The 57,278-nt window shown below is 58.8% G+C and carries 52 protein-coding genes, 2 rRNA genes and 1 pseudogene (1 of these 55 running past the window's edge); 34 read left to right on the forward strand and 21 right to left on the reverse strand.

The features are described 5' to 3' along the window. Positions 1-20: 20 nt before the first annotated feature. A 23S ribosomal RNA gene (locus B9Q17_RS13415) occupies positions 21-2,912 on the forward strand. A 106-nt stretch (positions 2,913-3,018) separates the two neighbouring features. Further along, positions 3,019-3,132 (forward strand): 5S ribosomal RNA (gene rrf / locus B9Q17_RS13420). An 89-nt stretch (positions 3,133-3,221) separates the two neighbouring features. On the opposite strand, the gene B9Q17_RS13425 is transcribed toward rrf, so the two are convergent. The 7 genes and pseudogenes from B9Q17_RS13425 to B9Q17_RS13455 all read right to left on the reverse strand — a co-directional run bounded on the left by B9Q17_RS13425 (position 3,222) and on the right by B9Q17_RS13455 (position 13,102). Next, the gene (locus tag B9Q17_RS13425; protein WP_094625602.1) at positions 3,222-3,974 is read right to left on the reverse strand and encodes a response regulator; all 753 of its coding nucleotides are present in this window, start codon (positions 3,972-3,974) and stop codon (positions 3,222-3,224) included. A gap of 132 nt (positions 3,975-4,106) precedes the next feature. Further along, on the reverse strand, positions 4,107-7,622 hold the full coding sequence (locus B9Q17_RS13430; RefSeq protein WP_094625603.1) for a PAS domain-containing hybrid sensor histidine kinase/response regulator: 3,516 nt from the start codon (positions 7,620-7,622) through the stop codon (positions 4,107-4,109). Positions 7,623-7,649: 27 nt separating this feature from the next. Continuing rightward, entirely contained in the window at positions 7,650-8,156 is a 507-nt protein-coding gene (locus B9Q17_RS13435) for a hypothetical protein (RefSeq protein ID WP_022990044.1), read from the reverse strand. A 97-nt stretch (positions 8,157-8,253) separates the two neighbouring features. Continuing rightward, positions 8,254-10,024, reverse strand: a pseudogene (locus B9Q17_RS13440) (sodium:solute symporter family protein). A gap of 6 nt (positions 10,025-10,030) precedes the next feature. Continuing rightward, the gene (locus B9Q17_RS13445) at positions 10,031-10,294 is read right to left on the reverse strand and encodes a DUF4212 domain-containing protein (RefSeq protein ID WP_022990046.1); all 264 of its coding nucleotides are present in this window, start codon (positions 10,292-10,294) and stop codon (positions 10,031-10,033) included. Between the two features lie 212 nt (positions 10,295-10,506). Then, positions 10,507-11,214: a 3'-5' exonuclease gene (locus tag B9Q17_RS13450; RefSeq protein WP_094625604.1), complete on the reverse strand. Its 708-nt coding sequence runs from the start codon at positions 11,212-11,214 to the stop codon at positions 10,507-10,509. Between the two features lie 10 nt (positions 11,215-11,224). Then, the gene (locus B9Q17_RS13455; RefSeq protein ID WP_094625605.1) at positions 11,225-13,102 is read right to left on the reverse strand and encodes a DUF294 nucleotidyltransferase-like domain-containing protein; all 1,878 of its coding nucleotides are present in this window, start codon (positions 13,100-13,102) and stop codon (positions 11,225-11,227) included. A 198-nt stretch (positions 13,103-13,300) separates the two neighbouring features. Between B9Q17_RS13455 and smrA the strand changes: the two genes are divergently transcribed. From smrA to B9Q17_RS13495, 8 genes are read left to right on the forward strand one after another with little or no spacing between them, the layout of a single operon-like run. Further along, positions 13,301-13,882 carry a DNA endonuclease SmrA gene (gene smrA / locus B9Q17_RS13460; RefSeq protein ID WP_094625606.1) on the forward strand — a complete coding sequence of 194 codons (582 nt, stop codon included), beginning with the start codon at positions 13,301-13,303 and terminating at the stop codon, positions 13,880-13,882. Positions 13,883-13,917: 35 nt separating this feature from the next. Further along, positions 13,918-14,118: a hypothetical protein gene (locus B9Q17_RS13465; RefSeq protein WP_022990050.1), complete on the forward strand. Its 201-nt coding sequence runs from the start codon at positions 13,918-13,920 to the stop codon at positions 14,116-14,118. 49 nt (positions 14,119-14,167) lie between these two features. Next, positions 14,168-14,656: a (2Fe-2S)-binding protein gene (locus tag B9Q17_RS13470; RefSeq protein ID WP_094625607.1), complete on the forward strand. Its 489-nt coding sequence runs from the start codon at positions 14,168-14,170 to the stop codon at positions 14,654-14,656. 1 nt (position 14,657) lies between these two features. Next, positions 14,658-16,856, forward strand: coding sequence for a xanthine dehydrogenase family protein molybdopterin-binding subunit (locus B9Q17_RS13475; protein ID WP_094625608.1), 2,199 nt, complete (start codon positions 14,658-14,660; stop codon positions 16,854-16,856). Positions 16,857-16,890: 34 nt separating this feature from the next. Next, positions 16,891-17,517 carry a methylthioribulose 1-phosphate dehydratase gene (locus B9Q17_RS13480; protein ID WP_094625609.1) on the forward strand — a complete coding sequence of 209 codons (627 nt, stop codon included), beginning with the start codon at positions 16,891-16,893 and terminating at the stop codon, positions 17,515-17,517. Then, positions 17,514-18,071 (forward strand): 1,2-dihydroxy-3-keto-5-methylthiopentene dioxygenase, encoded by a 558-nt coding sequence (locus B9Q17_RS13485; protein WP_094625610.1) that lies wholly within the window; start codon positions 17,514-17,516, stop codon positions 18,069-18,071. The genes B9Q17_RS13480 and B9Q17_RS13485 overlap by 4 nt, the downstream gene beginning before the upstream one ends. Next, on the forward strand, positions 18,071-18,763 hold the full coding sequence (gene mtnC, locus B9Q17_RS13490; protein ID WP_094625611.1) for an acireductone synthase: 693 nt from the start codon (positions 18,071-18,073) through the stop codon (positions 18,761-18,763). The genes B9Q17_RS13485 and mtnC overlap by 1 nt, the downstream gene beginning before the upstream one ends. Positions 18,764-18,774: 11 nt before the next feature. Beyond that, the gene (locus B9Q17_RS13495; RefSeq protein ID WP_094625612.1) at positions 18,775-19,839 is read left to right on the forward strand and encodes a DUF3080 domain-containing protein; all 1,065 of its coding nucleotides are present in this window, start codon (positions 18,775-18,777) and stop codon (positions 19,837-19,839) included. 25 nt (positions 19,840-19,864) lie between these two features. Here B9Q17_RS13495 and B9Q17_RS13500 read toward each other — a convergent pair whose 3' ends face one another. Genes B9Q17_RS13500 through arsC form a run of 3 tightly spaced genes read right to left on the reverse strand, consistent with a single transcriptional unit; the run spans position 19,865 to position 21,235 of the window. Then, positions 19,865-20,227, reverse strand: coding sequence for a DUF2069 domain-containing protein (locus tag B9Q17_RS13500; RefSeq protein WP_094625613.1), 363 nt, complete (start codon positions 20,225-20,227; stop codon positions 19,865-19,867). 27 nt (positions 20,228-20,254) lie between these two features. Next, entirely contained in the window at positions 20,255-20,860 is a 606-nt protein-coding gene (gene wrbA / locus B9Q17_RS13505) for an NAD(P)H:quinone oxidoreductase (RefSeq protein WP_094625614.1), read from the reverse strand. A gap of 21 nt (positions 20,861-20,881) precedes the next feature. After that, positions 20,882-21,235 (reverse strand): arsenate reductase (glutaredoxin), encoded by a 354-nt coding sequence (gene arsC, locus B9Q17_RS13510; RefSeq protein WP_094625660.1) that lies wholly within the window; start codon positions 21,233-21,235, stop codon positions 20,882-20,884. Between the two features lie 69 nt (positions 21,236-21,304). Between arsC and B9Q17_RS13515 the strand changes: the two genes are divergently transcribed. The 17 genes from B9Q17_RS13515 to B9Q17_RS13595 all read left to right on the forward strand — a co-directional run bounded on the left by B9Q17_RS13515 (position 21,305) and on the right by B9Q17_RS13595 (position 40,072). Then, positions 21,305-21,766, forward strand: a complete 462-nt coding sequence (locus B9Q17_RS13515) for a TlpA family protein disulfide reductase (protein ID WP_420538085.1) — start codon at positions 21,305-21,307, stop codon at positions 21,764-21,766. 2 nt (positions 21,767-21,768) lie between these two features. Beyond that, positions 21,769-25,251, forward strand: coding sequence for a DNA polymerase III subunit alpha (gene dnaE / locus B9Q17_RS13520; protein WP_094625616.1), 3,483 nt, complete (start codon positions 21,769-21,771; stop codon positions 25,249-25,251). 103 nt (positions 25,252-25,354) lie between these two features. After that, positions 25,355-26,308 carry an acetyl-CoA carboxylase carboxyl transferase subunit alpha gene (gene accA, locus B9Q17_RS13525; protein WP_022990062.1) on the forward strand — a complete coding sequence of 318 codons (954 nt, stop codon included), beginning with the start codon at positions 25,355-25,357 and terminating at the stop codon, positions 26,306-26,308. Then, positions 26,292-27,632: a tRNA lysidine(34) synthetase TilS gene (gene tilS, locus B9Q17_RS13530; RefSeq protein WP_094625617.1), complete on the forward strand. Its 1,341-nt coding sequence runs from the start codon at positions 26,292-26,294 to the stop codon at positions 27,630-27,632. The genes accA and tilS overlap by 17 nt, the downstream gene beginning before the upstream one ends. A gap of 88 nt (positions 27,633-27,720) precedes the next feature. Continuing rightward, positions 27,721-29,349 carry a CTP synthase gene (locus B9Q17_RS13535; RefSeq protein ID WP_094625618.1) on the forward strand — a complete coding sequence of 543 codons (1,629 nt, stop codon included), beginning with the start codon at positions 27,721-27,723 and terminating at the stop codon, positions 29,347-29,349. Between the two features lie 2 nt (positions 29,350-29,351). Then, entirely contained in the window at positions 29,352-30,197 is an 846-nt protein-coding gene (gene kdsA, locus B9Q17_RS13540) for a 3-deoxy-8-phosphooctulonate synthase (RefSeq protein ID WP_094625619.1), read from the forward strand. Between the two features lie 227 nt (positions 30,198-30,424). Further along, the gene (eno, locus tag B9Q17_RS13545; protein ID WP_094625620.1) at positions 30,425-31,720 is read left to right on the forward strand and encodes a phosphopyruvate hydratase; all 1,296 of its coding nucleotides are present in this window, start codon (positions 30,425-30,427) and stop codon (positions 31,718-31,720) included. A gap of 200 nt (positions 31,721-31,920) precedes the next feature. Next, positions 31,921-32,193 (forward strand): septum formation initiator family protein, encoded by a 273-nt coding sequence (locus B9Q17_RS13550; RefSeq protein WP_058340644.1) that lies wholly within the window; start codon positions 31,921-31,923, stop codon positions 32,191-32,193. 154 nt (positions 32,194-32,347) lie between these two features. Continuing rightward, on the forward strand, positions 32,348-33,046 hold the full coding sequence (ispD, locus tag B9Q17_RS13555) for a 2-C-methyl-D-erythritol 4-phosphate cytidylyltransferase (protein WP_420538086.1): 699 nt from the start codon (positions 32,348-32,350) through the stop codon (positions 33,044-33,046). Positions 33,047-33,092: 46 nt separating this feature from the next. Then, positions 33,093-33,572 (forward strand): 2-C-methyl-D-erythritol 2,4-cyclodiphosphate synthase, encoded by a 480-nt coding sequence (gene ispF, locus B9Q17_RS13560; protein ID WP_094625622.1) that lies wholly within the window; start codon positions 33,093-33,095, stop codon positions 33,570-33,572. Then, entirely contained in the window at positions 33,569-34,627 is a 1,059-nt protein-coding gene (gene truD, locus B9Q17_RS13565) for a tRNA pseudouridine(13) synthase TruD (protein ID WP_094625623.1), read from the forward strand. Before ispF ends, truD begins: the two co-directional genes overlap by 4 nt. 20 nt (positions 34,628-34,647) lie before the next feature. Continuing rightward, positions 34,648-35,418, forward strand: coding sequence for a 5'/3'-nucleotidase SurE (surE, locus tag B9Q17_RS13570; protein ID WP_094625624.1), 771 nt, complete (start codon positions 34,648-34,650; stop codon positions 35,416-35,418). Then, the gene (locus B9Q17_RS13575) at positions 35,415-36,071 is read left to right on the forward strand and encodes a protein-L-isoaspartate(D-aspartate) O-methyltransferase (RefSeq protein WP_022990072.1); all 657 of its coding nucleotides are present in this window, start codon (positions 35,415-35,417) and stop codon (positions 36,069-36,071) included. Before surE ends, B9Q17_RS13575 begins: the two co-directional genes overlap by 4 nt. Then, positions 36,071-37,045 carry a DUF368 domain-containing protein gene (locus tag B9Q17_RS13580; RefSeq protein ID WP_244177393.1) on the forward strand — a complete coding sequence of 325 codons (975 nt, stop codon included), beginning with the start codon at positions 36,071-36,073 and terminating at the stop codon, positions 37,043-37,045. The genes B9Q17_RS13575 and B9Q17_RS13580 overlap by 1 nt, the downstream gene beginning before the upstream one ends. A 298-nt stretch (positions 37,046-37,343) precedes the next feature. Then, the gene (locus B9Q17_RS13585) at positions 37,344-38,111 is read left to right on the forward strand and encodes a peptidoglycan DD-metalloendopeptidase family protein (RefSeq protein WP_244177394.1); all 768 of its coding nucleotides are present in this window, start codon (positions 37,344-37,346) and stop codon (positions 38,109-38,111) included. 189 nt (positions 38,112-38,300) lie between these two features. Further along, positions 38,301-39,299, forward strand: coding sequence for an RNA polymerase sigma factor RpoS (gene rpoS, locus B9Q17_RS13590; RefSeq protein WP_094625626.1), 999 nt, complete (start codon positions 38,301-38,303; stop codon positions 39,297-39,299). 197 nt (positions 39,300-39,496) lie between these two features. Continuing rightward, positions 39,497-40,072, forward strand: a complete 576-nt coding sequence (locus B9Q17_RS13595) for a chalcone isomerase family protein (RefSeq protein WP_022990077.1) — start codon at positions 39,497-39,499, stop codon at positions 40,070-40,072. A gap of 71 nt (positions 40,073-40,143) precedes the next feature. On the opposite strand, the gene nth is transcribed toward B9Q17_RS13595, so the two are convergent. Genes nth through metG form a run of 8 tightly spaced genes read right to left on the reverse strand, consistent with a single transcriptional unit; the run spans position 40,144 to position 48,348 of the window. Then, the gene (gene nth / locus B9Q17_RS13600) at positions 40,144-40,782 is read right to left on the reverse strand and encodes an endonuclease III (RefSeq protein ID WP_094625627.1); all 639 of its coding nucleotides are present in this window, start codon (positions 40,780-40,782) and stop codon (positions 40,144-40,146) included. An 18-nt stretch (positions 40,783-40,800) separates the two neighbouring features. Next, positions 40,801-41,517, reverse strand: a complete 717-nt coding sequence (locus B9Q17_RS13605) for an electron transport complex subunit E (protein ID WP_094625628.1) — start codon at positions 41,515-41,517, stop codon at positions 40,801-40,803. Position 41,518: 1 nt separating this feature from the next. Beyond that, a complete protein-coding gene (rsxG, locus tag B9Q17_RS13610) occupies positions 41,519-42,172 on the reverse strand; it encodes an electron transport complex subunit RsxG (RefSeq protein ID WP_094625629.1) in 654 nt (217 codons plus the stop codon). Positions 42,173-42,174: 2 nt separating this feature from the next. Continuing rightward, a complete protein-coding gene (gene rsxD, locus B9Q17_RS13615) occupies positions 42,175-43,227 on the reverse strand; it encodes an electron transport complex subunit RsxD (RefSeq protein ID WP_094625630.1) in 1,053 nt (350 codons plus the stop codon). Positions 43,228-43,248: 21 nt separating this feature from the next. Beyond that, positions 43,249-45,114 carry an electron transport complex subunit RsxC gene (gene rsxC / locus B9Q17_RS13620; RefSeq protein ID WP_094625631.1) on the reverse strand — a complete coding sequence of 622 codons (1,866 nt, stop codon included), beginning with the start codon at positions 45,112-45,114 and terminating at the stop codon, positions 43,249-43,251. After that, positions 45,114-45,692, reverse strand: coding sequence for an electron transport complex subunit RsxB (rsxB, locus tag B9Q17_RS13625; protein ID WP_058340633.1), 579 nt, complete (start codon positions 45,690-45,692; stop codon positions 45,114-45,116). Before rsxB ends, rsxC begins: the two co-directional genes overlap by 1 nt. A gap of 15 nt (positions 45,693-45,707) precedes the next feature. Next, positions 45,708-46,289 carry an electron transport complex subunit RsxA gene (gene rsxA, locus B9Q17_RS13630; protein ID WP_022990084.1) on the reverse strand — a complete coding sequence of 194 codons (582 nt, stop codon included), beginning with the start codon at positions 46,287-46,289 and terminating at the stop codon, positions 45,708-45,710. Positions 46,290-46,311: 22 nt separating this feature from the next. Further along, positions 46,312-48,348 carry a methionine--tRNA ligase gene (metG, locus tag B9Q17_RS13635; RefSeq protein ID WP_094625632.1) on the reverse strand — a complete coding sequence of 679 codons (2,037 nt, stop codon included), beginning with the start codon at positions 48,346-48,348 and terminating at the stop codon, positions 46,312-46,314. Between the two features lie 177 nt (positions 48,349-48,525). Between metG and apbC the strand changes: the two genes are divergently transcribed. From apbC to B9Q17_RS13655, 4 genes are all read left to right on the forward strand, one after another. After that, positions 48,526-49,626 (forward strand): iron-sulfur cluster carrier protein ApbC, encoded by a 1,101-nt coding sequence (gene apbC / locus B9Q17_RS13640; RefSeq protein WP_094625633.1) that lies wholly within the window; start codon positions 48,526-48,528, stop codon positions 49,624-49,626. 305 nt (positions 49,627-49,931) lie between these two features. Next, positions 49,932-50,498 (forward strand): dCTP deaminase, encoded by a 567-nt coding sequence (dcd, locus tag B9Q17_RS13645; RefSeq protein ID WP_022990087.1) that lies wholly within the window; start codon positions 49,932-49,934, stop codon positions 50,496-50,498. Continuing rightward, positions 50,495-51,094: a YjaG family protein gene (locus B9Q17_RS13650; protein ID WP_022990088.1), complete on the forward strand. Its 600-nt coding sequence runs from the start codon at positions 50,495-50,497 to the stop codon at positions 51,092-51,094. Before dcd ends, B9Q17_RS13650 begins: the two co-directional genes overlap by 4 nt. Positions 51,095-51,159: 65 nt before the next feature. Further along, entirely contained in the window at positions 51,160-52,443 is a 1,284-nt protein-coding gene (locus B9Q17_RS13655) for a valine--pyruvate transaminase (RefSeq protein WP_094625634.1), read from the forward strand. Here B9Q17_RS13655 and B9Q17_RS13660 read toward each other — a convergent pair. The 3 genes from B9Q17_RS13660 to purM all read right to left on the reverse strand — a co-directional run bounded on the left by B9Q17_RS13660 (position 52,434) and on the right by purM (position 54,968). Then, complete coding sequence (locus B9Q17_RS13660) at positions 52,434-53,171, reverse strand: DUF3108 domain-containing protein (protein WP_094625635.1); 738 nt, start codon at positions 53,169-53,171, stop codon at positions 52,434-52,436. The two genes, B9Q17_RS13655 and B9Q17_RS13660, sit on opposite strands and share 10 nt — an antisense overlap. A 73-nt stretch (positions 53,172-53,244) precedes the next feature. Continuing rightward, entirely contained in the window at positions 53,245-53,907 is a 663-nt protein-coding gene (gene purN / locus B9Q17_RS13665; RefSeq protein ID WP_094625636.1) for a phosphoribosylglycinamide formyltransferase, read from the reverse strand. Next, the gene (gene purM / locus B9Q17_RS13670) at positions 53,904-54,968 is read right to left on the reverse strand and encodes a phosphoribosylformylglycinamidine cyclo-ligase (protein WP_094625637.1); all 1,065 of its coding nucleotides are present in this window, start codon (positions 54,966-54,968) and stop codon (positions 53,904-53,906) included. Before purM ends, purN begins: the two co-directional genes overlap by 4 nt. 242 nt (positions 54,969-55,210) lie before the next feature. On the opposite strand from purM, the gene B9Q17_RS13675 reads away from it, so the two are divergent. The 3 genes in view from B9Q17_RS13675 to hda are tightly spaced (at most 21 nt apart) and all read left to right on the forward strand, a layout consistent with a single transcriptional unit that may run on beyond the window. Continuing rightward, positions 55,211-56,305 carry a DUF2066 domain-containing protein gene (locus tag B9Q17_RS13675; protein ID WP_244177395.1) on the forward strand — a complete coding sequence of 365 codons (1,095 nt, stop codon included), beginning with the start codon at positions 55,211-55,213 and terminating at the stop codon, positions 56,303-56,305. 21 nt (positions 56,306-56,326) lie between these two features. Continuing rightward, positions 56,327-56,887, forward strand: coding sequence for a CDP-alcohol phosphatidyltransferase family protein (locus tag B9Q17_RS13680; RefSeq protein ID WP_022990094.1), 561 nt, complete (start codon positions 56,327-56,329; stop codon positions 56,885-56,887). After that, positions 56,884-57,278: the 5' portion of a DnaA regulatory inactivator Hda gene (gene hda / locus B9Q17_RS13685; RefSeq protein WP_058340625.1), read on the forward strand. 307 nt of this gene lie beyond the right edge of the window; only the first 395 of its 702 coding nucleotides appear in the window; its start codon is at positions 56,884-56,886; the stop codon falls past the right edge of the window. The genes B9Q17_RS13680 and hda overlap by 4 nt, the downstream gene beginning before the upstream one ends.

Consider the following 57,278-nt stretch of genomic DNA (forward strand, 5'->3'; position numbering starts at 1 on the left):
CAGTTGTCTTGGGGTTATATAGTCAAGCAACTAAGCGCATACGGTGGATGCCTTGGCAGTCAGAGGCGATGAAAGACGTGGAAGCCTGCGATAAGGTTCGGGGAGCTGGCAAACGAGCTGTGATCCGGACATCTCTGAATGGGGAAACCCACCTAACTTCGGTTAGGTATCTTACACTGAATCCATAGGTGTAAGAGGCGAACCGGGGGAACTGAAACATCTAAGTACCCCGAGGAAAAGAAATCAACCGAGATTCCCTAAGTAGCGGCGAGCGAACGGGGACCAGCCCTTAAGCTGGACAACTGGTAGGAGAAGGCCCTGGAAAGAGCCGCCATAGTGGGTGATAGCCCCGTATCCGAAACCTGAGTCCAGTGAAATCGAGTAGGTCGGCGCACGAGAAACGTTGACTGAACATGGGGGGACCATCCTCCAAGGCTAAATACTCCTGACTGACCGATAGTGAACCAGTACCGTGAGGGAAAGGCGAAAAGAACCCCTGTGAGGGGAGTGAAATAGACCCTGAAACCGTATGCGTACAAGCAGTCGGAGCAGACTTGTTCTGTGACGGCGTACCTTTTGTATAATGGGTCAGCGACTTATGTTCAGTGGCGAGGTTAACCGTTTAGGGGAGCCGTAGGGAAACCGAGTCTGAATAGGGCGAATCAGTCGCTGGACATAGACCCGAAACCGGGCGATCTATCCATGAGCAGGTTGAAGGTGCCGTAACAGGCACTGGAGGACCGAACCCACTGTCGTTGAAAAGCCAGGGGATGACTTGTGGATCGGAGTGAAAGGCTAATCAAGCCCGGAGATAGCTGGTTCTCCCCGAAAGCTATTTAGGTAGCGCCTCGGACGAATACCACAGGGGGTAGAGCACTGTTTCGGCTAGGGGGTCATCTCGACTTACCAACCCGATGCAAACTCCGAATACCTGTGAGTACTATCCGGGAGACACACGGCGGGTGCTAACGTCCGTCGTGAAGAGGGAAACAACCCAGACCGCCAGCTAAGGTCCCAAAGTACCAGTTAAGTGGGAAACGATGTGGGAAGGCTCAGACAGCTAGGAGGTTGGCTTAGAAGCAGCCATCCTTTAAAGAAAGCGTAATAGCTCACTAGTCGAGTCGGCCTGCGCGGAAGATGTAACGGGGCTCAAACTGGTCACCGAAGCTGCGGCTGCATACATTGTATGCGGGGTAGGGGAGCGTTCTGTAAGCCTGCGAAGGTGAGTTGAGAAGCTTGCTGGAGGTATCAGAAGTGCGAATGCTGACATGAGTAACGACAATGCGGGTGAAAAACCCGCACGCCGGAAGACCAAGGGTTCCTGCGCAACGCTAATCGGCGCAGGGTGAGTCGGCCCCTAAGGCGAGACCGAAAGGTGTAGTCGATGGGAAACGGGTTAATATTCCCGTACCTTGGATAGCTGCGATGGAGAGACGGAGAAGGCTAGGTGAGCCGGGCGACGGTTGTCCCGGTTTAAGCGAGTAGGGAGTGGACTTAGGCAAATCCGGGTCCACAATCCTGAGACGTGACGACGAGTGCCCAAGGGCGCGAAGTCATTGATGCCCTGCTTCCAGGAAAATCTTCTAAGCTTCAGGCTATTCGAGACCGTACCCCAAACCGACACAGGTGGTCAGGTAGAGAATACCAAGGCGCTTGAGAGAACTCGGGTAAAGGAACTAGGCAAAATGGTGCCGTAACTTCGGGAGAAGGCACGCCGGTGTGTACGTGAAACCCCCGCGGGTGGAGCGGAAGCCGGTCGAAGATACCAGGCCCCTGCGACTGTTTATTAAAAACACAGCACTGTGCAAACACGAAAGTGGACGTATACGGTGTGACGCCTGCCCGGTGCCGGAAGGTTAATTGATGGGGTTAGCACTTGTGCGAAGCTCTTGATCGAAGCCCCGGTAAACGGCGGCCGTAACTATAACGGTCCTAAGGTAGCGAAATTCCTTGTCGGGTAAGTTCCGACCTGCACGAATGGCGTAACGATGGGGGCGCTGTCTCTACCCGAGACTCAGTGAAATTGAAATCGCCGTGAAGATGCGGTGTATCCGCGGCTAGACGGAAAGACCCCGTGAACCTTTACTATAGCTTCACAGTGAACTTTGAGCATGCTTGTGTAGGATAGCTGGGAGGCTTTGAAACTCGGACGCCAGTTCGAGTGGAGCCAACCTTGAAATACCAGCCTGGCATGTTTGAGGTTCTAACTCTGGCCCCTTATCGGGGTTGAGGACACTGTGTGGTGGGTAGTTTGACTGGGGCGGTCTCCTCCCAAAGCGTAACGGAGGAGCACAAAGGTGGGCTAAGCACGGTCGGACATCGTGCGGTTAGTGTAATGGCACAAGCCCGCTTGACTGCGAGACAGACACGTCGAGCAGGTACGAAAGTAGGTCATAGTGATCCGGTGGTTCTGTATGGAAGGGCCATCGCTCAACGGATAAAAGGTACTCCGGGGATAACAGGCTGATACCGCCCAAGAGTTCACATCGACGGCGGTGTTTGGCACCTCGATGTCGGCTCATCACATCCTGGGGCTGAAGCCGGTCCCAAGGGTATGGCTGTTCGCCATTTAAAGTGGTACGCGAGCTGGGTTTAGAACGTCGTGAGACAGTTCGGTCCCTATCTGCCGTGGACGTTGGAGATTTGAGGAAAGCTGCTCCTAGTACGAGAGGACCGGAGTGGACGAACCTCTGGTGTTCGGGTTGTCACGCCAGTGGCATTGCCCGGTAGCTATGTTCGGACAGGATAACCGCTGAAAGCATCTAAGCGGGAAGCCCCTTCCAAGATGAGATCTCCCTGAGGCCTTGAGCCTCCTGAAGAGCCGTTCAAGACCAGGACGTTGATAGGCTGGGTGTGTAAGCGCTGCGAGGCGTTGAGCTAACCAGTACTAATTGCTCGTGCGGCTTGACTATATAACACCCAAGACAATTGCGGATAACGCAAGAGCAAGGCAAAGGCCACGCTCAAAGAAATCACCATCACGTTTTATCTCGTCCTTCCCAGTGATCATCCGTTTTGCCTGACGACCATAGCGGTCTGGAACCACCTGATCCCATCCCGAACTCAGACGTGAAACAGACCAGCGCCGATGGTAGTGTGGTTCGCCCATGTGAGAGTAGGTCATCGTCAGGCTCTTAATACCCAAACCCCCGACAGCGTTGCTGCCGGGGGTTTTTTCATTTCAGGTCTGGGAAAAATGATAGAAGGTCTTCCGGGCCGAGCTATTTACTGATCAGCTCTATCAGACCACCCATAATGCTTTGCATCAGCGCAAAGCGGTCACTGGTCCGTTCTGCGTGGTCCTGAAGTTGCCCTGTTTGCCAGCTGGTTATCCAGGCCAGGGCGATTACCAGCGTTACTACGGCGGCTGACAGCCACCGTATGTTCTTCCTCAGGCGCCTGCTTTGCTCCGCCTGATGGATATGCTTTTCTTCCTGCTGCTGTTTGAGTTCCCTGAGTTGCTCTTCCAGTTCTTCGTAAGCCACCTCCAGGGTGGACATTCGTCCGCTGATCTTTCTCTGTGCCTGTTCCGGAGATTCGGTAACAGGTTGTCCGACGTTCTCCACAGCCAGTCTGAGCGCTTCGCTGTGCTCCGGTTCCGGGATGTCTGAGAGGATCAGGTCCAGGGTTCGCATCAGCTGCTCACGGTCCACCTGTTTGCGGATAACCCCGGCCGCACCGAGCGCCCGGGCCTCTTCGATGTATTTTCCGGCGTTCTGTGAGGTGTACATGAATACCGGGATATCACGGGTATCCGGTAGGCTTTTCAGCTTTTCAAGGGCCTGGAAGCCGTTCATGCCTGGCAGCATATGATCGAGGAAGATGACATCAAAGTGATCGGATTGAAGAACCGGAAAGGCCTGTTCGGCTGTGGCCACGGCTTTGCTGGAAATGTCCGCACGCTCGAGCAGGCGCGCAAGAATGATGCGCGCTGTTGAAGAGTCCTCGATGATAAGCGCGTGGCCCCGTGGCATTCCCTGTCCCTCTGTGGTTAACCGTTTATGGTCTCAGAGGAAACTATATAAGCAGATCAGAAAATATACAGTGGACTAACGGGCCTGGGTGTCATATTTGAGACACCCTTTTGATTTTTCCCTTGTGCAGTGTCAGCGCTTCTGTTTGAGCTGCTTGTTCACCAGTGCCCGCAATGCCGCCGGCTTAACCGGCTTGTAAAGCACCTGGTAGCCTCGGCTGATCGCATCTTCACGTACCTCCGGCGCCATGTAGCCGGTGATCAGGATGCCCGGGATACCGGCTCCCAGAACTTCTCTGATGCCGTCCATGGCATCCAGCCCGTTACGGTTATCATCGAGCTGGTAATCCGCCAGGATGATGTCCGGTTTATGGCCTTCGAGCTTGTTCCGGGCGCTTTCCAGACTTTCCGCGGCGGTTACCTCGCACTGCCAGTTGCTCAGCAGCGCGACCATTCCCTGAAGGATCGCAGCATCGTTATCGATGCACAGCACCTTCAGGCCGCCCAGACTGGACACCCTTCTGGAGTTGCTGCCTGCCTTGCTGGCACTGGCATGTACCTGCTCTGCCGGAGCCCTGGGCACGGTGACGGCAAAAGTACTGCCTTTGCCCTGGGTTGAGTGCACGGTTACCGGGTGGTCCAGCATGCCACTGATACGGTCGACGATGGCCAGCCCGAGGCCCAGACCCTTCTTGTCCCGGCCGTGCTGGAAGCGCCTGAATTCCTCGAAGATGTGAGCGAGCTGCTCTTCGGACATCCCGGGGCCGGTATCCCAGACTTCAATACGCAGGAAGCCCTTCATGCGCCGACAGCCCATAAGGATCTTGCCACTTGCGGTATAGCGGATGGCATTGGACAGGAAATTCTGGACTACCCGCCGCAACAGCTTGGCATCTGAGCGTACCCAGGCCGAGCTGGGCACCACGTGCAGTTCCAGCTCCTGGTCCTTGGCGATGGCGGAAAACTCCGTAGCCAGGTGCTTCAGGAGGTCGTTAACCGGGAATACCGTAATATCCGGCTCCAGGGCACCGGCATCCAGCTTGGAAATATCCAGCAGGGTGCTGATGATTTCTTCTGCGGCCCCGAGTGAGCTGTCGATATGCTCGACCAGCTGTTTCGGTTCGCCATCGGTGATCTTGCCGGAAAGGGCCGAGGTAAACAGCCGGGCAGCGTTCAGGGGCTGCAGGAGGTCATGGCTGGCTGAGGCAAGGAAGCGGGTCTTGCTCTGGTTAGCCTGTTCCGCCACGGACTTGGCCTTGAGCATCTGCTCGTTGATTACCTGCAATTCCTGGGTGCGCTCCCGAACCCGTTGCTCCAGGTAGATGTTGGTTTCCTTAAGCGCCTGTTCGGTGCGCCGCATGGCAGTGATGTCCTGGAAGGTGGTCACGTAACCACCGCCGGGTATAGGGCTGCCGTCTACCCTGACCACTGTGCCATCCGGCCGTTGACGTTCGTAGGACATGGGCTTGCCATCGCGCATGGCGCTGCAGCGGTCTTCTATGATCTCGTCGATACGCCGGGCCGACAGGTTGGCGTTGGTCAGGTTGTAACGCATCAGGTCTTCGACAGGCCGGCCTACCCGGACAAACCCTTTCGGGTAATGGAACAACTCCAGGTAGCGGTGGTTCCAGACCACCAGCTGTTGCTGGTGATTCACCACAGACACCCCGAGACTGATGTTCTCGATGGCGGATTGCAGCAATTCCCGGCTGAAGGTCATGGCCTGGGAGGCTTCATCAACGATGCTGACCACGTCTTCGATCTGCATGTCGCGACCGGTCAGGGTGGATTCCAATACGACGCGGGCGGTCGAGGCACCGATGACCGAGGCCAGCTGCCGCTCGATGTACTTCATCAGGTGCGATGAGGCAGGCCGGTGCGGATACAGGCGAATAGCATTACGCCGCTCATAGTTCCGGAAGATGCTTTCCGAGCGCTCCTCACCCATGAAGCGGTCGGTAAGGGCTTGCAGGTCCGAGGTCAGAATTTCACCCTGCCAGCTCTGGTGCTGGGCGCTTTCCGCTTTTGGTTGGGCCTCATGGAAGAACGCGGCAATTTGTATCTTTTCGCGAATACGTTGCCGGGTGACCAGCGACAGGAAGATGTAGGTCCCCGTGTTAACCCCCAGGCTCCACAGAATGCCATGGCTGGTCTGGTCCAGTTCAGAGCCAAACAGGGCGGTTGGACGGGTCCAATGCCAGCCGAAAAGGCCGTTTTCGATGAACCCGGCGGATATCCAGCCGGTAGCAGCCAGTGCAGGCAGGAGCAGGGTGTAGCACCACATCAGGAAACCGAGGCCAAGGCCCCAGACTGCGCCGGTGTAGTTACCCCGGCGCCACAGAATGCCGCCAACCAGGGCCGGGCCGAACTGGGCAGCGGCGGCAAACGAGAGCAGTCCGAAGGCGGTGAGGCTGTAATCGGCCCCGGCCATTCGGTAAAAGCCATAGGCGGTCAGCAGGACTACAAAGATCGCGGCCCGGCGTATGGACAAGAGCAGGAAGCTGAGGTCCGTCCGTCGGTTCATGCGCGGGCGGAAGAAGCGCAACAGCCCGGGCATGATGATTTCGTTGCTTACCATGGTGGCGATGGCTACCGAGCAGACAATCACCATGGCAGCCGCGGCAGAGCCGCCGCCAAGAAATGCCAGTACTGCCAGCCATTGCTCGCCAGCCATGATCGGGAGCTGAAGGATAACGATGTCCGGGTCACTTCCAGCCATGTCTGCGTGCAGCAAGCCGCCGGCGGCGATGGGGATCACAAAGGCACTGGCAATCACCAGGTAGATGGGCATGGCCCAGCGTGCAACCTCGAAATCCCGGTGGTCCGTGTTTTCAACCACCATAACGTGGAACTGTCGTGGCAGGCAGATAATCGCCAGCATGGCCACCAGGGTTTGGGTGAGGAACGCCGGTGCCTCTATAGCGTCGGTGGTCAGGGTGCCAATCAGGTCCGCCTCGGCGGCCTTCTGAAACAGGTCACCGAAACCGTTGAACAGCCCGTACCCGACGAACAGGCCGACAGCGACAAAGGCGATCAGCTTGATCAGGGATTCAAAGGCCACCGCCTGGATCATGCCCCGGTGGTGCTCCGTAGACTCCAGGTGGCGGGTGCCGAACAGCACGGTGAACACGGCCAGGGCAAGGGTGATGTACCAGGCCGAATCGTTCCAGGCTGCGGTACTGATCTCCTGGTAGGTATCGCCGGTGCTGGACAGTACGTTGAAGCCGAGGGCAATGGCTTTCAGCTGCAGGGCGATGTAAGGCACGCTGCCGATCAGCGCGAAGATTGCCACCATGGCTGCCAGCAGTTGTGATTTGCCATAACGGGAAGCGATGAAGTCGGCAATCGAGGTGCTGTTGTTGCGCTTGCTGATGTAGATGATTCGTCGTAACAGGGGCGCAAAGAACACGAAAACCAGCAGGGGCCCCAGATAGATGGGGAGGAAGCCAAAGCCTTCCTGGGTGGCGCGGCCGACAGCGCCGTAGAAGGTCCAGGAGGTGAAGTAAACCGCCAGGGAAAGACCGTAAACATGGGTTCGCGCCAACCTGTTCCGGTAAAGCCCGGGGTGGCGGTCACCCGCCCAGGCAATCAGGAACAGCAGGGAGATGTAGGAGATCGAAATCAGTACAAGCAGCCAGGCGCTAATCATGTTGGGTTGCTATCCGGTCTTGGTTATTCAGGCCCCGCAAACAGTTGTGTACAGGGGGTCCTGAAGGTTCAGCAGTTTCATATTGTCGACCCTGGGGCTGCCGTCGGAACCCAGCGGTACCAGCTCACGGCTCTGGCAGTTAATCAGGTGAACCCGGTGCGAAACGGCATCGGTAACGGTCTGGGAGAAGCGGTAAAGGGTAAACCGGACGATATTGGAATCCGGGGTATCTTTGCTGATGCTGGCGACATCCACCGTGGAAAACGCGGTTACGTACGGGAAAACAAAGGTCCACGGACGGAAGAAGATCTTTTCCTGTTCGGTGTTTACCACAACGGCCTGTTCCGGCAGCAGTGAGCGCTTGTGGTCATACCAGGTGTATTCGCCGTAGATCAGGTAGCCGAGCATACCGGCACCGGCAAACACCGGGATAATCCATTTCGGCGCGCGCTTGGCGGTGGCGGCACGAATGCCCAGGGCAATACCGGCAGCACCCAGTCCGCAGAATACAGTGGCAACAAAAGTCCAGAACATAAATCGGTATCCTCAAAAAAGAACGGGCTCCCTCACAGAGGAAGCCCGTTCGGTATCAACCTGTCATTGCAGGCAATGATTCAGGCTGTCTTGCAGTTTAATGGTCTTGGGCAGATCCGGCACCGCGCGGGTAACGGACGCTTTCAACCAGTTCCTGGATCTCAACGGGCGGTTCAGCAGTCACTTTGGATACTGCGAAGGCTACCGCAAAGTTGACCACAGCACCAATGGCACCGATGGACAGCGGGGAGATACCCAGTACCCAGTTTTCAGGCGTGTCTGCCAGGTTGTTGGTGCCCGGGATGAAGAACCAGCCTTTGTAGATGAAGATATACACCAGGGTGAAGATCAGACCGGACAGCATACCCAGGGTTGCGCCCACGTTGTTCACACGCTTGGAGAAGATACCCATCATCAGCGCCGGGAACAGGGAGGCTGCCGCGATACCGAATGCCAGCGCTACCACCTGGGCTGCGAAGCCCGGAGGGTTGGCGCCCAGCCAGGTAGCAACCACAATGGCAACCGCCATGGAGATACGGGCCGCCATCAGTTCGCCTTTCTCACTGATGTTCGGGTTGAGTCGGCCTTTGATCAGGTCGTGACTCACCGCCGAGGAGATTGCCAGCAACAAGCCCGCTGCAGTCGACAGGGCGGCTGCCAGACCACCTGCCGCGATCAGGCCGATTACCCAGCCCGGCAGGTTGGCGATTTCAGGGTTGGCCAGTACCAGGATGTCGTTGTTAACAACCATCTCGTTGCCTTCCCAGCCACGCTCGGAAGCGGTAGCGGCGAAGTCAGCGTTCTTGTCGTTATACAGCTGGATACGGCCGTCGTTGTTCTTGTCCTCGTAGGTGATCAGACCGGTCTCTTCCCAGGTGGGCTATCCAGCCCGGACGCTGATCGTACTCGATCGGCTGGGCAGCAGTGCCTTCCGGATAGATGGTGGTCATCAGGTTCAGGCGAGCCATGGACGCTACAGCCGGCGCAGTCAGGTACAGCAGTGCGATGAAGACCAGGGCCCAGCCGCCGGACCAGCGCGCGTCAGCAACCTTGGGAACCGTGAAAAAGCGGATGATTACGTGGGGCAGACCCGCAGTACCGATCATCAGGGACAGGGTAAACAGAACCATGTTCAGTTTGTTGTCCACATCTGCGGTGTACTCGCGGAAGCCAAGGTCGGTAACAACCTGGTTCAGCTTGGCCAGCAGCGGCATGCCGGATTCGGTGTGGGTAGAGAACATGCCCAGGCCCGGAATCGGGTTGCCGGTCAGTTGCAGGGAGATGAACACCGCCGGAATGGTGTAGGCAACGATCAGCACGCAGTACTGGGCTACCTGGGTGTAGGTGATGCCTTTCATGCCGCCGAGTACCGCGTAGATGAATACAACCACGGCTGCGATGATCAGGCCGTTGGTCGCTTCAACTTCGAGGAAGCGGGAGAACGCAACACCGGCGCCAGCCATCTGGCCGATAACGTAGGTGACAGATGCTACGATCAGGCAGATAACCGCGACCAGGCGGGCGTTGGGGCTGTAGTAACGATCACCGATGAACTCGGGTACCGTGAACTTGCCGAACTTCCGCAGGTACGGGGCCAGCAGCATGGCCAGCAGCACGTAACCGCCGGTCCAGCCCATCAGGAAGGTGGAGTTGGCGTACCCGCCGGCGGCAATCAGGCCCGCCATGGAGATGAAGGATGCCGCAGACATCCAGTCGGCACCGATAGCCATACCGTTGGTTACCGGGTGAACACCGCCACCGGCAACGTAGAAGTCGCTGGTGCTACCGGCCTTCGCCCAGATGGCGATGCCGATATAGAGGAGGAACGAGCCCCCTACAAACAATAGGTTAATTGCAAATTGGCTCATTGGTTCTTACTCCTCGTGTACGCCGAATTGTTCGTCGATTTTGTTCATGCGCCAGGCGTAGAAGAAAATCAGAACAATGAAGGTAAGAATCGAGCCTTGCTGGGCAAACCAGAAACCGAGGTCGGTCCCGCCGACTTCAATGCCGGCCAGCATGGGGCGTAGCAGGATGGCAAAACCATAGGAGCACAGGCCCCATATGATCAGACTGCCAAAGATAAGGCGTAGGTTCGCCTTCCAGTAGTTCTCAGCGTCGTAGCTATGACCTGACATACAAAATCACTCCTGTATTGTTGTTGTAGAGCTTTGCTGGTTTCTTGCTGGGGTGGTGCGGAAAGAGAATTTATTATTCATGTAATATTTCTCCGACTTGTTGTCATCTCCGACTTTACCGGTCAATGGGTTTGAGGATATTGGCAAATAGTCTAAGTCTCAGTAACTTGCCTTGCATTTGATCAAGGACATCAACGATAAGCCGAGCTAAATCAAAGTCGGTGCATCTGCTGTAAACGGCGTTGATAATGCAGTTTATCGACCAGTTCTTTCAGGGTTTTTACGTCTTTCTTCTGAGCCATATTGAGCGCTGCAAGGGTCAATTCGGCCGTTACCATCGCATCTGCCGCAGCGTGATGCCGTTCACTAATTTGAAGATTGAAGTAGTCGGCCCAGTTATCCAGCCCGCGCCCCTTGGTCTCGGCGTGGGGAAAAAACGCCGGTAACAGCTCTGCCACATCCATCCACAGGTGCTGGGATGTGTAACCCAGTTGGGCTTTCAGGGTCTTCTCGAGGAATTTCTGGTCGAACGCCGAGTGGTAGGCCAGGATGGGATCGCCGTTCATCCACTCCAGCAGGTGCAGCAGGGCATCTTCGGTCTCATGGCCCTGGGTCAGGGCTTCTGGCCCGATGCCGTGAATCAGCACGGTTTCGCTGATATCCAGCTCCGGACGGCGCAGGATCAGGTCAAACTGGTCGTTCAGGTGGATGACGCCGCTTTCGATGGCCACCGCGCCAATGGCGATGACTTCGTCTTTCGAGAAATTGAGCCCGGTGGTTTCCAGGTCCAGCACGACCAGCCGGGAACGGGTCAGCAGCTGGTCGCTGGCTGTTTTCGGGGCCGGCAGGCTGTCGGTGTCGTGGTCACCGGTAACGCCGCCCCGACGCTGGGCCAGCCATTGTTTGATCTGTTCGAGCATGGTTGCCGGCCTATAGTTGGTAGGTGATTTCCCGCAGTATCCGTCTGTCCAGCGGGTTCAGGTCATCCGGATCTATGTAGTTGGTCAGCTCTTCACCTTTATCGAGCATTTCCTGGTGGGCGCGCATGCGGATGGCCTGAATCAGGCTGTAGGCTTCTTTCCAGGCATTGGCATCCTTGGCGTCGAACACATCTTTGCGGGCCAGTGCATCAATCCGTTCCAGTGTGTTGGCGGTTTCAACGCCGTGGGCCAGGGCGAAGACCCTGACGGATTCCACAAACGGCGCCAGCCCCTGGCGTTTCAGGTCCAGGGAGTGCTTTTTCTCGTCGTTCAGGTAACGGAAGTTGCGGAACATGGTCAGCGGCGGTTTGCGCTGCAAGGCGTTGCCGGCCAGCATTTTCTGGAACAGGGCGTTCTTGCGGATGCGGGCCAGTACGTTTTCCAGTAACCGGTGCAGCGGTTCCGACGGGCCGAAGACGGCGCGCATATCCAGGAAAATGGACGAATAGACCAGGTTCTGCGGGGTCGACGCATCGATAAAGCGGATAAACCAGTCGTCCCATTCGCCGATGCTCAGGCACAGTTTCGGGTTGCTGGCCATGATGTTGCCCTTGCACAGGGTGAAGCCGCACTCGGCCAGCTCATCATTGACCTTGCGGGCGAAGGGCAGCAGCTTTTCACGAACCTGTTCCGGGGTCATGCCTTCCGGAGTCTCGAACAGGATGCCGTTGTCCTGGTCGGTCAGCAGGGTCTGTTCCTGCCGGCCTTCGCTGCCGAAGGTGAGCCAGGTGAACGGAATGCCCGGATCGTTCTTCTTCAGGTTCAGTTCCAGCACCCGTCGCACGGTGACATCATTCAGGGTGGTGATGATCTTGACCACCTGGCCGGAGTCTGCACCATGGGCCAGCATGGCATCGACCAGCCTGGAAACATCGGTGCGCAGGGCCACCAAAGTGCGCAGGTGGGTAGCGGTGCCGATGGTGCGGGCAAGGTTGACCAGGTCTACCCGCTGGAGGGAGAACAGGTCCCGCTCGGAGACCACGCCGATAAGCCGCTGTTCTTCGTCCACCACGCACAAATGGGCAAAGTGATGTTCCGCCATCAGCATGGCTGCCTCGAAGGCATCGGCGGTTGACGGCAGGCAGCAGGGATTCGACGTCATTACCTGGCCGATGGGTGTGTCCAGTGGCCCCTTTTCTTCGGCAACCATGGTGCGCAGGTCGCGCAGGGTAAAGATGCCGGTGGGGTGGCGGCCGTCATCGGTAATGATGATGCTGCCCACGTTGTTTTCGTGCATCCGGGCCACGGCTTTGCGCACCGGCAGGTCCGGGGAGCAGACGATTGGATTGCGCAAGGCATAGCGTTCCAGCGGGGTGTCCAGGCTGTTACTGGAGCCGATGGAGGCCATGGCCTTGGATTGCAGGCGCTGGTTGACCTGCTCCAGCAGGCTGCTGACCCCGCGCAGGCAGAAATCCCGGAACGGTTCGCTTTCAGAAATCAGGGTTACGAAATCTTTCTTCTCGATGCTCAGGCAGAAGGTGTCCCCGGCCGCCCGGTGCAGGGTGCGGGTCGGCCGCTCGCCCACCAGAGCGGCCAGGGGGAAGCATTCGCCCTGGCTGATTTCGAAGGTGGTTTCGGTTCGCTCTTCGGTTTTGTGCTGGCGCTCGCCCCGGATCCGGCCTTGCTTGACCACGTAGAATCGCTTGGCCAGCCCGTCTTCCGGTGACAGCACCACATCACCGTCTGCGTAGAAGCTGAGGGTGGCATGTTCGGCAAAGTGCGCCAGGTGGGTGTCGTCCATGCTTGAAAAGGGTGCGTGTTCCCGCAGGAACGACATAATCGCGCGGGTATTCTGGGGGCGGGTGGTGTCCTGGTTTGCTGCGGCCATAGCGGAGTTCGTCCTGGTCCTGGTGGCGCGGCGGGTTACCGGCGCTCATTCGTTATTGTTGTCCTTCTGCAGTGTAGTGCAGCAGGTCGTTGTTGTACCTTACGATTTTCGTCGCAAACCTTGTCGGTTGTCTGCTTTATGGTAGCCCCGGGCAGTGGTAGAGTTCTGATACTTGTCAATCCGGAAGCAGTTAGTGTCATGACCAGTAAAGACGAACGCCTGGCTTTCCTCGAAGAGATGAAGGATGTCCGGCGGATCCGTAAACCCAACAGAGCGGAAGTGGCGGTTCCACGGGAGCTGACGCCTGGCCACCTGGCACGCCAGCAGGCTGCGGTAGAGACCCCGGTGCGCGACCTGAACCCGCTGACCTCAGACATGGTGGAGCCGTTGACGGCCCACGATGTACTGAGCTGGATGCGTCCGGGCATTCAGCATGGGGTGTTCCGCAAGTTGCGGCTGGGCCAGTATCCCATTGAAGCCCGGCTGGACCTGCATCGGATGACCGTAGAAGAGGCCCGGCGGGAAGTGTTCGCTTTTATTAACGATTGCGTGCGCTATGGCCTGCGCTCGGTGATTATCCTGCATGGCAAAGGGGAGCGTAATCCGGACGGGATCGCCCAGCTGAAGAGTTACCTGGCCAAGTGGCTGCCAGAGCTGGACAGCGTGCTGGCGTTTCACTCGGCCCAGAAGCACCACGGTGGCACCGGGGCCGTCTACGTGATGGTGCGCAAAAGCGAGCGGGACAAACAGCATAACCGGGAAGTACATGGCGGCCGCTAGGGTGCCTGAACAGTGTGACAAACGAGGAAAGTAACATGACCAAACGTTCTGTAGCAGTGTTGATGTTAGCAAGCTTTTTTGCCCTGACCGGCTGTAAAGACCGGGTGATCTGGAACGACAACGGCAAGGTGGATGAGGCAACCCAGGACCGGGAAGTCTGGAACACCAATGGCCAGGTCGATTCCGGCGAGCGCAAGATCTGGGTGAATAAAGACGGTAAGGAAGTGGTCAAGTAAGCCCGCGGGCTTGCTTCAAACCACGACACAAAAACTAGAGGAACGGCTCATGGCGTTCAGCCTGACAGTGAATGGAAACCGGCACACGGTGGATGTAGATTCGGATACGCCCCTTTTGTGGGTCATCCGGGATGAACTGGGACTGAAAGGCACCAAGTTTGGTTGTGGTGCCGGCCTGTGTGGCGCCTGCACTGTGCACGTGAATGGCCAGCCGGCCCGTTCCTGCTCCACCGCCATTGAGCTGGTGGATGGTGCCGAGATTACCACCATCGAAGGGCTGTCAGAGGGCGGCAACCTGCATCCCCTGCAGCAGGCCTGGATCAGCGAGGGCGTTCCCCAGTGCGGCTATTGCCAGTCTGGCCAGATTATGACCGCTGCCCACCTGCTGGCTAATAATCCCTCACCGTCCAGGGACGACATCGTGGCCGCCATGACGGGCAACCTGTGCCGCTGCGGCACCTACGCCCGCATTGTGGCCGCGGTGGAATCGGTGGCCGGCAGTGTTGGCCATTATCAGCCTGGGCAGGAGGGCGCCTGATATGACCATGAACCGCCGTGATTTTATGAAAGTCAGCACCGGTGCTTCCGGCAGTCTGGTACTGGCCTTGTCGCTCCCGGGTTGTGCCTCGGTACAAACCGGCTTTGAGCCGGAAACCGGTGAATGGACGCCGGATGTCTGGCTGGAGCTCAACAAGCAGGACGAGATTACCTTCACCCTGGCCCGGGTTGAAATGGGGCAGGGCACCTACACCGGCCTGACGACCCTGATTGCGGAAGAACTGGATGTGGATCCGGCCCGGATTCAGGTGAAGTTCGCGCCGGTAGCGCCGGAATACCGTAACCCGTTTATCGGCCTGCAGTTGACCGGCGGCAGTACCAGTGTGGCGAGTAGCTGGCAGCCCCTGCGGGAGGCGGGAGCGTCTGCCAGGTTGATGCTGGTTATGGCCGCCGCCCGGGTTTGGGGCGTGGATGCCAATAACTGCCGCACCGACAACGGCCGGGTGCTTCATCCCAACGGGGTGGATTCCCTGCGTTATGGCCAGCTGGTTGAGCTGGCGGATAAAGAAGTGATTCGGGGCGATGTGCCGCTCAAACCCCGTTCGGAATGGAAATACATCGGCAAGCAGGCCGGCAAACTGGACGCCCGGGCCAAGGCCACGGGCACCGCGGTTTACGGCATTGATGTCGAGCTGCCGGGCATGGTGTACGCGGTGATGACCCGCAGCCCTCGCTACGGAGGCCGTGCCCAATCGTTTAACCGCGATGAGATCCTGGCCATGGCTGGCGTGCAGGCGGCGTTTATCACTGAACGCGGTGTCGCCGTGGTGGCAGGCAGTTACTGGAAAGCCCGGAAAGCACAGCAGGCTGTGCGCGTGGAGTGGGATTTCTCCGAGGCCCTGGATACCACGGTTGATGAGGTTTTCGAGGGCTATCGCAAAGCCGCCAGTGAAGACCCCGGCGAGCAGGAACGCTCTGAAGGCGGTGTGGATGAGGCCATCAGCAAAGCCGGGCGCGTGGTGGAAGCCGAGTACGAACAGCCATACCTGGCCCATGCGCCGATGGAACCCATGAATGCCACCGCCTGGTACCACGATGGCGGCATGGAGATCTGGGCACCAACGCAGGCACCGGATCTCGGGCGCATTGCAGCCTGCCGGAATTCAGACCTTTCACCGGATGACGTGACTGTGCACACCACCTTCCTGGGTGGCGGATTCGGTCGCCGGCTGACCCAGGATTACATCGAGGAAGCCGCTGCGGTTGCCTATGAGCTGAAGGTGCCGGTCAAACTGATCTGGTCCCGGGAAGAAGACATGCGCCACGGATTCTGGCGCCCGGCCATGCTGCACCGTATGACTGCCAGCCTGGACGGTGCTGATCTCACCGGCTGGGATCACCAGATTGTCGGCCCGCAGGTTCTGGACTGGTACGTGCGCAATGCTGCGCCGGCACAGTACCCCTGGGCACCGAAATTTCTCTACAACACCCTCGGCAAAGTGGGTTTGATGGTCGAGGGCCTGGCCACACCAAAAGATGTGTCTGCCATAGAAGGAGCTATCGGCTATCCCTATCAGGTTCCGAATGTCAGCGTGCGACACACCCATACCGACCCCGGCGTGCCCATTACCTGGTGGCGCTCAGTAGGCTACTCCCACAATGGGTTTGCTGTTGAAACCTTTATGGACGAACTGGCCCACGAGGCCGGGCAGGATCCTCTGGAATTCCGCCGAAAACTGCTGGCCAGGGAGCCGCGCCACGCCAGGGTTCTGGAACGGGCGGCCGAACTGGCGCAGTGGGGCACGTCGCTCCCCGAAGGCAGGGCGCGCGGCATAGCGCTGTTCCAGAGTTTTGGCACTTACGTAGCCCAGGTGGTGGAAGCCGGTATCGAGAACGGCGAGATCCGTGTGTACAAGGTGACCGCCAGCGTGGACTGTGGCCAGGTGGTGAACCCGCGCATCGTGGAAGACCAGATTTCCGGCGGTATTCTTTTCGGCCTGACGGCGGCGTTGTTTGGCGAAATCACCTTTAACAAGGGTGAAGTCCAGCAGAGCAACTTCCACGATTATCGGCTATTGCAGATGCACCAGGTGCCTGAGGTTGTGGTGGATATTGTCGACAGCGATGAAGCCCCCACCGGCGTGGGCGAGCCGGGTGTGCCGCCGGTGATTCCCGCCCTGGGCAATGCGCTGTTTGCACTGACCGGCAAGCGCCAGCGCCGGTTGCCGCTGGCCGCATGATCAAGCGGTTTGGTGTAATAGACGGAGAATCCCAGTGTTTGATGTGACCCGATACGCTATTGCCGCCCAGTCCATCGTGGATGCCGGGCGCTTCCTGTATGACCGGGGCTGGTCGCCGGCAACCAGCAGCAACTATTCTGCCCGCATCGACAGCGACCACGTTGCTATTACCGTGTCCGGTCGCCATAAAGGCCAGCTCGCTGCCGGTGATGTCATGGTGGTAGACCTGAACGGCAACCCGGTCCAGAGTAACTGCAAGTCCTCGGCAGAAACCCTGCTGCACACCGTGTTGTACCAGGTGTTTCCGGATGCGGGTGCAGTGCTGCACACCCACTCGGTGAAGGCCACCGTGCTCAGCCGCCTGATCCCGCCGGGCAAATCGCTGGAGCTGGAAGGCTATGAACTGCAAAAAGCCTTTGCCGGTGTAAACAGCCATGAGGGCCGGCTATCGATACCGGTGTTCGACAACACCCAGGACATCCCGGCCCTGGCGGAACAGACCGCCGAATGGTTTCGGGCTCATCCGGAACAACCGGGTTACCTGATTCGTGGCCATGGCCTGTATACCTGGGGTGCTACCATGGCGGATTGCCTGCGCCATGTGGAAGCCTTTGAATTCCTGTTTGAATGTGAACTTGAAACCATGAGAGTCCGCCCATGACCACCCTGAGCATTTTCCAGCAGAACCAGCCGCAAGCGGCACACACCGTAACCACCGACCCGCAGGTGATTCGCGATACGCTGGCCAGCCAGGGTGTGCGCTTTGAGCAATGGCCAACCCGGGAGCTGCCGGCTTCGGCCACCCAGGAACAGATTCTGGAAGCCTACGCAGACGAGGTAGAGCGACTGAAGCAGGAATGCGGATTCCAGACCGCCGATGTAGTCAGCCTGACCGCGAACCATCCGGACAAGGATGCCTTCCGCCAGAAGTTCCTCGACGAGCACACCCACAGCGAAGACGAAGTGCGGTTCTTTGTCCGGGGGCAGGGGCTTTTCTACCTGCATTTCGGCGAGCAGGTGTACGCCCTGATGTGCGAAAAGAATGACCTGATCAGCGTGCCGGATGGCACCCGCCACTGGTTTGATATGGGCCCGGAGCCGGAATTCACCTGTATTCGCCTGTTCACGAATCCGGAAGGCTGGGTGGCCAGCTTTACCGGTGAGGAGATTGCCTCCACCCTGCCCAGATACGAAGCCCTGGCGGGGGTGGCCTGATGATCCGGGTGATTCTGACCGACATCGAAGGCACCACCAGCTCTATCTCCTTTGTACACGAGGTGCTGTTTCCCTACGCCAGTGAACACCTGCCGGCGTTTGTGCGGGCCCATCACCACACCACGCCGGCGGTTGCAGAGCAGCTGGCGATTGTGGCGCAGAAAAGCGGTGTCGACAGCAAGGACGTGGAAGCCCTTATCGAAGTGCTCCAAGGCTGGATCAGCGAGGACCGCAAGGAAGGTTCCCTCAAGGCCTTGCAGGGCATGGTCTGGGAGCAGGGCTATCACAGCGGCGAGCTGAAGGGCGATATCTACCCGGATGCGGCGGACTACCTGCAGCGCTGGCATGATCGGGGGCTGAGGTTGTTCGTATATTCTTCCGGTTCGGTCAAAGCCCAGAAGCTGATCTTTGGCCACAGCAACGAAGGCGACTTTACACCGTTTTTCTCCGGGTATTTTGATACCGGCGTAGGTGGCAAGAAAGAAGCGCAGTCGTACCGTAACATCCTGGATGAGCTGGGTGTCGAGCCGGGTTCTGTGTTGTTTCTCTCGGACGTTGAAGCCGAGCTTGAAGCGGCCGAGCAGGCGGGTATGAAAACCGCCTGGCTGGTACGTGAGGGTGAATTGCCGGACACCGGACGCTTCGTGGCCCGGGACTTTGCGGAGGTAGACGCGCTGCTGCGTAAACGCTAGGAGGTCGAGTTATGCCCGGACTCTCAAAGCTGCAATGGCTGATTCCGGGTATCTGTGCCCTGTTTCTGGCTGGATGTAACCCGTTCTCCGAAGCCAGGCCGATGATGACCGAGTACCTGGAACGCCTTGCCCGGGTACTTGAAGCCCCCGCCGTTTCCCTGCCTGAAGAGTTGCCGCCGGCATCGCAATTACCCCGCCGCCGTGACCGCGTGCTGGACATGCCGGAACTGGATATTGGCATGCTCGAATTCCTGTCGCTGTATGGCTGTGAGCTGCAGTATGTGGTGGGTGAGAAGAACTCGGTCATGGGCAAAGTGATGCAGCCGGTAAACCGCCTGCGATACGAAGTGCGCTTTATCCGCGCCGCGGAAGACTGCCTGCCGGAGGTGGATGATGAAGAGCTTGGGGAAACTCTGGCTGAAGCGATCGAGAGCAAGCAGGATTCGTTGCCCAGAGCTGTCTGGAATGCTACCTGGGGCACCGAAGAAATCGAGAACCTGTTTACCCTGAGTAAAGGTTTTTACCCGGTGGGTGAAGGCCAGCTTCCGGTGTCCGATCTGCTGCGGGACCTGGAACAATTGAGCGAGACAGTGACGGCCTTGTCGCGGCAGCAGCTTGACGTTTCCCTGAATAACCTGGGCGCCATCCACCAGCGCTGGCAGGCCGAATACCGGGCCGGGCAACTGGTTAACAGTGCCCGCTTGCTGATTGCCACGCTGGATACCGGCACCGAAGTGCTTCAGGCCAGGCTGGCAGAACGGCCGCTATGCCTTAACGGGAAACCGAACAACCAGTCCGACATCGTTCACAGTTTTTTCTTCAGTGTGTATATCGGTGAGGTTCAGCCCTACATGAGTGATGTCAGCCGGGCGGCCGATACCCTGATTGCGGGTTTCGCAGATCTGGCGGCAAAGCAGGAAGCGCAAATGCCGGAAGCCTTTGGCGGCTGGGCTCGCCGGCACCTGCAGGCTGGTGAGGAAGGCAGTCTCTGGCATCAGCTTGATGGCGCAATGATGCGCCACACACGCCACTGGCAGCAACTGCTGGAACAATGCGGGCTGAGGCCGGGTGCCTGACAGCCCGCACTGGCTATAACCGGCGTTAGCCCGCCGCCACTGGCCGGTTCACTTTCAGGTGCACCATGGCCACGGTGAACAGCAGGAAGGTGAGAATAGTCATAACCACTGGCCCTGCAGCACCTTCGCTCAGCCAGGCCGAAACCACCGCCTGGGTAAAGTAGAAAATCAGCACAAAGGCCATCCAGATGTAGCCCCGGTTATGGCCGCGGAAAACCGGCACGGCAAACGCCAGCAGTGGCAGGAGTTTCACCGTTAGCATCAGGGGAATTGAGACCCCTTCCACGGGGGCCGGGTAGAAAGTGGTCAGCAACAGGCCTGCCAGCACCGCGATATACAGGGCGATGGTCAGGCGTGCGGTGGTTTTTGCTTTGTCGTTGTGGAGCATAGAAGGTTCCGGGTAGTGGAGTTCGAATCAGTCAGCCAGTTTCAAAGCCAGTCGGGCCAGCCGCTCGCCAAAGGCCTGGCACAGGACTTTCTCGTGTTCGCTCAAACGTTGCTCGGCACCGGTGCCGGCCCAGTGTGAGGGCCCGTAGGGGGTGCCACCCGTGCTGGTTTCATTCAGGGCGCTCTCCGAGTACGGCAGGCCGCACAGCACCATGCCGTGGTGCAGAAGTGGCAGCATCATGGTCATCAGAGTGGTTTCCTGGCCGCCATGAAGGCTGCCGGTGGAAGTGAACGCACCGCCAGGCTTGCCGGCGAGCTTGCCGTTCAGCCACAGGTCTCCGGTGCCGTCCAGGAAGTGCTTGAGCGGTGCCGCCATATTTCCGAAGCGGGTAGGGCTACCCAGTGCCAGGCCGGCACAGTTGGCCAGTTCTTCCCGGGTTGCATAGGGGGCGCCGGTATCCGGAACCGGGGGCAGGCTGGCGGTGGTGTCTGGCGACACCGGTGGAACGGTGCGGATCTTCGCTTCCATTCCGCTCACCCGGGCCACGCCCCGGCCAATCTGGGTGGCCATGTCGGCGGTCTGGCCGTTCCGGCTGTAATAAAGAACAAGAATGTACGGGCTGGTATCGCTCATGCCTGGCTCCTGGGCAATGCTTCAGAGAATCTCGAGAACGCTTTCCGGTGGCCGGCCGATGGCCGCCTTGCCGTTGGCCAGTACAATCGGCCGCTCGATCAGTTTGGGGGTGGCCACCATGGCTTTTACCAGCTGTTCCCGGCTCAGTTCCGGGTTATCCAGGCCCTGTTCCTTGTATTCGCTTTCTTTAGTGCGCATCAGCTGCCGGGGCTCGCAGCCCAGCAGGTCAAGGATATGTAACAGTTCCTGCTCTGTCGGAGGCGTCTCCAGGTAGCGTATAATCTCCGGTTCGATGCCCCTTTGCTGAATCAGCTCAAGGGTCTGCCGTGATTTGGAACACCGTGGGTTATGGAAAATGCGGGTTGGTTCTGTCATGGTCATGCCCGGTTTACAGTAATGGTTGCTGTCCTTTCGAAGGGCGGTAGTCTAACAGGAGGATATCCCTTGCAGTACCCTCGGCCGTTCAGGCGTTTTCTGGCTTTAATTACGCTGGTTTTAGCGGCAGCGACCATCACCGGTTGTGAAAATACCGAGCTGCAGCGTGCCGACGGTACGGCGGTGAACTGGGATGACTTCCGTGGCCGCTGGGTATTGGTGAACTACTGGGCAGAATGGTGCAAGCCGTGCCTGGAAGAAATTCCCGAACTGAATGAGCTGGACAAGGCGCCGGACATCTCCGTGCTGGGTGTGAATTTTGATGGCGTTACCGGCACGGCCCTGGAGCAGCTGGGAGAGGAAATGGGCATCGAGTTCCTGATGCTGGGCCAGGACCCGGGCCCGGAATTCGGCTGGAAAATGCCCGTGGGCTTGCCCGCCACGTTTATTGTGGACCCCTCCGGCAACCTGGTTGAAACCCGGTTCGGGCCACAAACCGAAGAAGACATCCGCACATTGATTGGCAACTGACCATGGCAAACACTTTCGTTCACCTGCGCGTACATTCCGAATATTCCATGGTGGATGGCCTGGTTCGGGTCAAGCCGCTGATCGGCCGCGTGGCGGAGCTGGGCATGCCCGCCGTCGGCCTGACCGAGCAATCCAACATGTGTTCCCTGGTGCGCTTCTACAAGGCCGCCATGGGCGCCGGCGTGAAGCCGATCATCGGTGCGGACCTGTGGCTGGAAAACCCGGATGAGCCGGAAAACCCGTTCCGCCTGACCCTGCTGGCCCGCAACAACGACGGCTATCTCAACCTCACAGAAATCATCTCCCTCGGCTATACCGAAGGCCAGCGTTACGGCAAGCCGATTATCCGCAAGGAATGGCTGGAAGCCCGGCCCGCGGGGCTGATTGCCTTGTCCGGTGCCAAGATGGGGGATGTGGGCAAGGCTTTGCTGGCGGGCAAGCCGGAACTCGCTCGTGAGCGTGCCGAATACTGGATGAACCTGTACCCGGGCAGCTACTACCTGGAGCTGCAGCGTACCGGCCGGGGCGGTGATGAAGACTGCCTGCATATGAGCGTGGAACTGGCAGCTGAACTGGGCCTGCCGGTGGTGGCTACCAACGATGTGCACTTCCTGCAGGCGGACGATTTCGAAGCCCACGAGGCCCGGGTCTGTATTGGTGAAAGCCGGACCCTGGACGATCCCAGGCGGGATCGCCGCTTCAGTGACCAGCAATACCTGCGCAGCGCCGAGGAAATGATCGAGCTGTTCTCGGACATTCCCGAGGCCGTCGAGAATACCGTAGAAATCGCCAAACGCTGTTCGGTGAAAGTGCGCATGGGCGAGTACTTCCTGCCCAACTATCCGATCCCGGATGGCATGACCATGGACGACTACTTCCGCCATGTGTCCGAAGAAGGCCTGGAAGCGCGCCTTGCCAAGACTCTGAGCAAGGACGACCCGGAATACGACCAGAAGCGGGAAGAGTATTACAAGCGCCTGAAGTTCGAGCTGGATATCATCATCCAGATGGGGTTCCCGGGGTACTTCCTGATCGTTATGGACTTCATCAAGTGGGCCAAGAATAACGGCGTGCCGGTGGGCCCGGGCCGGGGTTCCGGTGCCGGCTCCCTGGTGGCCTACGCGCTGCTCATTACAGACCTGGACCCGCTGGAATACGACCTGCTGTTCGAGCGGTTCCTGAACCCGGAACGGGTATCCATGCCCGACTTCGACGTCGACTTCTGCATGGAAGGCCGGGACCGGGTCATCGAATACACCGCCCAGAAGTACGGCCGGGAAGCGGTTTCCCAGATCATTACCTTCGGTACCATGGCCGCCAAGGCGGTGGTGCGGGACGTTGCCCGGGTGCAGGGCAAATCCTACGGCCTGGCAGACAAGCTCTCCAAGCTGATTCCCTTTGAAGTGGGCATGACCCTCAACAAGGCCATCGAACAGGAGCCCCAGCTCAAGGAGTTCCTGGAGCAGGATGAGGAAGCCCAGGAAATCTGGGAAATGGCCCTGAAGCTTGAAGGCGTGTGCCGGAACGCCGGTAAACACGCCGGGGGCGTGGTGATCGCGCCCACCAAGATTACGGATTTCTCGCCGCTGTATTGCGACGATGAGGGCGGAAGCCTGGTCACCCAGTTCGATAAAGGCGACGTGGAAGACGCGGGGCTCGTGAAGTTCGACTTCCTGGGCCTTCGGACCCTGACCATCATCAAGTGGGCCCTGGGCATGATCAACCCGCGCCGGCAAGAGCGCGGGCTTGGTGACCTGGACATCAGCACCATTCCGCTGGATGACAAGCCCTCGTTCGACCTGTTGAAAAAGGCCGAGACCACCGCGGTGTTCCAGCTGGAATCCCGCGGCATGAAAGACCTGATCCGCCGCCTGCAGCCGGACTCCCTGGAAGACATGATCGCCCTGGTGGCCCTGTTCCGCCCGGGGCCGCTGCAGTCCGGCATGGTAGACGACTTTATCGACCGTAAGCATGGCCGCCAGCCGATGTCTTACCCGCACCCGGATTATCAGTATCAAGGCCTGAAGCCGGTATTGGAGCCCACTTACGGGGTCATCCTGTACCAGGAGCAGGTCATGCAGATTGCCCAGGTGATGGCCGGCTATACGCTGGGCGGTGCAGACATGCTGCGCCGGGCCATGGGTAAGAAAAAGCCGGAGGAGATGGAGAAGCAGAAAGCCATCTTCCTGGACGGTTGTGAGAACAACGGCATCGATAAAACCCTGGCCGAGAATATCTTCGACCTGGTAGAAAAGTTCGCCGGCTACGGCTTCAACAAATCGCACTCCGCAGCTTACGCACTGGTGTCCTACCAGACCCTGTGGCTGAAAACCCACTACCCGGCCGAGTTCATGGCTGCGGTACTTACCGCCGATATGCAGAACACCGACAAGGTGGTCACGCTGGTGGAAGAGTGCCGGAACATGAAGCTGGACCTGCTGGTGCCGGACGTCAGCCGTTCTGCCTACACCTTCACGGTGAATGACGATGGCCAGATTGTTTACGGCCTGGGCGCGATCAAGGGCCTGGGTGAAGGTCCCATCGAAAGTATCGTTGAGGCGGCCAAAGACGGCCCGTTCCAGGACATCTTCGATTTCTGCCGTCGCATCGACCTGAAAAAGGTGAACAAGCGAGCCATGGAAGCCCTGATCCGCTCCGGTGCGATGGACAAGTTAGGCGCGGGCCGTGCCCAGCTGATGGCGAGCATCGAGAAGGCCATACAGCAAGCCGACCAGCAATCCCGTAACGATGCCGCCGGCATGATGGATATGTTCGGTGAAATGCTGGAGAGCGGCGGAGAGGGCGAAGACCCCTATGCCGATGTGGCCCACGTTCGTGAGTGGCCGGAGAAAGAGCGGCTCAAGGGTGAGAAAGATACCCTGGGCATTTACCTCACCGGCCATCCGTTTGATGAATACGAACGGGAAGTGCGGCGCTTTGTCCGTAACTCCATTGCTGACCTCAAGCCCAACAAGTCGCCCCAGCGGGTGGCCGGGCTGGTGGTGGCCCAGCGCACCATGAAAACCCGTACCGGCTCCACCATGTGCTTTATCACCCTGGATGACCGCAGTGCTCGTATCGAGGCCACTCTGTTCTCGGAAGCATTCTTTGAAAACCGCGAGCTGTTGCAGTCGGACCAGGTGATTGTGGTGGAAGGGCAGGTCAGCCACGACGATTACTCTGGCCAGATGAAAATGCGGGTCAGCTCGGTGATGGATGTGGCGACCGCCCGGCAGCAGTTCAGCCGGGGTATCCGGCTGGCCCTGCACGCTGACCAGCTGCAGAACGGCCTGCTGGATAAACTCGACGACACGCTGCGGCCGTTCCGTAACGAGGGCAGCCCGGTGTGGATCGAATACAGCAGTGCCGAGGCCAGCACCCGGATTGAGCTGGGGCCGTCCTGGCGGGTGCAGCCCGATGACAACCTGTTGTTCGAGTTGAAACACCTGGTGGGAGAGAAGTCGGTAGAGTTGGTCTATGATTAAGACCAATGTCCGCTTTAGTTGAGCGTTTTGCGCTGCTATCTTTGTCCCAAATTCTGGTTATGGTGGGTTGACCGCCCACCTGGCAAGCAAATGATGGAACATCATGAACCCTAATTACCTGGATTTCGAACAGCCGATCGCCGACCTGGAAGCCAAGATTGAAGAGCTTCGCATGGTGGGTAACGACACCGACATCAATATCACTGATGAAATCAGTCGTCTGAAGAAGAAAAGCGTCAGCCTGACGGAAACCATCTTTTCAGACCTCAAGCCCTGGGACGTAGCCCGCCTGGCCCGCCATCCTCGCCGCCCCTACACCCAGGACTATATCGACCTGATTTTTGAGGATTTTGACGAACTGCACGGCGACCGTCGCTATGCGGATGATTTGTCCATCATTGGCGGCACTGCTCGCCTGGACAACAAGCCCGTGATGGTGATTGGTCACCAGAAAGGCCGCGAAGTGCGTGACAAGGTCAAGCGCAACTTCGGCATGCCGCGCCCGGAAGGCTACCGCAAGGCCCTGCGCCTGATGGAAATGGCCGAGCGCTTCAAGATGCCGATACTGACCTTTATCGATACCCCGGGCGCCTATCCTGGTATTGGCGCCGAAGAGCGTGGCCAGAGTGAGGCCATCGCCTTTAACCTGGCGGTGATGTCGCGCCTGAAAACCCCCGTTATCTCCACCGTAATCGGTGAGGGTGGCTCCGGTGGTGCACTGGCCATTGGCGTGTGCGACCAGCTGAACATGCTTCAGTACTCAACCTACGCGGTTATCTCCCCTGAGGGTTGCGCGTCGATTTTGTGGAAGAGTGCGGAGTATGCCTCCCAGGCTGCGGAAGCTATGGGTGTAACTGCCCAGCGCCTGAAAGAGCTGGGTGTTGCGGACAACGTGATTGCGGAGCCCCTCGGTGGTGCCCACCGCAATCCGGAAAAAATGGCCGAGACCCTGAAAACGACCTTGGGTCAGGGCATTGACGAGCTGAGCCGTTTACCCCTGGACGAGCTGGTAAGCCGCCGTTACGAGCGCTTAACCAAGTATGAAGGCGGGCGGTAACACCGCCCGGGCTTCTGGCTGGCCCGGCGACCTGCTCGGGCCGGTCAGTCAACTTCCCGAATATTCCCGTCTCTGGGTGGCCTTCAGCGGCGGCCTGGATTCCACGCTGTTATTGCAGGCTGCCTCTGCCTGCCACCCCTCTGTTACTGCCCTGCACATCAATCATCAGCTCCAGCCCAATCATCAGCAGACCGAGCAATTCTGCCGGGATGTCTGCGAGCAGCTGGGTGTTGAATTGTCCGTTGCGCGGGTGGATGTCCCGGTTGGTGCCAGGGGTGCTGGCGGCCTGGAAGATGCGGCCCGTACAGCCCGTTATGAGGTGTTTCACAACACCCTGAACCCGGGCGACATGTTATTGATGGCCCACCACGCCGATGACCAGGCAGAAACGGTCCTTTTCCGGCTGTTGCGGGGCTCCGGTGTCAGCGGGCTGGCCGGAATGCCGAAAACGCGGCCGTTAGGCAAGGGCACTCTGTACCGGCCCTGGCTCGGGGTCAGTCGTGACCGGCTGGAGCAGGTGGCAACGAAACTTGGTGTGCCCTGGGTAGAAGACCCCAGCAACCAGAGCCGGCAGTTCGACCGCAATTACCTGCGCCACAGTGTTCTGCCGGGCCTGAAGGATCGTTGGCCCGGTTTGTTGAAGCGGGTTGCCCACAGTGCCCGATCCTGCGCCGAAAGTGACCAGCTGAATCAACGCCTGGCGGAGCTTCAGTGGCAGATCTGTTCCGATAGCGGCCGCCTCGCGATTGAGCCGTTCTCAGCCCTGAGTGCCCCCGAGCGCCGCAACCTGGTGCGTTGGTGGATTCAGCGCGAGGGTTTCCCGCCGCCGGCTTTGGCAGGCTGGGACCAGGTTCTGGCTGAACTGCTTGAAGCCGGAGAGGATCGGGAGCCGGAGCTCCGGGGCGATGGATTCAGCCTGCGCCGTTACCGGGGGCATATCTACCTGGTGCCGGATAATCCTCCCGCGCCAGAGCCAGTAGCGCTTACCCCCGGGTCGCCAGTGCGTTGGCCCGGCTGGTTGCTGTCGCTGGAATCGGTTGCCCCGGCAGAACAGCAAACAACGCCGCCGCCAATAAGGGTATCTACGAGGCAGGGTGGTGAGCGGGTCCGGCTGGCCCGGGGTAAGCCCTCCCGTGCGTTGAAAAACTGGCTGCAGGAACAGTTCGTTCCACCCTGGGAGCGCTCAGTATTACCGCTGGTCTGGCGGCAAACCAGCGAGGGCGAAGAGCTGATCGGGATTGGCGATTTGTGGTGTTCTGAACAATACTCGGGAGGCGCCCCTGCCACCGGCTGGCGGCTGATTGTGGAGAGGGATTGTGATTGAGTACAGAGGGGCTTTCTGGTAGTCTGGCGTCCCATCTTGAGATGAACAATCTCCCTCCTTCACCGAACCAGATAATCACGGAATCTGCATGACGCGTTATATTTTCGTCACCGGCGGTGTCGTGTCCTCATTAGGCAAAGGTATTGCGTCTGCCTCACTGGCAGCCATCCTCGAGGCACGCGGCCTGAAGGTCACTATTCTCAAGCTGGACCCGTACATCAACGTGGACCCCGGCACCATGAGCCCGTTCCAGCACGGTGAGGTTTTTGTCACCGAAGACGGCGCGGAAACCGACCTTGACCTGGGCCACTACGAACGCTTTATTCGTACCCCCATGAGCAAGCGTAACAACTTCACCACCGGCCGGGTGTACGAAGAAGTTATCCGCAAAGAGCGTCGTGGCGATTATCTTGGCGGCACTGTGCAGGTAATCCCGCACATCACCGACGAAATCAAGCGCCGTGTAGTTGAAGGCGCAGCCGGTGCCGACGTGGCACTGATTGAAGTCGGCGGCACAGTGGGCGATATCGAATCCCTGCCGTTCCTCGAAGCCTGTCGTCAGCTGAAGGTGGAAGTAGGCTCCCAGCGTGCCCTGTTCATGCACCTGACCCTGGTGCCCTACATTGCCACCGCCGGCGAGATCAAAACCAAGCCGACCCAGCATTCCGTGAAAGAAATGCGCTCCATCGGCCTGCAGCCAGACATCCTGCTGTGCCGTTCCGAGCACGAAGTGGATGCCAGCTCCCGTCGCAAGATTGCCCTGTTCACCAACGTGGAAGAGCGTGCGGTCATTCCGATGCAGGATGCCAAGTCCATCTACGCCATTCCGCGCATGCTGCACGAATACGGCCTGGACCAGCTGGTTATCGAGCGCTTCGGCCTGGATGCCCGTGAAGCAGACCTGGGTGAGTGGGACGCTGTTGTGGAATCCCTGATGAATCCGCAGCAGGAAGTGACCATCGCCATGGTCGGCAAGTACATGGAGCTGCTGGACGCCTACAAATCCCTGATCGAGTCCCTGCTGCACGCCGGCATCAAGACCCGCACCAAGGTGAACATCAGCTACATCGACTCCGAAGACATCGAGCGTGACGGCACCGCCGTGCTGGAATCTGCTGATGCAATCCTGGTGCCCGGTGGCTTTGGTGAGCGTGGCGTGGAAGGCAAGATCCGCACGGTTCAGTATGCCCGTGAGAACAAGGTTCCGTATCTGGGTATCTGTCTGGGTATGCAGGTGGCGGTTATCGAATACGCCCGTAACGTGGCCGGCCTGAAAGACGCCCACAGCACCGAGTTCCGTGAGCACACCCCGGAGCCGGTCGTCGGCCTGATTACCGAGTGGCTCGACGCCAGCGGTGCTACCGAAGCACGCACCGAAGCCTCTGACCTTGGTGGCACCATGCGCCTTGGCGCCCAGGATTGCGTACTGACGGACGGCTCCAGCATCGCCGCCTGCTACGGCAAGAAAACCATTCGCGAACGTCATCGCCACCGTTACGAAGTCAACAACCACTTCCTGCCAAAACTGGAAGAGGCCGGCCTGATCATCTCCGGCCGCTCCGCTGACGGCAAGCTGGTTGAAGTGGTGGAAGCGCCGGAACATCCGTGGTTCGTGGCGTGCCAGTTCCACCCGGAATTCACCTCGACACCCCGCGACGGCCACCCGCTGTTCAAGGGCTTTGTTGAGGCAGCACTGACCAACAAAAAGGGATCCTGAGTATGGCCCGCAGCAACCTGAACGTCTCGGGAATCGAAATCGCCAACGACAAGCCCTTTGTGCTGTTCGGCGGCATGAACGTACTCGAGTCCAGGGAACTGGCGTTTGAAGTGGCCGAAAAGTACGTGGATGTCTGCAGCAGGCTGGGCATCCCGTACGTTTTCAAAGCCTCCTTCGACAAGGCCAACCGCTCGTCCATCAACTCCTTCCGGGGCCCCGGTCTCGAGAAGGGGCTGCAGATCCTGGCAGATATCAAAAGCAAATTCGGCGTGCCCATCATCTCTGACGTGCACGAACCGGAGCAGGCGGCGCCTGCAGCTGAAGTCTGCGACATCATCCAGCTACCCGCATTCCTGAGCCGTCAGACCGACCTGGTGGTGGCCATGGCCAAAACCGGTGCGGTCATCAACATCAAGAAAGCCCAGTTCTTGGCTCCCCAGGAAATGAAGCACATCATCACCAAGTGCGAAGAAGCCGGCAACGACCAGGTCATCCTGTGCGAGCGCGGCAGCAGCTTCGGCTACAACAACCTGGTGGTCGACATGCTGGGCTTCGGCATCATGAAGCAGATGAACGTGCCGGTGTTCTTTGACGTCACCCACTCCTTGCAGATGCCCGGCGGCCGAGCCGACTCGGCCGGTGGCCGGCGCGCCCAGGTGACCGACCTGGCGCTGGCGGGTATGTCCCAGGGCCTGGCCGGTTTGTTCCTGGAAGCCCATCCTGACCCGGACAAGGCTATGTGTGATGGCCCCTGCGCCCTGCGCCTGAGCCAGCTGGAGCCGTTTCTGCAGCGGGTGAAAGCTGTAGACGATCTGGTAAAAAGTTTTAAACCTATCGACACCGCCTGATTGGCGGTGTCGGCTATTTGAAAGACCGCATATTCCTGAGGTTGCCAAACCTGACGGCCTACTGCGGACTACGAGAGCGAATGACGGGAAAGCCTTGGTGAAAATTTCGAAGGCCAAGGATGGCCTGAGAGAAGCGCACATGGATGTGCTTGTAGCGGTTTTCGCCAAGGCTTTCCAGTTGTTCGCTCCGGCACCAAATTAAAAGTTAAGACTGGAGAAACAACCGAATGACCAAGATTGCCAACATCAAAGCTCGTGAGGTTCTGGATTCACGCGGTAACCCTACCGTTGAAGCCGACGTTATCCTTGAAGACGGCACCATTGGAACCGCCTGTGCGCCTTCCGGTGCTTCTACCGGCTCCCGCGAGGCATTGGAGCTGCGTGATGGTGATGCTTCTCGTTACCTGGGTAAGGGCGTCCTGAAGGCAGTTGACGCGGTAAACAGCAAGATTCGTGACGCATTGGTTGGTAAAGACGCTGCCGATCAACGCGCTCTGGACCAGATTATGCTGGACCTGGACGGCACCGAGAACAAGGCTAACCTGGGCGCCAACGCTATCTTGGCAGTTTCCCTCGCAGCGGCCAAGGCGGCTGCTATTTCCCTGAAGAAGCCGCTGTACGCTCACATCGCTGATATCAACGGCACGTCCGGCAAGTTCTCCATGCCGGTACCGATGATGAACATCCTGAACGGTGGTGAGCACGCGGATAACAACGTCGACATCCAGGAATTCATGGTTCAGCCGGTTTCTGTAACCAGCTTCGCTGAAGCCCTGCGTGTTGGCGCTGAAATCTTCCACAGCCTGAAGAAGGTACTGAAGGCTCAGGGCCTGAACACGGCCGTAGGTGACGAAGGTGGTTTTGCACCGAACCTGCCGTCTAACGAAGCAGCCCTTGCTGCCATCAAGCAGGCGGTTGAAGATGCGGGCTATGAGCTGGGCAAAGACGTGACCCTGGCCCTGGACTGTGCTTCTTCCGAATTCTACAAGGACGGTCAGTACCAGCTGTCCGGTGAAGGCAAGAGCTTTGATTCCGAAGGCTTTGCTGATTACCTGGCTGGCTTGTGCGAGCGTTATCCGATTGTGTCCATCGAAGACGGTATGGACGAGAGTGACTGGGATGGTTGGAAGGTTCTGACTGATAAGCTCGGCAGCAAGGTTCAGCTGGTGGGTGATGACCTTTTTGTAACCAACACCAAGATCCTGAAGCAGGGTATCGAGAAGGGTGTGGGCAACTCCATCCTGATCAAGTTCAACCAGATTGGCAGCCTGTCCGAGACTCTGGACGCTATCAAGATGGCTCAGGACGCTGGCTACACGGCGGTGATTTCCCACCGTTCCGGTGAAACCGAAGATACCACCATTGCTGACCTGGCGGTTGCTACCTGCGCAGGCCAGATCAAGACTGGTTCTCTGTGCCGTTCTGACCGGGTTGCCAAGTACAACCAGCTGCTGCGTATTGAAGAAGCGCTGGAAGGCAAGGCACCTTACCGCGGCCTGAGCGAAATCAAGGGCCAGGGCTGAGTTTTACCGGTAAACTTTGACCTGTCGGTAGTTACGGGCAGGTAACAAAGTGTTAAGGCCATCGCGTTCCGGATGAAAATTCGGAAACGATGGCCTTTTTGCACAGTGACTTACGCGAATTTTTTGCTAATCTACTATAAGGTCTATACTTGACGGTCGTAGATATCGTTTAATCTGGTTAATTTCTGAGCTTATTTGGCATGAAAACGCTTTGGGCCATTCTGGTAGTGCTGATTCTCCTGCTGCAGGTTCGCCTGTGGATCGGGGAGGGTAGCTTTGCGCAGGTTTGGTCGCTGGAGAATTCGATTGCTGAGCAGCGGGCGGAGAATGCCGGGTTGGCGGCGCGTAATGACCGGCTGTATGCGGAGGTGCGGAACCTTCGTAATGAGCAGGGTGCTGTGGAAGAGCGGGCCCGGATGAACCTTGGTCTTATTCGCGAAGACGAGACTTTTTTTCTCGTGGTCGAGAACTGATTTCGGCACTGGGTGCTCCGAGCACCGGGGAGTGTCTCTCCGGGAACCGCTACGAGCACATCCATGTGCGCTTCTCTCAGGCCATCCATGGCCTTCGAAATTCCCGGAGAGACACTCCCCGGCGCTCTCCTGACATAGTGCGGGCCTTCCGATTATGAAATCTCAACTTTGGCTTGTTGTTCCTGCTGCCGGTATCGGCCAGCGCATGAAAGCTGAATGCCCCAAGCAGTACCTCAAGATCAATAACCGTTTTATCCTCGATATCACGCTCTCCCGTTTACTGGATAACGCGCCGTTCAAGGGCTGTATGGTGCCGTTGAACCCGGCGGATCACTGGTGGCCGGATAGTGAGTCGGCTAAAGATGATCGCATCCAGACCTGTACCGGTGGCAAGGAGCGGGCGGATTCGGTGCTTTCGGCGTTGCATGCGTTGGCGGAGCAGGCGGAGGATTCGGACTGGGTGCTGGTGCATGATGCGGCTCGGCCTTGTCTGCATGGCCATGACCTTTCCAACCTGATTGATACCCTGTCTGATCACCCGGTTGGTGGGCTTTTGGCGGCGCCGGTGGCGGATACGTTGAAGCTGGCGGGTGGCGGTGTGCAGCCCGAAGTGGAGGAAACGGTGGACCGGAGCCGGTTGTGGCGGGCGTTGACGCCGCAGATGTTCCGGTTTGGTGCATTGCGGGCGGCGCTGGAGTCTTGTCTTGAAAACAATCAGCCGGTCACCGATGAGTCCTCTGCCATGGAGTTTTCCGGTAAGATGCCTGTTCTGGTGGAAGGGCGGCCGGATAATCTGAAGATTACGGTGCCGTCTGACCTTGCTCTGGCCGAGTTTATTCTGGGCCGGCTGTAGGGTTTTCCCGCCTCTCGTTTATTTCTGTTTTTTTTCGGAGACGATCATGCGCATTGGTCAGGGCTTTGATGTCCATGCCTTTGGTGAGGGTGATGCTGTCATTCTCGGTGGTGTTGAGATTCCCCACAGTCACGGCCTGAAAGCCCATTCGGATGGCGATGTGTTGCTGCATGCGCTGGCGGATGCGCTGCTTGGCGCTGTCGCGCTGGGGGATATCGGGCATCTGTTCCCGGATACCAGTGACGAATGGGCCGGTGCGGATAGCCGGGACTTGCTTCGGCGGGTGATGGCCCGGGTGCTGGAGGAAGGTTTTTCGGTGGTGAACGTGGATACCACCATTATTGCCCAGGCTCCGAAGATGGCGCCCCATGTGGAGGCCATGCGAATGAATATTTCCGAGGACCTGGGGGTGCCGGTGAATCGGGTCAGTGTTAAGGCCACCACCACCGAAAAGCTGGGGTTCACTGGCCGGGGTGAGGGGATTGCTTGCCAGGCGGTGTGCCTGCTTGAGGCGGTCAGCCTGTGACGGATGCTTCGGTAGAGCCGCGTTGGCGGCTGGAGTGGCCGGTTTCTTCCGGGCAGCGGGTGGGTTCTGCCCGGTTGAAGGTGTCCCCTGAAGATTTCCGGGTGACCGAGTGTTTGTGGCCGGAGGTCGAAGGCCAGGCCGGTGGTGCCGAAGGTGCCGGTGAGCATCTCTGTGTGCGGCTGGAAAAGTCCGGGGACAATACCGAGTTCGTGGCCCGGGAGCTGGCCCAGCTTGCTGGCTGCAAGGCTTTCGAAGTGGGCTTTTGCGGGTTGAAGGACCGTCATGCGGTAACGTCTCAGTGGTTCAGTCTTTACTGCCCGGGGCGGGAAGCCTCTGATGCGGAATTGCTCAGTGCTATTGGCGAGCGCTGGCGGGTTCTGAACTGGCGGCGCCACGCCCGCAAGCTGCGCCGGGGCGAACACCAGGCCAACGGGTTCGAGCTGGTGTTGCGCGAGGTTCAGGGCGATCGGCAGGCGATGGAGGCTGCGTTGGCGTTGCTTGCGGAGCGGGGTGCGCCGAATTATTTCGGGCCCCAGCGCTTCGGTTTTCAGGGCGGCAACCTGGAGCGGGCAGTGAATCTCGATGTTACCCGCCTGAACCGGAAGAAGGGCGGTCGTCGTGGCGGTGGCGGAAGCGGTTCGAAAAACGTATTGTACTTTTCGGCGGCACGTTCGTGGTTGTTCAATGAGGTGCTGGCCGCAAGGGTAGAGGCTGGGCACTGGTTTGAAGCGATGGCCGGTGAACCTGCGGTAGACGGCAGCCCTACAGGCCCCCTGTGGGGCGATGGCGGCACCACGGCGAGCGGTGATCAGGAGCAGCTGGAACGAGCCGTTGTGGCAGGTCACCCGGAGTTTGAGCGGCTGTTTCTGAGCACCCGCATGAAGCCCGAGCGCCGGGCTCTGGTTACCCGTCCGGACAATCTTCAGTGGCAATGGCAGGAGGACGATAGCCTCCGGTTACAGTTCGCCTTGCCACCGGGCCAGTACGCCACCACGGTACTGGCCGATGTATTCGAGCTGCAGGACATGAGCCTCAGCCGGGATAATAAATACTAAGAAAGCTAGCGGAGAACACTGTGCGTATTCTGTTGTCGAATGATGATGGCGTGCATTCGCCTGGCCTGATGGCCCTGTTCGAAGGGTTGCAGGGGCTGGGCGAACTTGCCGTAGTTGCCCCGGACCGTGATCACAGCGGGGCCAGCAATTCCCTGACCCTGAGCCGGCCCCTGACGGTAGAAAAGCACCCCAGTGGCTTCTGGTCGGTAGATGGCACACCCACCGACTGCGTTCACCTGGCCGTTAACGGTCTTTTCGACAAGCCGTTTGACCGGGTGGTTTCCGGTATCAATACCCACGCCAACCTGGGCGACGACATTATCTATTCCGGCACGGTGGCCGCGGCTACAGAAGGCCGTCACCTTGGCCTGCCCGCTATTGCAGTGTCCCTGGTTAATAACGGCCACTTCCATTATGAAACCGCCGCGCGGGTGGTTCGGCTGCTGCTGGAACACAAGCGATACCTGGCCCTGGGCCCCCGCTCGATTCTCAATGTGAATGTACCGGACCTGCCCTGGAGTGAGCTGGCTGGTATCCAGGTGACCCGGCTTGGGCATCGTGACCGGGCCGAGGGTGTTGTGCCGGTAACCTGCCCGAGAGGCAAGCGCCGTTACTGGATCGGTGCCGCCGGTGGCGGTGGCGATGCCGGCCCGGGCACGGATTTCCACGCGGTTCAGAACGGCTTCGTTTCGGTCACCCCCGTACACATCGACATGACCCGACACGAGGCAATGACCCGACTGCAAGACTGGGTCGATGACCTTGAGGGCTTCGGGGAGGTGTCGCAATGAATGCCCCGCTTGAAGGCATCGGCATGACCTCGCGGCGCACCCGTTTGCGCCTGGTGCAGCGATTGCGGGAAGCGGGTATCGAGTCGGACCGGGTGCTGGAGATTATCGGCCAGGTTCCCCGGCATATCTTTCTGGACGAGGCACTGTCACACCGTGCCTACGAAGACACGTCATTGCCCATCGGTTACGGGCAGACCCTGTCGCAACCCTATATCGTCGCCCGGATGACGGAATTGTTACTGGCCCACGAACCGGAGCGTGTGCTGGAATTGGGAACCGGATCCGGTTACCAGACCGCGGTGTTGTCCCAGGCGTTCCGTGAAATCTTCAGCGTGGAGCGTATCAAGCCGCTGCAGGATCGGGCCAGGGAGCGTTTGCGGCAACTGAACATTCGTAATGCGATGCTCAAACATGCCGACGGTGGCATGGGCTGGCCTGAAAAAGGTCCGTTTGAGGGCATTATTGTGACGGCGGCGCCGGTAGAGGTGCCCCGGGAATTACTGGATCAGCTGGCCGATGGTGGTGTGCTGATCGCACCGGTAGGAGAGGAGAATCAGGTGTTGGTCGAGATCATCCGAAGGGGCGACAGTTTCGAGCGCCGCGAGCTGGAACCGGTGCGGTTTGTGCCCCTGCTTGGCGGAGTGGTTCGTTAATGGAGCATAGCCCGGACTCATCGGTGAATCGCAGCCACCATCCGGTGGCTGTGTTTTTAAGGGGCATGGCGATGGGCGCGGCGGATATTGTTCCGGGGGTTTCCGGGGGCACCATCGCGTTTATTACCGGCATTTACTTCCGGTTGCTGGAGGCCATCAGTGCCGCCCCGGTCGCGTTCGTGCGCCAGTTTCTGAAAGGTGACATCCGCGGCTTCTGGCAAGCCATTGACGGCACTTTCCTGGTGACCCTGCTGGCTGGTGTGGTTGCCAGTGTGGCCAGCCTGGCTTCGCTGATTACCTGGCTGCTGGACAGCCATCCAATCCTGATCTGGAGCTTTTTCTTCGGCCTGATTGTTGCCTCGGTTTGGCACGTGGGGCGCCAGGTCCGTCGTTTTTCGCCGTTTCTGCTGCTGCCTCTGTGTGCCGGAATTGTTTTTGCCTGGTGGGTAACCACGCTGCCGGCCAGTGAAGTGGCACCCTCACAGCTGGCGTTTTTCGGGGCCGGGGCACTGGCCATCTGTGCCATGATCCTGCCCGGGATATCCGGCAGCTTTTTGCTGGTGATTATCGGTATGTACTCGCCGGTACTGGCCGCCATAAAGTCATTCGAGGTGGCCCATCTGGGGCTGTTCCTGCTGGGTTGTCTGACCGGGCTGCTGTCTGTGGCCCGGCTGATCACCCTGGCATTCCGGCATTTCCACGACACGGTGCTGGCGCTGCTGACCGGGTTTATGATCGGTGCCCTGAGCAAGGTATGGCCCTGGCAGGAAACCCTGAGCTGGCGCACCAATAGCAAAGGCCAGGAGGTACCCTTGAGCCAGACCCCGGTTACACCGGACAGCTGGGCCGCTTTAACCGGGCAGGATCCGCAGGTTGTCGTTGCAGTGATGATGGCCCTGGCTGGATTGGTGCTGGTGCTGGTCCTGGAGTACGCCGGTCGTTTCTCTGCTCAAAGGCAGGCCAAGGCCGGTTAATAAACCGGGAAAAGTGTTACCTGGTGCACAATTTGATTGTTTCAGAAGGTAACAATCCTGTGTGCCAGGTAACTTGGATTCGATTGTGAATTGTGCAATATATTAACAAGTTAGTCCTGAAACATGAGAAATTGCATCCTGGACGGATGGTTTCTTATACGGTTTTATCATAATCAGGCATTTTTTATACGTGACTCTCTTTAACGGGCGCCATCAAGCAGCATTCCGTGTCAGGGCTTCGGCCCTGACAGGAACCCCGTGCTGCAGGCGCCCCGGTCGCCTGGCGCGAGCAGCCGCCTTGCTCCTGCTTACCCTCTTGTTACCTCTATCCGGCTGTAACACGAACGCCATCTATCAGGACAATCTGTACAACCCCCCGGTTTACTGGGGTACCCATGTGGTCAAGAAGGGCGAGAACCTGTACCGAATCGCCTGGCGTTATGGCCGGGACTACCGCGAGCTGGGTAATGCCAATGGCCTGGCGCCGCCCTGGAACCTGCAGGTGGGCCAGGTGCTGCGACTGGACAAGAAAGGCCGGATTCCCGAAAGCACCAGAACGGCATCTGCCCCGCGCAGCACCGCTCCCGCCCCGCGCCCCAAGGCGGTAACCCAGCGCCCGAAGGCGACAACGCCTCCTTCCACCCGTACTACCCGCCCGGCCGGTTCGGCTTCCGGCAGCAGTCAGACGGTGGCCAATGTGCGATGGCACTGGCCGCACGGTGGCACTGTTATTGCAGGATATTCCACATCCGGAAAAGTCAATAAAGGTATTGATATTGCCGGAAAACCCGGGGATGCTGTGAAGGCTGCAGCTAATGGAAATGTGGTTTACGCGGGAAGCGGGTTGCTTGGTTACGGCAACCTGATTATTGTGAATCACAACGAACATTATCTGAGCGCCTACGCACACAACCGCAAGATTCTGGTGCAGGAAGGGGAGGATGTTAAAGCCGGACAGGTAATCGCCGAGCTGGGAAGTACAGGGACAGACAAGCCGATGTTGCACTTCGAGATTCGCAAGAATGGCAATCCGGTAGACCCGTCCCGATACCTGCCCAGACGATAAATCAGGGGAGCCGGAAGTTCCCTCGTTGATTACCCGACGTCCTGACTGATACCGCACAAGACAAGAACAAGAATGGCAACGGTGATTGCCAGCCAACAAGCAACTGTCCTGAAGAAAACCAACATTGAAAGCCCGCAATAACAAGAAGTATCGGGCGAAAACAGGATTATTGAGAGGCGGGGTAACGTAATGTCAGCAGAGCAAGAAGACATCATCATTGATCGCGTTGCAGAGATGGAAGACTCAGACGATCATATCTTGGCCGAGGACAAGCCTGATAAGGCCGCGGCTGAAGACCCGGTGGCGGAAACCGAAGAGGGTTTTCCGGCCCAGGGCAAATACTTCACCAGCGCAAAGCAGCTGGATGCCACCCAGTTATACCTTAACGAAATCGGTTTCTCTCCCTTACTGACACCCGAAGAAGAAGTGTACTTTGCGCGCCTGGCCCGTAAGGGCGAAGAGGCTGGTCGCAAGCGCATGATTGAAAGTAACCTTCGGCTGGTGGTCAAGATTGCCCGGCGTTACGTGAACCGCGGGCTCACCCTGTTGGATCTGATCGAAGAAGGTAACCTGGGCCTGATTCGTGCGGTCGAGAAGTTCGACCCGGAGCGGGGCTTCCGGTTCTCTACCTACGCCACCTGGTGGATCCGCCAGACCATCGAGCGGGCGATCATGAACCAGACCCGCACCATCCGTTTGCCGATTCACGTGGTCAAGGAACTGAACCTGTACCTGCGTGCGGCCCGGGAGCTCACCCAGAAGCTGGACCATGAGCCGACGGCGGAAGAGATTGCCCGGATGGTGGATAAGCCGGTCGCAGACGTAAAGCGTATGCTGGGGCTGAACGAACGGGTGGCCTCCATGGATACGCCTATAGGTGTGGGGAGTGACAAGTCCCTGATGGACACCGTGGCCGATGAAGGTGCGTCTGATCCCGCCGATGTGCTGCAGGATGATGATATCTGTTCCAGCCTGGAAAAGTGGATAGACCAGCTGAGTGACAAACAACAGGAAGTGCTGTCTCGCCGTTTCGGTTTGCGGGGTTATCCCATCAGTACCCTGGAAGAGGTGGGGCAGGAGATTGGCCTGACCCGCGAACGGGTGCGGCAGATTCAGGTAGAAGCCCTGCGTCGCTTGCGGGAAATCCTGGAGAAGGACGGTCTGTCAGGTAATCTGCTGTTTAACTAACACATCTGACGCACTACACAGGCAAGTCGGTCATGGTCACATGGCCGGCTTTTTTGTTTAATGTGGCATCAAATGAGAACCAGGTGGTAAATGCCACCGGAACTTCGTTGTTAGAATGGGCCACCGGGCGGAATTCGGGTGTCGACCCGGTGCGAATGAAGCATTCAATAATAACGATCTTAAGGAAGGAAAGGACTATGAAGAAGACTCTTACAGCAGGTTTTGCATCTCTGATACTCGCCGGCGCCCTGGCCACCCCTGCCCACGCCCTGACCGTAAGCGGTGTGGATGTTCCGGACACCTATTCCGCCATGGGCCAGGAACTGCAGCTGAACGGTGCAGGTACCCGCTCCAAGTGGTTCATGGATCTGTACGTTGGTGGCTTGTACGTTGCCGAGAAAGTCAGTGACGGGCAGGCAGTTATTAACGCCGACGAGCCCCAGGCAATCACCCTGCATATCACCTCCGGCATGATCACCAGCGAGCGCATGACCGAAGCCACCATGGACGGCTTCAAGTCATCCACCGACGGTGACCTGTCAGCCATCCAGTCTGATGTCGACCAGTTCATGTCCGTGTTCCAGGAAGAAATCAAGGAAGGCGACGTCTTTGACCTGGTCTATGCGCCGGGAGAAGGTGTGCACGTGCTGAAGAACGGCGAGCAGAAAGACACCGTAGGTGACCTGGAGTTCAAGAAAGCCCTGTTTGGTATCTGGCTGTCTGATAAGCCTGCCCAGAAAGACCTGAAAAACAAAATGCTCGGCCAGAACTGAGTTTCTGGAAGGAGTGATGAAAAAGCCGGCGAATGCCGGCTTTTTTGTGCCTGAAGGGAAGCGAGTATTGGTTACTGGTAGTCCCGCTTTTGCTTGAATTCGCAAAGGTCTTCGATAATACAGGCACCACATTTGGGCTTGCGGGCGGTACAGGTGTAGCGGCCGTGCAGGATCAGCCAGTGATGGGCGTCCATCAGGAATTCCTTGGGCACCAGTCGCATCAGCCGCTTTTCCACCTCCAGTACGTTCTTGCCAGGCGCAATGCCGGTACGGTTGGACACCCGGAAAATGTGGGTATCTACCGCCATGGCGGGCTGACGGAAAGCGGTGTTCAGTACCACGTTGGCGGTTTTCCGGCCGACTCCGGGCAGGGCTTCCAGGGCCTCGCGGTTATCCGGCACCACACTGCCGTGCTGTTCCATCAGGATCTTGCAGGTTTTGATGACGTTCTCGGCCTTGCTGTTAAACAGGCCGATGGTCTTGATGTACTCCTTCAGGCCGTCCACGCCCAACGCATAGATAGCTTCCGGGGTGTTGGCTATCGGGAACAGCTTGTCGGTGGCTTTGTTGACACCCACATCGGTGGCCTGCGCCGACAGGATCACGGCAATCAGCAACTCGAACGGATTGCTGTAGTTAAGCTCCGTGGTCGGGTTGGGGTTGGCGTCCCGCAGGCGGGTAAATATCTCGATGCGTTTCTGTTTGTTCATAGGACGACGAAATCAGCTTCAGGAAATGTTGCCGGTTACCCGGACCCGTTTGCTGCCTGCGGTGGCGGCCACCGGCTCTGCCGCTTTCCGGCGTTCGCTCAGGTAATTGTCGATGCCGTTCTTCAACGCGATCAGCAGGCCAAGGCCTACGAAAGCGCCGGGCGGCAGCACCATAAACAGCATATCCGGATACTGGTCGAAGGGCCGTACTACCCAATCGGCTGCCATGGGCCCCAGCAGCAGGTGCATGTCGGCAAACAGGGTGCCCTGGCCGAGCAGTTCCCGCATACCGCCGAGCACAACCAGGACCGCCAGGAAGCCGAGGCCCATCATGGCACCATCCAGGATGGCCGGCAGTGGTGGGTTCTTGGAGGCAAAGGCATCGGCGCGGCCGAGAATGGCGCAGTTGGTAACGATCAGCGGGATGAAGATGCCAAGAATTTCGTACAGTTCGTAAGTGAAAGCCTGCATCAGCAGTTCTGCACAGGTCACAAACGAGGCGATGATCATTACGAAGGCCGGCAACCGGACGGACTCACTGACAAAGTTCCGGATCACCGAGACGGACAGGTTGGAACCAATCAGCACCAGCAGGGTGGCAATGCCCAGGCCAATGGCGTTGACCACGGTACTGGTCACCGCCAGCAGGGGGCACAGGCCTAACACCTGAACCAGCGCCGGGTTGTTGTGCCACAGTCCGTCTTTGATGATCTCTCCGTTGGTTTTGGTAGCCATGTCAGGAGTGCTCCTCAGACAGCGGATGGGCGGCAATGGCCTCGCGGATGTCGGCCCGGTGTTTACGGAAATACACCAGCGTTTTCTGGACGGCTTTCACCACCGCGCGCGGCGTGATGGTGGCTCCGGTAAACTGGTCAAATACTCCACCGTTCTTCTTTACGCTCCACTCCCGGGGCTTGGGATTGTTCAGGGAGCGGCCATTGAAGTCGTAGACCCAGTCTGATTTTCGGGTTTCGATACGGTCGCCCAGCCCCGGAGTTTCCCTGTGGCTGGTTACCCGAACGCCCAGTACCGTGCCGTCCAGGTCTACGCCCACCAGCAGGTGGATGTCACCGGAATAGCCATCGGGGGCCACTGCCGGAAAGATCAGGCCCACCGGGCGGCCGTCCTGCCGGGCTACCCATGCCAGTACCGGCCCGGCTTCCGGCGTTCTCTCGTCAGCCGGCAGGGCAACCGAGCTGTTCAGCAGGTCGTTGTTGTGGCGGCTCTCCGGAATAATCTCGAACAGGGCTTTTGCCTCGGCCCGGGCGGCCTGGTCGGCAATCCGGTCTTTGGTGAGGCCCTGGGTCAGCGCAATGGTGCCGCCGGTCAGTACGGCAAACAGGCCAAGGCCGATAGCGCTGCGACGGATGGAGGTGGTCAGTGTGCTCATGGTCAGCCTCCGTTCCTGCCCGGCAGGCCGCGCCGGGGCTTGTGGTGGCCGTAGGTTCTGGGCGGCGTGTAATGATCGATAAACGGAACGGCGAAATTCATCAGCAGTACGCTGAAGGCGACGGCGTCCGGGTAGTTACCCCAACTGCGAATCAGGTAAATGAGCACCCCGATGCCGGCGCCATAAATCAGCTTTCCCTGATGGCTGGTCGCGGCCGAAACCGGGTCGGTCGCGATAAAGAAGGCACCCAGCATGGTGCCGCCGGCCAGCAGGTGCAGTTGCAGGGGCGCGTATTGGTCCGGGTTGCTGCCAAAGGCCAGGCTCATCAGGGCGATACCCGCCAGAAACGCCACGGGAATATGCCAGGTGATGATTCTCAGGCCGATCAGCAGCAGGCCACCGGCCAGGAAGGCCAGGTTGACCCATTCCCAGCCTGCGGCTATTTGCTCGCCGAATGTCGGGTGCTGCAGCACTTCAGCGGCGGTGTGGCTGGCAATCTTGTGCTTGTACTCATCCAGTGGGGTAGCCATGGTCCAGCCGTCGACCGTTGTCTGACTGGCGGAGAAAATGCTGCTGAGTGTTTCGCCGAATCCGGGAGCACCGCCCCAAAGGGTCGCCGCCTGTGCCCAGTTGGTGGTCATGGCCACCGGGAAGGAAATAAGCACCAGGGCATAGCCGACCATGGCCGGATTGAACGGGTTGGAGCCGAGCCCGCCGTATAGCTGCTTGGCCACCACGATGGCGGTAATCACCGCAATGCCGGAGACCCACCAAGGGGCAAACTGCGGCAGGGACAGGCCCAGCAGCAAGCCGGTTACCGCCGCGGTATTGTCTTTCAGGAAAAACGCCACCGGCTTACTGCGGAGTTTCAGAATGGCGGCTTCGGCCGCCAGTGCCAGTGCGATACACCACACCACATTGATCAGGTTACCCCAGCCGAAAAACAGGGTCTGGGCCAGCAGGCCTGGCAGGGCGGCAAGAATGACCCAGAGCATGACCCGTGACGTAGGGCGGGCGTTGTGGGCATGGGGTGACGACTGTTGAACTAATGCCATGAACAATAAGCCTGCAATGGGTTATTCGGATGCCGCGGAGCCGGTTTGCTCAGCGAGAACGTTTCGGGCATCAGCCAGGGCCTGTTCGGCTCGCTGTACCCGGTCGTGGTTCTTGGCCACGGCCCGCTCCAGTTTGTCCACGTTGTCGGCCTGCTGGGCCCGGGCTTCTTCCAGCATGCCTTGCATGGTATCGAGCTTGCCCTGAGCCTGCATAAGCTGCTTCTCCAGTGCCTCGATATCCGGCAGCGCCTGGTCTTCCCCTGTAGTGTCGGGTGATGCAGTCTCTTGAGACGGTGCAGGCGTAGCTGCAGCCGCTTCTGCGGTTTTGGCTGCCTTGGCCTTTTTCCGCTCCAGCGCCTGCTGCACCAGGGCGGCCTTGGCAGCACGGTCGTCCACGGCTTCGCCCTCCTGTGCCGCCTGTTCTGCTTCAGCCTGTTTCTTTGCCTGGGCTTCAGCGGCGGCCTTGGCCCGTTCCTTGCGGCGCTGTTCCTTCTCTTGCTGCTCCCGCTCAAGGCGGGCCTGGCGGGCTTCGAAACGCTCCCGGGCATGGTCGGATTTCAGCTGCTCCGCACGCTGCTGGCGGATTTCGCCCTTGGCGTACCGGTAATACTGCACCAGCGGGATTGAGCTCGGGCACACGTAGGAGCAGGCACCGCATTCGATACAATCGAACAGGTTCAGGTGCTCGGCTTTCTCGAACTCGGCGGCCTTGGCGTACCAGAACAGTTGTTGTGGCAACAACTCCATGGGGCAAGCCAGCGCACACTGGCCGCAGCGGATACAAGGTTGTTCCGGAGGTGGAGCTGGAAGTTCCCCGGCAGTTGCTGCAATCACGCAGTTGGATGTTTTTACTACGGGCACGTCATCTGAGTGCAGGGTGTAGCCCATCATGGGCCCGCCCAGCACCAGGCGGTTGAGCTGTTCCGGGTGCAGCCCGGCCTGTGCCAGCAGATAACTTATGGGAGTGCCGATCAGTGCTTCTACGTTGCCGGGCTGTTGCAGTGCTTCACCTGTCAGGGTGACCACGCGGGAAATCAGGGGTTTGCCTTCAAAAACCGCCCTGGAGACAGCCAGCGAGGTACCGATGTTCTGGCACATCACGCCGACATCTGCAGGAATGCCGCCACTGGGCACTTCCAGGCCGGTCAGGATTTCGATCAGTTGCTTTTCACCACCGGAAGGATACTTGGTGGGGATCACCGCAATCTCGATTTGTGTGCCCTGAACTGCTGCCTGCATGGCGGCAATGGCTTCAGGTTTGTTGTCTTCAATGCCGATCACGCAGCGGGCAGGGCGAAGAATCCAGGCCATTACCTGCATGCCGGACACCACTTCGGCGGCATGCTCGCGCATGGTCATGTCGTCGGCGGTGATGTAGGGCTCGCATTCGGCACCGTTCAGGATCAGGGTTTCAACCTTGCGGTCCCTTGGCGGACGCAGCTTGATGTCGGTGGGGAAGCCTGCGCCACCCATACCGGCAATGCCGGCATTCCGGATGATCTGCAGAACCTGTTCCCGGTCCATCAGCTTGTAGTCGGAAATCGGGGACAGCTCTGTCCACTGGTCTTCGCCATCAGGCTTCAGAACCACGCACCAGTCGGCCATACCGGACGGGTGTGGCACCGGCAGCTGCTCGACGGCTTCAATGGTGCCGGAGGTAGGGGCGTGTACCGGCACGCCCATTCCTGAAGTAACATCGGCCACAACCTGGCCTTTGAGTACCCGGTCGCCAACGTTGACGGCCACTTCTGCAGGCTCCCCGATGTGTTGCTGCAGGGGCAGAACCAGTCGCTCAGGAATGCCTGCTTGCTGAATGGGGCGGGTGGTGGACTGGTGCTTGTTTTCCGGCGGATGAATGCCACCGGCGAAATTCCACAGCTGAGTCATCAGGTACTGGCTCCCTGGCGGTCCGTGGCAATCAGGTTGGGCTTCGGTGGTGTCCAGGTCCAGGTGCGGATATCCGGCTCCAGGGTGACCATGTCGATGCAGTCAACGGGGCAGGGCTCTACGCACAGGTCGCAGCCGGTGCATTCGCTTTCGATGACGGTGTGCATATGCTTGGCGGCCCCGAGGATGGCGTCTACCGGGCAGGCCTGGATACACTTGGTGCAGCCGATGCATTCATCTTCACGAATGACTGCGACACGCTTGGCCTGTTCAACGCCGTGTTCGGCGTCCAGGGGCTGGGGTTCTACGTCCAGCAGGTCTGCCAGGGCCTTGATCGTGCTTTCGCCGCCTGGCGGGCACTTGTTAATCGCTTCGCCGTGGGCGATGGCTTCGGCGTAGGGGCGGCAACCGGGGAAGCCGCACTGGCCGCACTGGGTCTGCGGCAGAAGTGAATCGATCTGGTCTACCAGCGGATTGCCTTCAACCCTGAACCGCTCTGCGGCAAACCCCAGCAACCCGCCAAAGACCAGCGCCAGTGCCAGCAGAACCACAACGGCAATCAGAAAGCTTGTCCACATAAAACAACTGCTCCGTCAGACCGTAACCAGGCCGGTAAAGCCCAGAAACGCCAGCGACATGAGACCTGCGGTAATCATACCAATGGCGGCGCCACGAAAGGCAACCGGTACATCAGACACGGCAATCCGCTCGCGCATGGCCGCAAACAGCACCAGCACCAGGGAGAAACCGGCCGCTGCGCCAAAGCCGTACAGCACGGATTCAACGAAGTTGTTGTTTTTATTCAGGTTAAGCAGGGCTACGCCCAGAACCGCGCAGTTGGTGGTAATCAGCGGCAGAAAAATACCGAGTACCCGGTACAGCAAAGGGCTGGTTTTGCGCACCACCATTTCGGTGAACTGAACCACCACCGCAATCACCAGGATGAAGGTGATGGTTTTCAGGAAAGCCAGGTCCAGCGGTGCCAGCAGATAGGTATAGGCCAGGTAACTGCACACCGAAGACAGGGTCAGTACAAACGTGGTGGCCAGCGACATACCCATGGCGGTTTCCAGTTTCCCGGAAACACCCATGAAGGGGCACAGTCCCAGGAACTGCACCAGCACGAAGTTGTTCACCAGAATGGTGCTGACCAGTATCAGCAAATACTCTGTCATCGGAGCGTCTCAGCCTTGCTGCTTACATTACCCGCATGCCGGGTGTGGCGCCGGAATCCGGGGACAGGATGAAAATCTCCTTGCCACCCGGGCCTGCGGCCAGAACCATACCTTCAGACATGCCGAACTTCATTTTCCGGGGTTTCAGGTTGGCCACCATCACGGTCATACGGCCTTCCAGATCTTCCGGTTTGTAGGCGGACTTGATACCAGCAAACACGTTGCGTTCGCCATGGCCTATATCAAGTGTCAGGCGAAGAAGCTTGTCTGCGCCTTCCACATGCTCGGCTTTGACGATTTTAGCTACCCGCAGGTCCACCTTGGCAAAGTCGGGGAATTCGATTTCGTCAGCCACAGGTTCCAGGTCTGCGGCCGGCGCCGCTGCGGGCTGACCGACGGCCGCCGGCATTTCTTCTTTCGAAGCGTCCAGCATTTTCTCGATCTGGGCCATATCCACCCGGTTCATCAGCGGCTTGAACTTGTCGATGCCGTGGTTTTCCAGCAGGGCGGCGCGGTTGTTCCAGTCCAGGCGAGAGTTCAGGAACGACTGCGCGGCATCTGCGGTCTTCGGCAGCACCGGTGCCAGGTAAGTCATCAGCAGGCGGAACATGTTCAGGGCGTTGGTGCAGATGGCCTGCAGGTTGTCGTCCTGGCCTTCCTGCTTGGCAATCACCCAGGGCTGCTCATCGTTCACATACTGGTTCGCAATGTCTGCCAGCTCCATGATCCGGCGCATGGCGCGGCCGAATTCGCGGGCTTCGTAGAACTCGGCGATCTGCTCACCGGCATCGATAAACTCTTTCAGTTTGTCCTGCTCGGTGACCTTGCCCAGCTTGCCGTCAAAGCGCTTGGTAATGAAACCGGCGCTGCGGCTGGCGATGTTCACCACCTTGCCGACCAGGTCCGAGTTCACCCGTGCGGCAAAGTCTTCCAGGTTCAGGTCCATGTCATCCACGCCACCGGTCAGCTTGGCGGCGAAGTAGTAACGCAGGTATTCCGGGTCCAGGTGATCCAGGTAGGTGCGGGCCATGATGAAGGTACCGCGGGACTTGGACATCTTCTTGCCGTTTACCGTCACGAAGCCGTGGGCCCAGACAGCGGTCGGGGTACGGAAACCTGCATCGTGCAGCATGGATGGCCAGAACAGGGCGTGGAAGTTGATGATGTCCTTGCCGATGAAGTGGTACACCTCGGCGGTGGAATCTTTCTTCCAGAAATGCTCGAAATCGATGCCTTCGCGGTTACACAGATTCTTGAAGCTGGCGAGGTAACCGATAGGCGCGTCCAGCCAGACATAGAAATACTTGCCCGGGGCATCGGGAATCTCGAAGCCGAAATACGGCGCATCACGGCTGATGTCCCACTCCTGCAGGCCGGCATCCAGCCATTCGGCCAGCTTGTTGGCCACCTGCGGCTGCAGGGCACCACTGCGGGTCCACTTGCTCAGGAAGTCGTGGAACTCCGGCAGCTTGAAGAAATAGTGCTCGGATTCTTTCTCCACCGGCGTGGCGCCGGAGACCGCAGAGCGCGGGTTGATCAGCTCCGCCGGGGTATAGGTGGCACCACAGGCTTCACAGTTATCGCCATACTGGTCATCTGTCTTGCACTTGGGGCAGGTGCCCTTGATGAACCGGTCCGCCAGGAACATTTCCTTTTCAGGATCGAAGAACTGGGTAATCTTGCGGGTCGCAATATTCCCGTTTTCCTGGATCTGGCGATAAATGTACTCGGAGAAATACTGGTTCTCCTCCGAGTGCGTGGAGTAGTAATTGTCGAAGCGGATATGGAAGCCGGCAAAGTCTTCCTGGTGCTCGTGGCGAATCCGGTCAATCAGCTCTTCAGGGGTAATGCCCTCACGCTCGGCCCGCAGCATGATGGCGGTACCGTGGGCATCGTCGGCGCAAACGTAGTAGCAGTTGTGGCCCCGCATGTTCTGGTAGCGCACCCAGATGTCGGTCTGAATGTATTCCAGCAGGTGCCCCAGATGAATGGGCCCGTTGGCGTAGGGCAGGGCGCTGGTAACCAGAATATCGCGCTGTTGCTTGCTCGCTTGCGTCATGGTGATGTCCGAACCTTATGTTGATACGGGTTGGAAAGACAAACAGGGCCCAGGAGCATCGGCAACCGCTTGCTCCAGGTGAAGACCCCGTATGGTCAGAAACGGCCACAGATGATACCTTCCAAGCCATCATTTTTCACCTGCAATCAAGCTTATGTGCTTATTCCGGAGACCCCGATGACCCAGATATCCCAACAGGCCCTTGAGGCCGCCGTAAAAGAATACAGGGACCCGTACCTGAACAAAGACCTCTACGAACTGGGCGCGGTAAAAAGCCTGAGCGCAGACGAACAGGGCAAAGTCACCCTGATGGTCGAGTTGCCATACCCTTCAAAAGGCATCGCCGGCGGCCTGAAACAGATCGTCGCCAATGCCCTGGAATTTGTCGCCGGCGTTGAAAGCGCCGAAGTCCACGTGGGCCAGAAAATCCACGCCTGCAAAATCAACAAAGACCTCCCGGCCGTACCGGGCGTGAAAAACATCATCGCGGTAGCCTCCGGCAAGGGAGGCGTGGGCAAATCTACCACAGCGGTCAACCTCGCCCTGGCCCTGCAAGCCGAAGGCGCAAGAGTGGGCATCCTCGACGCCGACATCTACGGCCCCAGCATCGGCATGATGCTCGGCGTCCCCGAAGGCCAGCGCCCGGACGTACGAGAGAACAAATACTTCGTACCCATCAAAGCCCACGGCCTGCAAGCCAACTCCATGGCCTTCGTCACCACCGACAAAACCCCCATGGCCTGGCGCGGCCCCATGGTCAGCGGCGCCGTTATGCAACTGCTCCAGCAAACCCTGTGGGATGAACTCGACTACCTCATCGTCGACATGCCCCCCGGCACTGGCGACATCCAGCTCACCCTCGGCCAGAAAGTCCCGGTCACCGGCGCCGTCATCGTCACCACCCCGCAAGACATCGCCCTGCTGGACGGCAAAAAAGGCATCGAAATGTTCCGCAAAGTCGACATCCCGGTGATCGGCGTCGTCGAAAACATGAGCGTGCACATCTGCTCCAACTGCGGCCACGAAGAGCCCCTCTTCGGCCACGGCGGCGGCGAACGCATCGCAGAAGAATACGAAACCGTCCTGCTGGGCCAGCTACCCTTGCACATGACTATCCGGGAACAGACCGACAGCGGCTCACCCACGGTTGTTGCTGAGCCGGATTCCGAAGTCGCCAGAAGATATCTGGATATTGCGAGAAGGGTGGGTGCTGAGCTGTCTACCCGGGAGCGGAATCTTGGTGGGACGATTTCCAGTGTTTCTGTTACCGAACACTGAATCAGGACGCCAGGCACAATCTGCGTCAATGGAATAACGGAATATAGGTTTTAACAAAGAGCGATTTCCGAGTAGTCGGTGTAGAGGAAGTGAGGGGCGCTTTCCAAAAATGTCGGAGGCCATGGATGGCCGGAGAGAAGCGCACAGGGATGTGCTCGTAGCGGTTTTTGGAAAGTGCCCCTCACTTCCTCAGACTCCAAACTAGCAGGCTACAAGGATCGCGAACGCCAAGCCTTCGACAGCCATCAAGGGACAAGGTAAACTACGCCCCAATTTTCCCACCAGCTGGAAACGAGAATTCACCCATGAGCATCAAATCCGACAAGTGGATCCGCCGGATGTCCGAACAACACGGCATGATCGAACCCTTCGAAGCCGGACAAGTTCGGGAAAACGAAAAAGGCCGCGTCATCTCCTACGGCACCTCAAGCTACGGCTACGACGTACGTTGCAGCAACGAATTCAAAATCTTCACCAACGTCCACAGCGCCACCGTAGACCCCAAAAACTTCGATGAAAACAGCTTCGTCAACTACACCGGCGACGTCTGCATCATCCCCCCGAACAGCTTCGCCCTGGCGCGTACCGTGGAATACTTTCGCATCCCCAGAAGCGTGCTTACCATTTGCCTGGGCAAAAGCACCTATGCACGCTGCGGCATCATCGTGAACGTCACCCCGCTGGAGCCGGAGTGGGAAGGCCAGGTCACCCTGGAATTCTCCAACACCACCAACCTGCCGGCGAAAATCTACGCCAACGAAGGTGTGGCCCAGATGCTGTTCTTCGAATCCGACGAAATCTGTGAAACCAGCTACAAAGACCGCGGCGGCAAGTACCTTGGCCAGACCGGCGTGACCCTGCCCAGGACATGAACGCCAACCAGTTTCTTAAAGCCGTTTCACAACTGCAGGGCTGGCGCGAATGCGCCTTCCTGCTGACCCTGGCCGAACGGGCCTTCCCTAACTACGCACTGTTTGCAGACGCAGTCGGCATGAAAAGCGGCGGTAAAATGCGCCAGCTGCTCGACCTTGCCTGGGGCATGCTGCAAAAAGACGCCTCCGAAGCGGCCATCCCCCAGCTGCTGAGCAAGCTTGAAACCCTTAGCCCGAATGTCGACGAGTACGATGCCTACGGCGTATACCCGGCCTTCGACTTCTGCCAGTTGCTGGAGCAGGCCCTGCTCAACCGCCTGAACCCCAACAAGCATCGGGCAACCGAAGCATCGCAGCTGGCCACCAAGACCGTGATGGACTTCGTCGAAATGTCCGAAGGTGAGGGCATGGATGACGATGAACTGATCCGCATGTTCGAGCACCATCCCCTGCTCAAAGAAGATAAGCTGTTCCAGCGTGACACCGTGCTCGCCCTCAAGCGCCAGCGCACGCCCCGGGAAGACTTCATTGCCGAACTCAAGGCCGAGGCCGCCAACGACGGCGTCAGCAATCTCGGTATTTCCCTCGATAGCTGAGCCGTTCCGGCTCAGATTAAACTTGTTAGCTACCTGTTGAATTGCCTGTTGAACGGATAACTGCCATGAAACTCTCTGCTTTTGGTCGTAAATTTACCGCCGACGCCGGTATCACTTCCCTGATGGATGACCTTGGCAATGCCATGGCCTCCGGCGAGGGAATGATCATGATGGGTGGTGGTAATCCCGGGCACATCCCGGAGATTCAGGAGCGGGTGCAGGAAATCCTGGCGGGTATGGCGGCAGACGAAGGGCAGGTGCGCCGGCTGGTGGGTATCTACGATCCCCCTCAGGGTGAGAAGCAGTTCATTGCCTCGCTGGCGGAGTTGCTGAACAAGGAATACAACTGGGGCCTGAAGCCGGAAAACATCGCCCTGACCAACGGCAGCCAGGCCGCCTTCTTCATGTTGTTCAACATGTTTGGCGGTGAATATGGCGAGGGCCAGCGCAAGCACATCCTGCTGCCACTGGCGCCGGAATACATCGGCTATGCCGATGCGGGCATTGATGCAGACTTGTTCCGGGCCGTGCAGCCGGACATTTCATTTACCGATGCCCACGAATTCAAATACCGGGTGGATTTTGATGCGGTGGAGGTTACGGGTGAAACTGGTGCGATCTGTGTCTCCCGGCCCACCAATCCCACCGGTAATGTCATCACCGATGAAGAGCTGGCCCGGCTTGAAGAAATGGCCCGGCAGCAGGATATTCCGCTGATTGTCGATGGCGCCTACGGTACGCCGTTCCCGAGCCTGCTGTTTGTGGATGCGCAGCCCACCTGGAACGAGCAGATTATTCTGTGCCTGAGCCTGTCCAAGCTCGGCTTGCCGGCTGCCCGCACCGGTATCGTGATTGCCGCAGAGCCCATCATCAAGGCGTTGTCCGGCATCAATGCCATCATGAACCTGGCCACTGGCAGCTTTGGCGCCATGCTGGCGGAGCCACTGGTTCGGTCTGGCGAAATCCTGTCCCTCAGCCGGGATGTGGTGTGCCCCTTCTATAAGGCGAAAATGGAAAAGGCCGTGGCAGCGTTCCGTGACGCTATGGGCGAAGACAGCTGCCGTTGGTACATCCACAAACCGGAAGGTGCCATGTTCCTGTGGCTATGGTTTCCGGATTTGCCGATTTCCAGCCTGGAGCTGTATCAGCGCCTGAAAGAGCGGGGTGTGCTGGTGGTGTCCGGGCACTATTTTTTCCCGGGCCTGCCGGATGACGACTGGAAGCATCGTCACGAATGCTTGCGGGTTACCTACTCCCAGGATGATGCGCAGGTGGCGGAAGGCCTGCGCATCATCGCGGATGAGGTCAAAGCGGTATGGCGGGAGTTCGGCCGGGCCGGTCAGTCCTGAACCCGGGCATCTCTGAGTTTCAGTTCGTATTCGCTGCCGTCCGGCTCTACCTGTAGCAGCCGGACCAGCAGGTAGTCCTGGGCCGGATCAAACCACATCAGGGTCTGGCGCCGGGCATTCTCGCCGCGAACCTTTTCCGCTTTCAGGGTGTTCATGGTGCGGCCCCGGTCGCTCAGGCTGTCTTCATCAATCACCGAGAACCGGTCTTTATCGTAGTCACCCTTGTCGAGCACATGGTAGGTGACGTCCCGTTTGCCTGCTTTCAGGTCCTGGTGCAGTTGCAGCTGGTAGCCCAGCGGGTCCAGGGTGCCTTCCCTCAGCTCAACGTTGAACGACTCGCCCCGGTAAGAGCCCCTGGCCATACCTTTCTGCCAGTCGAAATCGATGGCCTGTTCGCGATCTTTAATCAGAAATCCTGACAACCGGTAGCGATAGCGCAGGGGAATGACCTGGCCGTCCTGCCACTTGAAGATCAGTGATTCGTCGATATCGGCAATGAAGGAGTCAACGTCTGTGCGGTACAGCCAGACGTTGTTTCCCTGGTCGGTCAGCGTGCGCACGCCTTCGCCATTCAGGCTGACACCTTTTGACATGGAAGCGGTGTAGCTGGCTTCGTACGGGGTAAGCTCAGGGCTGGCGTCGGCAGCGCTGGCGGAGAGCGCAAGCAGGCCGGACAAAAGCCCGGCCAGCAGGGCGGAAGTTCTGGTGACAGCTGGGTTTCTTTGCATCCGGTTGCCTCTTTCTCTGTCTATGCTTGCGACAGTCTAGCTGCTCCCGGTGCTCAGGAGGATGACAATCTGTTCAGCTGGCTGTCAGCCGCATGGGGTGTTGCAGAAGTTTGCCGTCAAACTGGACGCCGTCGGCGGTCAGCTGAATGCGGCCTTCGCAGAACCAGCGCACCACAATGGGGTAAAGCACATGTTCCTGCTGCTGTACCCGCTCGGCCAGTGATTCTGCATCGTCGTCCGATTGAACCGCGACTTCGGCCTGTGCGATTACCGGGCCACCATCGAGTTCTTCGGTAACGAAGTGAATGGATACGCCGTGAACCTTGTCGCCGGCATCGAGCACCCGCTGGTGGGTATTCAGGCCGGTATAGGCTGGCAGCAGGGAAGGGTGGATGTTCAGCATCCGGCCCCGGAATGCCCGCACAAAGTCGGCGGTCAGGATGCGCATGAAGCCGGCCAGTACGATCACGTCCGGGTTCAGGCGGCGCAGCTCGGCCATCAGGGCGCCATCAAACTCTTCGCGGGAACCATACTTCTTATGGTCCACCACGAAGGTTTTGATGTTTGCCTGGGCTGCCCGCTCCAGCGCGAAGGCACCGGGGCGGTTGCAGCCAACGGCGAGGATTTCGCCGGGGAAATCCCGTTCACGGCTGGCGTCTATCAGGGCCTGAAGGTTGGTGCCGCTGCCCGAAGCCAGAACAACAATGGTCGGTAGCGGTGCTGGGTCTGCCATCATGCCTTCAGCAGCTCCGGTGCGTAGCGCACTTTCGGCTCGGCATCACTGGCATCGGCGGCTTCCATAACGCCAATCTGCCAGACTTTCTCGCCCATGGCATTGAGGGTATCGATGGCCAGGTCTTTCTGGTCAGCCGGTACACACACAATCATGCCAATACCACAGTTGAAGGTGCGGTACATTTCTTCAGCGGCCACGCCGCCTGCGTCCTGCAGCCACTGGAACACCGGGGGCAGTTCCCAGCTATGGGTATCGATGGCGGCAACGGTGCCCGCCGGCAGTACCCTGGGAATGTTTTCCGGCAGGCCGCCACCGGTGATGTGGCACAGTGCGCGCACATCGACTTCGCGGATCAGTTGCAGCAGGTTTTTCACGTAAATGCGGGTCGGGGCCATCAGCGCATCGGCCAGGGTGCTGCCACCCATGGGCTGGCTGAGATCCGCGTTGCTGACTTCGATGATCTTGCGGATCAGCGAGTAGCCGTTGGAATGCGGGCCGGAGGAGCCCAGGGCCAGCAGTACATCGCCTGGCTGTACACGGCTGCCATCGATGATCTCGCTGCGCTCTGCTACGCCTACGCAGAAGCCGGCCAGGTCGTAGTCGTCGCCCTCATACATGCCCGGCATTTCGGCAGTTTCACCGCCTACCAGGGCACAGCCGGAAAGCTCGCAGCCTTTACCGATGCCTTCTACTACCTGGGCTGCGATGTCGACATTCAGCTTGCCGGTGGCGTAGTAATCCAGGAAGAACAGGGGCTCGGCACCGCCAACGACCAGGTCGTTCACGCACATCGCCACCAGGTCGATACCGATGCTGTCGTGCTTTTGCAGCTGCATGGCAAGGCGAAGCTTGGTGCCCACGCCATCGGTGCCGGATACCAGTACCGGCTCCTTGTAACCTGCCGGGATGGATACCATCGCACCAAAACCGCCAAGACCGCCGAGCACTTCAGGACGACGGGTCCTGGCTGCGGTATTCTTGATGCGGTTGACCAGTTCGTTGCCGGCATCGATATCAACGCCGGCGTCACGATAGGTAAGGGAGGGCTTCTGTTCGCTCATGGAATGTTAACCGTTGGCCTGTGGGTCAAGCGGCGGATTTTAACAGGTGCGCACGGGGGCTCCAAATGGAATTCCCGCTTAGTCTCGGGAATTGCCTGCCTTATATTGCGAACCTGCAACAGGGGCTTGCTACTCTAGTCAAAGGTGATGGTGTATCCTGTGCGCCATTCATGGGAACGGCAGGGTGTTACATGACTGAATCACGACGGAAAAATTCCAGGCCTTGGCTGCTTTGGCCAGTTTTGTCTGCATTGCTGGCCCTGGCCACTCCGGCCGCGGCAGTCTCTGTATCCGGGCTGTACAACGCCGACGTTCCGGTGCAGGGCGGTTCTGCCGCCGCGTTGCAGCAGGGCTATGCCGATGGTCTGCGCCAGGTAATGGTGCGGGTGTCCGGCAGTCGGGATGTATTGCAGCGAGAAGGCATTGATCAGGTGTTGTCCGAGGCGGAAAGCCTGTTGCAGGCCTACCAGGTTGGCAGCGAGGCTGGCCAGTCACGGCTGCGGATGAGTTTTGGTGCAGTTGGCGTTAACCGGGCCCTGGCCTCGATTGGTGCGCCGGTCTGGGGTGCTAACCGCCCACTGACCCTCGCCTGGGTGGCGGTAGAGGATCGCGGTAGTCGCAGTTTGCTGACCCGCTCCGGCGCCGGTGCCGAGTGGCGTGATGCGTTCCGGCAGGCGGCTGGTGTCCGGGGCTTGCCGATCGAATTTCCGTCCGAGAACCAGGGCAGTGACCGGGCGTTGCTGTCTGATCTTTGGGGGCAATTTATCGGGCGCATCCAGAAGGCATCTGAAGATGTCTCCTATGACGTCCTTGCCCTGGTCCGGGTGAGCCGCTCTGGCGGCCAGTGGCGTGCCGGCTGGGTTGTGGACGGCATGGGTATGGACGCTGCCGAGCGTTCGGTATCTGCCGGTAATCCGGATGACCTGGCCCAGGCCGTGGTCGATTACTGGGCCGAACAGTACGCCAGCCGCTACGCGGTTTCAGCCGGTGAAATCGGGGACTCGCCCAAGGTGGATGTGGTGTTCGACGGAGTATCCACACTGGCGGACTACGGGCGGATCAACAAGGTGCTTGAAGGCCTGACACCGGTAGTCTCGGTGAGCGCTGCCCGCATTCGCGGCGAACGGCTGACCGCGCGGATTGCGTTTACCGGCGAGCTGGAGCAGCTGAAAGAGTACATTGCGCTTGATCCGCGCTTTGTACCGGTTGAAGGTGAGTCCGAACAGACGCAGCCCGCCGATGAGCAGGATGCCGAACAGGCCTTTGAATCCCTCTATCAGGTGCTTAACTATCGCTGGCAGCCGTCCCCGGTTGTCAGCAGTGGTGAAGACGGCTGATAAATTGACGGAGGCAGCCGGGTGAAATCAACACAGTGGCGCTGGATTCCCAATGCCCTGACTTTCATGCGGATGGTGTTGATCATTCCGTTTGCAGGTGCGCTGCTGGATGGCAACTACCGGTTGTCATTGCTGATTTTCCTCGTGGCTGCCATCAGCGATGGCGTTGATGGCTTTCTCGCCCGCTATTTCAACTGGCGCACGCGGGTAGGGGCCATTGCTGACCCCCTGGCCGACAAGGCGTTACTGATTACCACCTACCTGATGCTTACCATCACCGGTATCCTGCCGGTGTGGCTGTTTGTGCTGGTTCTGGCGCGGGATATTGCGATTGTTGGCGGGGCATTGGCGTTTCATTACGGCATTGGCCGGTTCGAAATGGCGCCGAGTGTGCCCGGCAAGATCAACACGCTGGTGCAGATCCTGGTGGCCCTGGCCATTATCATCCTGCTGGCGGGCTGGCCGATGCAGCCCTGGGTGATTGATGCGGGCGTCTGGCTGGTGGCGGGCTCTGCCATCTTCAGCGGCTGCCACTATGTGATTGTATGGAGTTTGCGGGCCTTAAGGATGAAGCGATCATGACTACTGCCTCCCAGATGGCCCTAGGTGTCCGGCTGCGTGACGATGCCCGCTTTGACAATTTTCACGGCGACCGTAACCGCGATGCCGCCCGCAGGCTGGAAACCCTGTGTGAGCAAAACCACGACCTGCCGGTGATGGTGATCTGTGGCGATTCCGATACCGGCAAAAGCCATCTGTTACAGGCGGTCTGCCACAGGGTAGAGCAGCTTGGCCAGAGTGCTGTGTGTATCAGCATCGAAGAGTTGTTGCCATTTGGCCCGGATGCATTATCGGGGTTAGAGACCCGTCATGTAGTCTGTCTGGATGACCTGGACAAGCTGGCGGGCGATCCTCGCTGGGAAGAGGCGGTGTTCCATCTGTATAACCGGATCCTGGATCGCCGCGGTTTGTT

It is taken from the genome of Marinobacter vinifirmus, from assembly GCF_002258215.1.
GTDB lineage: Bacteria > Pseudomonadota > Gammaproteobacteria > Pseudomonadales > Oleiphilaceae > Marinobacter > Marinobacter vinifirmus.

Coding starts and splice junctions, on each gene's coding strand:
- dnaE (WP_094625616.1), top strand. CDS start 21,769: ATGGCAAACACTTTCGTTCACCTGCGCGTACATTCCGAATATTCCATG.
- rsxA (WP_022990084.1), bottom strand. CDS start 46,289: ATGACAGAGTATTTGCTGATACTGGTCAGCACCATTCTGGTGAACAAC.
- B9Q17_RS13475 (WP_094625608.1), top strand. CDS start 14,658: ATGACCATGAACCGCCGTGATTTTATGAAAGTCAGCACCGGTGCTTCC.
- B9Q17_RS13550 (WP_058340644.1), top strand. CDS start 31,921: ATGAAAACGCTTTGGGCCATTCTGGTAGTGCTGATTCTCCTGCTGCAG.
- purM (WP_094625637.1), bottom strand. CDS start 54,968: ATGAGCGAACAGAAGCCCTCCCTTACCTATCGTGACGCCGGCGTTGAT.
- arsC (WP_094625660.1), bottom strand. CDS start 21,235: ATGACAGAACCAACCCGCATTTTCCATAACCCACGGTGTTCCAAATCA.
- B9Q17_RS13450 (WP_094625604.1), bottom strand. CDS start 11,214: ATGCTCGAACAGATCAAACAATGGCTGGCCCAGCGTCGGGGCGGCGTT.
- metG (WP_094625632.1), bottom strand. CDS start 48,348: ATGACGCAAGCGAGCAAGCAACAGCGCGATATTCTGGTTACCAGCGCC.
- B9Q17_RS13535 (WP_094625618.1), top strand. CDS start 27,721: ATGACGCGTTATATTTTCGTCACCGGCGGTGTCGTGTCCTCATTAGGC.
- B9Q17_RS13455 (WP_094625605.1), bottom strand. CDS start 13,102: ATGGCCGCAGCAAACCAGGACACCACCCGCCCCCAGAATACCCGCGCG.
- eno (WP_094625620.1), top strand. CDS start 30,425: ATGACCAAGATTGCCAACATCAAAGCTCGTGAGGTTCTGGATTCACGC.
- rsxC (WP_094625631.1), bottom strand. CDS start 45,114: ATGACTCAGCTGTGGAATTTCGCCGGTGGCATTCATCCGCCGGAAAAC.
- rsxB (WP_058340633.1), bottom strand. CDS start 45,692: ATGTGGACAAGCTTTCTGATTGCCGTTGTGGTTCTGCTGGCACTGGCG.
- B9Q17_RS13435 (WP_022990044.1), bottom strand. CDS start 8,156: ATGTTCTGGACTTTTGTTGCCACTGTATTCTGCGGACTGGGTGCTGCC.
- B9Q17_RS13465 (WP_022990050.1), top strand. CDS start 13,918: ATGACCAAACGTTCTGTAGCAGTGTTGATGTTAGCAAGCTTTTTTGCC.
- nth (WP_094625627.1), bottom strand. CDS start 40,782: ATGAACAAACAGAAACGCATCGAGATATTTACCCGCCTGCGGGACGCC.
- ispD (WP_420538086.1), top strand. CDS start 32,348: ATGAAATCTCAACTTTGGCTTGTTGTTCCTGCTGCCGGTATCGGCCAG.
- rsxG (WP_094625629.1), bottom strand. CDS start 42,172: ATGAGCACACTGACCACCTCCATCCGTCGCAGCGCTATCGGCCTTGGC.
- B9Q17_RS13430 (WP_094625603.1), bottom strand. CDS start 7,622: ATGATTAGCGCCTGGCTGCTTGTACTGATTTCGATCTCCTACATCTCC.
- dcd (WP_022990087.1), top strand. CDS start 49,932: ATGAGCATCAAATCCGACAAGTGGATCCGCCGGATGTCCGAACAACAC.
- tilS (WP_094625617.1), top strand. CDS start 26,292: ATGAAGGCGGGCGGTAACACCGCCCGGGCTTCTGGCTGGCCCGGCGAC.
- B9Q17_RS13470 (WP_094625607.1), top strand. CDS start 14,168: ATGGCGTTCAGCCTGACAGTGAATGGAAACCGGCACACGGTGGATGTA.
- ispF (WP_094625622.1), top strand. CDS start 33,093: ATGCGCATTGGTCAGGGCTTTGATGTCCATGCCTTTGGTGAGGGTGAT.
- B9Q17_RS13485 (WP_094625610.1), top strand. CDS start 17,514: ATGACCACCCTGAGCATTTTCCAGCAGAACCAGCCGCAAGCGGCACAC.
- kdsA (WP_094625619.1), top strand. CDS start 29,352: ATGGCCCGCAGCAACCTGAACGTCTCGGGAATCGAAATCGCCAACGAC.
- B9Q17_RS13445 (WP_022990046.1), bottom strand. CDS start 10,294: ATGTCAGGTCATAGCTACGACGCTGAGAACTACTGGAAGGCGAACCTA.
- apbC (WP_094625633.1), top strand. CDS start 48,526: ATGACCCAGATATCCCAACAGGCCCTTGAGGCCGCCGTAAAAGAATAC.
- B9Q17_RS13595 (WP_022990077.1), top strand. CDS start 39,497: ATGAAGAAGACTCTTACAGCAGGTTTTGCATCTCTGATACTCGCCGGC.
- B9Q17_RS13655 (WP_094625634.1), top strand. CDS start 51,160: ATGAAACTCTCTGCTTTTGGTCGTAAATTTACCGCCGACGCCGGTATC.
- wrbA (WP_094625614.1), bottom strand. CDS start 20,860: ATGAGCGATACCAGCCCGTACATTCTTGTTCTTTATTACAGCCGGAAC.
- B9Q17_RS13605 (WP_094625628.1), bottom strand. CDS start 41,517: ATGGCTACCAAAACCAACGGAGAGATCATCAAAGACGGACTGTGGCAC.
- B9Q17_RS13650 (WP_022990088.1), top strand. CDS start 50,495: ATGAACGCCAACCAGTTTCTTAAAGCCGTTTCACAACTGCAGGGCTGG.
- B9Q17_RS13425 (WP_094625602.1), bottom strand. CDS start 3,974: ATGCCACGGGGCCACGCGCTTATCATCGAGGACTCTTCAACAGCGCGC.
- rpoS (WP_094625626.1), top strand. CDS start 38,301: ATGTCAGCAGAGCAAGAAGACATCATCATTGATCGCGTTGCAGAGATG.
- B9Q17_RS13575 (WP_022990072.1), top strand. CDS start 35,415: ATGAATGCCCCGCTTGAAGGCATCGGCATGACCTCGCGGCGCACCCGT.
- purN (WP_094625636.1), bottom strand. CDS start 53,907: ATGATGGCAGACCCAGCACCGCTACCGACCATTGTTGTTCTGGCTTCG.
- B9Q17_RS13580 (WP_244177393.1), top strand. CDS start 36,071: ATGGAGCATAGCCCGGACTCATCGGTGAATCGCAGCCACCATCCGGTG.
- B9Q17_RS13495 (WP_094625612.1), top strand. CDS start 18,775: ATGCCCGGACTCTCAAAGCTGCAATGGCTGATTCCGGGTATCTGTGCC.
- B9Q17_RS13500 (WP_094625613.1), bottom strand. CDS start 20,227: ATGCTCCACAACGACAAAGCAAAAACCACCGCACGCCTGACCATCGCC.
- accA (WP_022990062.1), top strand. CDS start 25,355: ATGAACCCTAATTACCTGGATTTCGAACAGCCGATCGCCGACCTGGAA.
- rsxD (WP_094625630.1), bottom strand. CDS start 43,227: ATGGCATTAGTTCAACAGTCGTCACCCCATGCCCACAACGCCCGCCCT.
- smrA (WP_094625606.1), top strand. CDS start 13,301: ATGACCAGTAAAGACGAACGCCTGGCTTTCCTCGAAGAGATGAAGGAT.
- mtnC (WP_094625611.1), top strand. CDS start 18,071: ATGATCCGGGTGATTCTGACCGACATCGAAGGCACCACCAGCTCTATC.
- B9Q17_RS13660 (WP_094625635.1), bottom strand. CDS start 53,171: ATGCAAAGAAACCCAGCTGTCACCAGAACTTCCGCCCTGCTGGCCGGG.